General features: G+C 67.5%; 58 protein-coding genes and 1 pseudogene (1 of these 59 cut by a window edge). 30 read left to right on the top strand and 29 right to left on the bottom strand.

All coding sequences use genetic code 11. The annotated features are described in order from the left end of the window. The 3 genes from fecA to P0Y43_RS19230 form a co-directional block, all read left to right on the top strand. Positions 1 to 735 carry the final stretch of a TonB-dependent Fe(3+) dicitrate receptor FecA gene (gene fecA, locus P0Y43_RS19240; RefSeq protein WP_275638845.1) on the top strand. 1578 nt of this gene lie to the left of the window's left edge, so only the last 735 of its 2313 coding nucleotides appear in the window; its start codon lies off the left edge, out of view; the stop codon is at positions 733 to 735. A 175-nt stretch (positions 736 to 910) separates the two neighbouring features. After that, on the top strand, positions 911 to 1252 hold the full coding sequence (locus P0Y43_RS19235) for an HPF/RaiA family ribosome-associated protein (RefSeq protein WP_275638844.1): 342 nt from the start codon (positions 911 to 913) through the stop codon (positions 1250 to 1252). 183 nt (positions 1253 to 1435) lie between these two features. Then, entirely contained in the window at positions 1436 to 1732 is a 297-nt protein-coding gene (locus P0Y43_RS19230; RefSeq protein WP_275638843.1) for a DUF3509 domain-containing protein, read from the top strand. On the opposite strand, the gene P0Y43_RS19225 is transcribed toward P0Y43_RS19230, so the two are convergent. The 9 genes from P0Y43_RS19225 to P0Y43_RS19185 form a co-directional block, all read right to left on the bottom strand. Then, positions 1729 to 3177, bottom strand: a complete 1449-nt coding sequence (locus P0Y43_RS19225; protein WP_275638842.1) for an HAL/PAL/TAL family ammonia-lyase — start codon at positions 3175 to 3177, stop codon at positions 1729 to 1731. The genes P0Y43_RS19230 and P0Y43_RS19225 overlap by 4 nt on opposite strands. Continuing rightward, on the bottom strand, positions 3174 to 4178 hold the full coding sequence (locus P0Y43_RS19220) for an ornithine cyclodeaminase family protein (RefSeq protein ID WP_275638841.1): 1005 nt from the start codon (positions 4176 to 4178) through the stop codon (positions 3174 to 3176). The genes P0Y43_RS19225 and P0Y43_RS19220 overlap by 4 nt, the downstream gene beginning before the upstream one ends. A gap of 65 nt (positions 4179 to 4243) precedes the next feature. Next, positions 4244 to 5170 carry an aliphatic sulfonate ABC transporter substrate-binding protein gene (locus P0Y43_RS19215; RefSeq protein ID WP_275638840.1) on the bottom strand — a complete coding sequence of 309 codons (927 nt, stop codon included), beginning with the start codon at positions 5168 to 5170 and terminating at the stop codon, positions 4244 to 4246. After that, on the bottom strand, positions 5167 to 6183 hold the full coding sequence (locus P0Y43_RS19210; RefSeq protein ID WP_275638839.1) for an ABC transporter substrate-binding protein: 1017 nt from the start codon (positions 6181 to 6183) through the stop codon (positions 5167 to 5169). The genes P0Y43_RS19215 and P0Y43_RS19210 overlap by 4 nt, the downstream gene beginning before the upstream one ends. Before the next feature lie 10 nt (positions 6184 to 6193). Beyond that, complete coding sequence (locus P0Y43_RS19205; RefSeq protein ID WP_275638868.1) at positions 6194 to 8767, bottom strand: TonB-dependent receptor; 2574 nt, start codon at positions 8765 to 8767, stop codon at positions 6194 to 6196. 217 nt (positions 8768 to 8984) lie between these two features. Continuing rightward, positions 8985 to 9941, bottom strand: a complete 957-nt coding sequence (locus tag P0Y43_RS19200; RefSeq protein ID WP_275638837.1) for a DUF4880 domain-containing protein — start codon at positions 9939 to 9941, stop codon at positions 8985 to 8987. A 1-nt stretch (position 9942) separates the two neighbouring features. Continuing rightward, on the bottom strand, positions 9943 to 10449 hold the full coding sequence (locus tag P0Y43_RS19195) for a sigma-70 family RNA polymerase sigma factor (protein WP_275638836.1): 507 nt from the start codon (positions 10447 to 10449) through the stop codon (positions 9943 to 9945). Positions 10450 to 10563: 114 nt separating this feature from the next. Then, positions 10564 to 11355 (bottom strand): phosphate/phosphite/phosphonate ABC transporter substrate-binding protein, encoded by a 792-nt coding sequence (locus P0Y43_RS19190; RefSeq protein ID WP_275638835.1) that lies wholly within the window; start codon positions 11353 to 11355, stop codon positions 10564 to 10566. A 16-nt stretch (positions 11356 to 11371) separates the two neighbouring features. Further along, positions 11372 to 12313 (bottom strand): fatty acid desaturase, encoded by a 942-nt coding sequence (locus P0Y43_RS19185; RefSeq protein ID WP_275638834.1) that lies wholly within the window; start codon positions 12311 to 12313, stop codon positions 11372 to 11374. Positions 12314 to 12760: 447 nt separating this feature from the next. Between P0Y43_RS19185 and P0Y43_RS19180 the strand changes: the two genes are divergently transcribed. Beyond that, the gene (locus P0Y43_RS19180; protein WP_275638833.1) at positions 12761 to 13009 is read left to right on the top strand and encodes a hypothetical protein; all 249 of its coding nucleotides are present in this window, start codon (positions 12761 to 12763) and stop codon (positions 13007 to 13009) included. A 62-nt stretch (positions 13010 to 13071) separates the two neighbouring features. Beyond that, a complete protein-coding gene (locus P0Y43_RS19175; protein ID WP_275638832.1) occupies positions 13072 to 13272 on the top strand; it encodes a DUF3077 domain-containing protein in 201 nt (66 codons plus the stop codon). A gap of 51 nt (positions 13273 to 13323) precedes the next feature. On the opposite strand, the gene P0Y43_RS19170 is transcribed toward P0Y43_RS19175, so the two are convergent. Beyond that, complete coding sequence (locus tag P0Y43_RS19170; RefSeq protein WP_275638831.1) at positions 13324 to 13797, bottom strand: phosphate-starvation-inducible protein PsiE; 474 nt, start codon at positions 13795 to 13797, stop codon at positions 13324 to 13326. Positions 13798 to 14040: 243 nt separating this feature from the next. Between P0Y43_RS19170 and P0Y43_RS19165 the strand changes: the two genes are divergently transcribed. Further along, positions 14041 to 14304, top strand: a complete 264-nt coding sequence (locus tag P0Y43_RS19165; RefSeq protein ID WP_275638830.1) for a YebG family protein — start codon at positions 14041 to 14043, stop codon at positions 14302 to 14304. 96 nt (positions 14305 to 14400) lie between these two features. Here P0Y43_RS19165 and P0Y43_RS19160 read toward each other — a convergent pair whose 3' ends face one another. Continuing rightward, positions 14401 to 15420: a Leu/Phe/Val dehydrogenase gene (locus tag P0Y43_RS19160; RefSeq protein ID WP_275638829.1), complete on the bottom strand. Its 1020-nt coding sequence runs from the start codon at positions 15418 to 15420 to the stop codon at positions 14401 to 14403. A 123-nt stretch (positions 15421 to 15543) separates the two neighbouring features. On the opposite strand from P0Y43_RS19160, the gene P0Y43_RS19155 reads away from it, so the two are divergent. Continuing rightward, complete coding sequence (locus P0Y43_RS19155; protein WP_275638828.1) at positions 15544 to 16350, top strand: SirB1 family protein; 807 nt, start codon at positions 15544 to 15546, stop codon at positions 16348 to 16350. Here the strand turns inward: P0Y43_RS19155 and P0Y43_RS19150 are convergent. From P0Y43_RS19150 to hmgA, 4 genes are read right to left on the bottom strand one after another with little or no spacing between them, the layout of a single operon-like run. Next, complete coding sequence (locus P0Y43_RS19150; protein ID WP_275638827.1) at positions 16339 to 17694, bottom strand: MFS transporter; 1356 nt, start codon at positions 17692 to 17694, stop codon at positions 16339 to 16341. The genes P0Y43_RS19155 and P0Y43_RS19150 overlap by 12 nt on opposite strands. A 45-nt stretch (positions 17695 to 17739) precedes the next feature. Further along, positions 17740 to 18369, bottom strand: coding sequence for a maleylacetoacetate isomerase (gene maiA / locus P0Y43_RS19145; RefSeq protein WP_275638826.1), 630 nt, complete (start codon positions 18367 to 18369; stop codon positions 17740 to 17742). A gap of 13 nt (positions 18370 to 18382) precedes the next feature. Beyond that, positions 18383 to 19675, bottom strand: a complete 1293-nt coding sequence (gene fahA / locus P0Y43_RS19140; protein ID WP_275638825.1) for a fumarylacetoacetase — start codon at positions 19673 to 19675, stop codon at positions 18383 to 18385. A 3-nt stretch (positions 19676 to 19678) separates the two neighbouring features. Beyond that, a complete protein-coding gene (hmgA, locus tag P0Y43_RS19135) occupies positions 19679 to 20980 on the bottom strand; it encodes a homogentisate 1,2-dioxygenase (RefSeq protein ID WP_275638824.1) in 1302 nt (433 codons plus the stop codon). Between the two features lie 178 nt (positions 20981 to 21158). On the opposite strand from hmgA, the gene P0Y43_RS19130 reads away from it, so the two are divergent. Further along, positions 21159 to 21935, top strand: coding sequence for an IclR family transcriptional regulator (locus tag P0Y43_RS19130; protein ID WP_275638823.1), 777 nt, complete (start codon positions 21159 to 21161; stop codon positions 21933 to 21935). Between the two features lie 282 nt (positions 21936 to 22217). On the opposite strand, the gene P0Y43_RS19125 is transcribed toward P0Y43_RS19130, so the two are convergent. The 4 genes from P0Y43_RS19125 to P0Y43_RS19110 all read right to left on the bottom strand — a co-directional run bounded on the left by P0Y43_RS19125 (position 22218) and on the right by P0Y43_RS19110 (position 25388). After that, a complete protein-coding gene (locus P0Y43_RS19125; protein ID WP_275638822.1) occupies positions 22218 to 23132 on the bottom strand; it encodes an SDR family oxidoreductase in 915 nt (304 codons plus the stop codon). Between the two features lie 117 nt (positions 23133 to 23249). Next, entirely contained in the window at positions 23250 to 24155 is a 906-nt protein-coding gene (locus P0Y43_RS19120; RefSeq protein WP_275638821.1) for an alpha/beta fold hydrolase, read from the bottom strand. 170 nt (positions 24156 to 24325) lie between these two features. Beyond that, a complete protein-coding gene (locus P0Y43_RS19115; RefSeq protein ID WP_275638820.1) occupies positions 24326 to 25012 on the bottom strand; it encodes an LrgB family protein in 687 nt (228 codons plus the stop codon). Then, complete coding sequence (locus P0Y43_RS19110; protein WP_275638819.1) at positions 25002 to 25388, bottom strand: CidA/LrgA family protein; 387 nt, start codon at positions 25386 to 25388, stop codon at positions 25002 to 25004. The genes P0Y43_RS19115 and P0Y43_RS19110 overlap by 11 nt, the downstream gene beginning before the upstream one ends. 97 nt (positions 25389 to 25485) lie before the next feature. On the opposite strand from P0Y43_RS19110, the gene P0Y43_RS19105 reads away from it, so the two are divergent. Then, positions 25486 to 26427, top strand: a complete 942-nt coding sequence (locus P0Y43_RS19105) for a LysR family transcriptional regulator (RefSeq protein ID WP_275638818.1) — start codon at positions 25486 to 25488, stop codon at positions 26425 to 26427. 1 nt (position 26428) lies between these two features. On the opposite strand, the gene P0Y43_RS19100 is transcribed toward P0Y43_RS19105, so the two are convergent. Beyond that, complete coding sequence (locus tag P0Y43_RS19100) at positions 26429 to 26884, bottom strand: flavodoxin (protein ID WP_275638817.1); 456 nt, start codon at positions 26882 to 26884, stop codon at positions 26429 to 26431. 102 nt (positions 26885 to 26986) lie between these two features. Here P0Y43_RS19100 and P0Y43_RS19095 point away from each other — a divergent pair, with 102 nt between their 5' ends. Both P0Y43_RS19095 and P0Y43_RS19090 read left to right on the top strand, forming a co-directional pair. After that, on the top strand, positions 26987 to 27424 hold the full coding sequence (locus P0Y43_RS19095; RefSeq protein ID WP_275638816.1) for a PAS domain S-box protein: 438 nt from the start codon (positions 26987 to 26989) through the stop codon (positions 27422 to 27424). A 70-nt stretch (positions 27425 to 27494) separates the two neighbouring features. Further along, positions 27495 to 28112, top strand: coding sequence for a hypothetical protein (locus P0Y43_RS19090; RefSeq protein ID WP_275638815.1), 618 nt, complete (start codon positions 27495 to 27497; stop codon positions 28110 to 28112). Here the strand turns inward: P0Y43_RS19090 and P0Y43_RS19085 are convergent. After that, positions 28097 to 29038 carry a MerR family transcriptional regulator gene (locus tag P0Y43_RS19085; RefSeq protein WP_275638814.1) on the bottom strand — a complete coding sequence of 314 codons (942 nt, stop codon included), beginning with the start codon at positions 29036 to 29038 and terminating at the stop codon, positions 28097 to 28099. The two genes, P0Y43_RS19090 and P0Y43_RS19085, sit on opposite strands and share 16 nt — an antisense overlap. Before the next feature lie 214 nt (positions 29039 to 29252). Between P0Y43_RS19085 and P0Y43_RS19080 the strand changes: the two genes are divergently transcribed. The 4 genes from P0Y43_RS19080 to P0Y43_RS19065 all read left to right on the top strand — a co-directional run bounded on the left by P0Y43_RS19080 (position 29253) and on the right by P0Y43_RS19065 (position 31217). After that, on the top strand, positions 29253 to 29813 hold the full coding sequence (locus P0Y43_RS19080) for an antibiotic biosynthesis monooxygenase (protein ID WP_275638813.1): 561 nt from the start codon (positions 29253 to 29255) through the stop codon (positions 29811 to 29813). Between the two features lie 71 nt (positions 29814 to 29884). Further along, positions 29885 to 30577 (top strand): dihydromonapterin reductase, encoded by a 693-nt coding sequence (gene folM, locus P0Y43_RS19075; RefSeq protein ID WP_275638812.1) that lies wholly within the window; start codon positions 29885 to 29887, stop codon positions 30575 to 30577. 9 nt (positions 30578 to 30586) lie between these two features. Further along, positions 30587 to 30883, top strand: a complete 297-nt coding sequence (locus P0Y43_RS19070; RefSeq protein ID WP_275638811.1) for a DUF1244 domain-containing protein — start codon at positions 30587 to 30589, stop codon at positions 30881 to 30883. Continuing rightward, positions 30876 to 31217 carry a HopJ type III effector protein gene (locus P0Y43_RS19065; protein ID WP_275638810.1) on the top strand — a complete coding sequence of 114 codons (342 nt, stop codon included), beginning with the start codon at positions 30876 to 30878 and terminating at the stop codon, positions 31215 to 31217. Before P0Y43_RS19070 ends, P0Y43_RS19065 begins: the two co-directional genes overlap by 8 nt. Before the next feature lie 52 nt (positions 31218 to 31269). On the opposite strand, the gene P0Y43_RS19060 is transcribed toward P0Y43_RS19065, so the two are convergent. The 3 genes from P0Y43_RS19060 to fabV all read right to left on the bottom strand — a co-directional run bounded on the left by P0Y43_RS19060 (position 31270) and on the right by fabV (position 34366). Then, the gene (locus P0Y43_RS19060) at positions 31270 to 32178 is read right to left on the bottom strand and encodes an alpha/beta hydrolase family protein (RefSeq protein ID WP_275638809.1); all 909 of its coding nucleotides are present in this window, start codon (positions 32176 to 32178) and stop codon (positions 31270 to 31272) included. Positions 32179 to 32311: 133 nt separating this feature from the next. After that, a complete protein-coding gene (locus P0Y43_RS19055; protein ID WP_275638808.1) occupies positions 32312 to 32998 on the bottom strand; it encodes an N-acetyltransferase in 687 nt (228 codons plus the stop codon). Positions 32999 to 33154: 156 nt separating this feature from the next. Beyond that, complete coding sequence (gene fabV / locus P0Y43_RS19050; protein ID WP_275638807.1) at positions 33155 to 34366, bottom strand: enoyl-ACP reductase FabV; 1212 nt, start codon at positions 34364 to 34366, stop codon at positions 33155 to 33157. Between the two features lie 352 nt (positions 34367 to 34718). On the opposite strand from fabV, the gene P0Y43_RS19045 reads away from it, so the two are divergent. Beyond that, positions 34719 to 35897, top strand: coding sequence for an acetyl-CoA C-acetyltransferase (locus tag P0Y43_RS19045; RefSeq protein ID WP_275638806.1), 1179 nt, complete (start codon positions 34719 to 34721; stop codon positions 35895 to 35897). 226 nt (positions 35898 to 36123) lie between these two features. Here the strand turns inward: P0Y43_RS19045 and P0Y43_RS19040 are convergent, their stop codons facing one another. Then, complete coding sequence (locus P0Y43_RS19040; protein ID WP_275638805.1) at positions 36124 to 36843, bottom strand: SDR family NAD(P)-dependent oxidoreductase; 720 nt, start codon at positions 36841 to 36843, stop codon at positions 36124 to 36126. 237 nt (positions 36844 to 37080) lie between these two features. Here P0Y43_RS19040 and P0Y43_RS19035 point away from each other — a divergent pair, with 237 nt between their 5' ends. The 5 genes from P0Y43_RS19035 to P0Y43_RS19015 all read left to right on the top strand — a co-directional run bounded on the left by P0Y43_RS19035 (position 37081) and on the right by P0Y43_RS19015 (position 42158). Continuing rightward, a complete protein-coding gene (locus P0Y43_RS19035) occupies positions 37081 to 38580 on the top strand; it encodes a methylenetetrahydrofolate reductase C-terminal domain-containing protein (protein WP_275638804.1) in 1500 nt (499 codons plus the stop codon). Positions 38581 to 38699: 119 nt separating this feature from the next. Continuing rightward, a complete protein-coding gene (locus P0Y43_RS19030) occupies positions 38700 to 39611 on the top strand; it encodes a metal ABC transporter substrate-binding protein (RefSeq protein WP_275638803.1) in 912 nt (303 codons plus the stop codon). Further along, the gene (locus tag P0Y43_RS19025) at positions 39608 to 40480 is read left to right on the top strand and encodes a manganese/iron ABC transporter ATP-binding protein (protein WP_275638802.1); all 873 of its coding nucleotides are present in this window, start codon (positions 39608 to 39610) and stop codon (positions 40478 to 40480) included. Before P0Y43_RS19030 ends, P0Y43_RS19025 begins: the two co-directional genes overlap by 4 nt. Beyond that, complete coding sequence (locus P0Y43_RS19020) at positions 40477 to 41337, top strand: metal ABC transporter permease (protein ID WP_275638801.1); 861 nt, start codon at positions 40477 to 40479, stop codon at positions 41335 to 41337. Before P0Y43_RS19025 ends, P0Y43_RS19020 begins: the two co-directional genes overlap by 4 nt. Further along, complete coding sequence (locus P0Y43_RS19015; RefSeq protein WP_275638800.1) at positions 41334 to 42158, top strand: metal ABC transporter permease; 825 nt, start codon at positions 41334 to 41336, stop codon at positions 42156 to 42158. The genes P0Y43_RS19020 and P0Y43_RS19015 overlap by 4 nt, the downstream gene beginning before the upstream one ends. Here P0Y43_RS19015 and P0Y43_RS19010 read toward each other — a convergent pair. The 4 genes from P0Y43_RS19010 to P0Y43_RS18995 form a co-directional block, all read right to left on the bottom strand. Continuing rightward, entirely contained in the window at positions 42155 to 42439 is a 285-nt protein-coding gene (locus P0Y43_RS19010) for a hypothetical protein (protein ID WP_275638799.1), read from the bottom strand. The genes P0Y43_RS19015 and P0Y43_RS19010 overlap by 4 nt on opposite strands. Before the next feature lie 88 nt (positions 42440 to 42527). Continuing rightward, positions 42528 to 43499, bottom strand: a complete 972-nt coding sequence (locus P0Y43_RS19005) for a bifunctional helix-turn-helix transcriptional regulator/GNAT family N-acetyltransferase (RefSeq protein ID WP_275638798.1) — start codon at positions 43497 to 43499, stop codon at positions 42528 to 42530. Between the two features lie 156 nt (positions 43500 to 43655). After that, positions 43656 to 44468: an IclR family transcriptional regulator domain-containing protein gene (locus tag P0Y43_RS19000; RefSeq protein ID WP_275638797.1), complete on the bottom strand. Its 813-nt coding sequence runs from the start codon at positions 44466 to 44468 to the stop codon at positions 43656 to 43658. A gap of 172 nt (positions 44469 to 44640) precedes the next feature. Continuing rightward, complete coding sequence (locus tag P0Y43_RS18995; RefSeq protein ID WP_275638796.1) at positions 44641 to 45894, bottom strand: CaiB/BaiF CoA transferase family protein; 1254 nt, start codon at positions 45892 to 45894, stop codon at positions 44641 to 44643. 227 nt (positions 45895 to 46121) lie between these two features. Here P0Y43_RS18995 and P0Y43_RS18990 point away from each other — a divergent pair, with 227 nt between their 5' ends. The 9 genes and pseudogenes from P0Y43_RS18990 to P0Y43_RS18950 form a co-directional block, all read left to right on the top strand. Beyond that, positions 46122 to 46976, top strand: a complete 855-nt coding sequence (locus P0Y43_RS18990) for a MaoC family dehydratase (protein WP_275638795.1) — start codon at positions 46122 to 46124, stop codon at positions 46974 to 46976. A 30-nt stretch (positions 46977 to 47006) separates the two neighbouring features. Further along, entirely contained in the window at positions 47007 to 48077 is a 1071-nt protein-coding gene (locus tag P0Y43_RS18985) for an acyl-CoA dehydrogenase family protein (protein ID WP_275638794.1), read from the top strand. A gap of 50 nt (positions 48078 to 48127) precedes the next feature. Then, complete coding sequence (locus P0Y43_RS18980; protein ID WP_275638867.1) at positions 48128 to 49273, top strand: acyl-CoA dehydrogenase family protein; 1146 nt, start codon at positions 48128 to 48130, stop codon at positions 49271 to 49273. A gap of 33 nt (positions 49274 to 49306) precedes the next feature. Continuing rightward, positions 49307 to 50212, top strand: coding sequence for an SDR family NAD(P)-dependent oxidoreductase (locus P0Y43_RS18975; protein ID WP_275638793.1), 906 nt, complete (start codon positions 49307 to 49309; stop codon positions 50210 to 50212). Between the two features lie 38 nt (positions 50213 to 50250). Next, entirely contained in the window at positions 50251 to 51417 is a 1167-nt protein-coding gene (locus tag P0Y43_RS18970) for an acyl-CoA dehydrogenase family protein (protein WP_275638792.1), read from the top strand. A 10-nt stretch (positions 51418 to 51427) separates the two neighbouring features. Next, positions 51428 to 52273 carry an FAS1-like dehydratase domain-containing protein gene (locus P0Y43_RS18965; protein ID WP_275638791.1) on the top strand — a complete coding sequence of 282 codons (846 nt, stop codon included), beginning with the start codon at positions 51428 to 51430 and terminating at the stop codon, positions 52271 to 52273. After that, positions 52267 to 53097: an HpcH/HpaI aldolase/citrate lyase family protein gene (locus tag P0Y43_RS18960; protein ID WP_275638790.1), complete on the top strand. Its 831-nt coding sequence runs from the start codon at positions 52267 to 52269 to the stop codon at positions 53095 to 53097. The genes P0Y43_RS18965 and P0Y43_RS18960 overlap by 7 nt, the downstream gene beginning before the upstream one ends. After that, a complete protein-coding gene (locus P0Y43_RS18955; RefSeq protein ID WP_275638782.1) occupies positions 53094 to 53843 on the top strand; it encodes an electron transfer flavoprotein subunit beta/FixA family protein in 750 nt (249 codons plus the stop codon). The genes P0Y43_RS18960 and P0Y43_RS18955 overlap by 4 nt, the downstream gene beginning before the upstream one ends. Then, positions 53844 to 54112: pseudogene (locus tag P0Y43_RS18950) on the top strand (electron transfer flavoprotein subunit alpha/FixB family protein); the annotation flags it as partial.

Below are 54112 nucleotides of genomic sequence, written 5' to 3'. Positions count from 1 at the left end.
ATGTACCACCTGACCGACACCTGGAACCTCTACGCCAACACCGAAGGCTCGTTCGGCAGCGTGCAGTACAGCCAGATGCCCAACCGCGTCAGCAGTGGCGAGGTCAAGCCCGAGAAGGCACGCACCTGGGAGGTCGGCACCCGCTACGACAACGGCGACCTGCAGGCCGAGCTGGGCGCGTTCCTGATCAACTTCGACAACCAGTACGAAAGCAACCAGACCAACGACTCGGTGATCGCCCGCGGCGAGACCCGCCACCAAGGCCTGGAGACCCGCGTGCGCTATGCCCTCGATGGCCTGAGCCCGGCGCTGGCCGGCTTCGACGTGCATGCCAGCTATGCCTTCGTCGACGCGAGCATCCGTGAGGACGGGCCGAACAAAGGCAACCAAGTGCCGTTCTCGTCGCGGCACAAGGGTAGCCTCGGCGTCGGTTACACCGAGGGGCCGTGGGCGTTGAACCTGGACGCCAGCTTCCAGAGCAGCCAGTACGCCGACAACGCCAACACCCACGCCGAGAGCGCCGACGGCAGCACCGGACGCATTCCGGGGTACATGCTGGTGAGCAGCCGCGCGGCCTATGACTTCGGGCCGCAGTTGTCGAACCTGAAGGTCGCGGTGGGGGTGAAGAACCTGTTCAATCGCGAGTACTACACGCGCTCGTTCGATGACAACAACAAGGGCAAGTACGTGGGTGAGCCGCGCACGTTGTACGTGCAGACGTCGGTGGCGTTCTGACGGCCCCCCCCGATGGGCTGCGTAGCAGCCCCAATTGCTACAAAAAATTTATCGAGAAAGGGGGTTGAAATCGCCGCGCGGATCCCTGACCTTAGAGTCAAGAGGCGACGCTTTTCCCAGGGCCTCACTGGCCTAGGCACGCCTCTCGCGAGCAAGCTGAATAAGGATTGGAATCATGCAAATCCAGGTCAACAGCAGCAACCACATCCAAGGCAACAGCCGTCTCAACGAGTGGGTTCGCAGTACGCTGGAGAGCACACTCGAACGTTACGAAGACGACCTCACCCGCATTGAGGTCCACTTGCGCGACGAGAGCGGCGACAAGCCCGGACCGCACGACAAGCGCTGCCAGATGGAGGCTCGCCCGAAAGGCCACCAACCGATTTCCGTGACCCACACCGCCACGTCGCTGGACCAGGCCGTCGACGGCGCGGCCAGCAAGCTGAACAACGCGCTGGAGCACTTCTACGGCAAGTTGCGCAGCAAGCGCGCGGTGCCGCAGCACAGCGACGAATAACGCTGAACCCCGAACGCCCGGTGCATCGCGCCGGGCGTTTTCGTATGCGGCCTGAAAACCGCATTGTGTTCTTCGCGGGCAAACCTGCGAAGAGGCCACCACTGCCCCACCCGATCAACGGCCCTGAACCCTCCCCCACCGAGCACGGTCAACCCCTGCACACCCTTTTGCAGACCCAGCCCCATGACCAACCCCTTCGACCTCATCAGCGACGCCTTCGCCCCCCACTACCGGGTCAACCTGAGCATCGAACGGCTCGACGGCAGCATCATGCTGACCCTCTCGGACGACACCGGCGTGGTCGCCAAACGCCTGATCACCCAGGCCCAGCGCAACGACCCCGAGCGCCTGCGCCGGGTCATCGACAGCATCCGGTTCGGCCTGGCCATCGAGCAGGGCCACAGCGCCCTGGAGATCCTCGCCGCGATGACCGGCGCGCACCGCGACACGCCGTGGAACGCCCGCCACCTGGCGCATTAGCGCCAGGGCACGGACAGGTCGATCAGCCGGTCTTCGTCGACGAACGCCACGTTGCGCCGCACCTCCTCATACACCTGGCGCACCCCATCGCCCAGGCGAATGTCGCCACGCAGGTCCACTGCCTGGGCCGCGCACACCAGTTCGATGCGCGTCAGCCACTCCACGCGCAGCAACAGCGAGCGGGTCTTCTCGACCACCGCCAGCGCCTGCCCGGCGTAATCCTCCACCCGATCGGCGACGGCGATGCTGATCGCCGGGATCGGGTTGGCCAAGTGCGTGATTTCCGCCACCAGCGCCGCCGCCGTGCGATGCAGCGCCGCCAGCCCCACGCGGCCAGAGCGGGGGGCCAAGGCGCGCGGCAGGTCGCTGAAGGTCGGCGACAGCAGCTTGGCGATGCGCTCGGCACTGGCCACCGCCACGCGGCTCAAGGCCAGGCCCAGCCCCTCGAAGGCCAGGGCCAGGTGGGTGCTGTCGAAGTTGGCGGTCACCAGCACCTCGCCGGTCTCCTCGAGCAGCGCCGGGTTGTCGGCAGCGCTGGCCAACTCCAGTTCCACCAGCGCCCGCGCCTGCGCCCAGGCCTGCTGCGCCGCGCCCAGCACGACGGTGGCGCAGCGCAGGCTCAGCGGGTCTTGCAGGCGCCGGGCCTGGCGCGAGTCTTCGAGGTCGCCACCAGCCAGCAGCGCCAGCAATGCCGCCGACTGCTCGGCCTGCCCCGGCACCGGGCGCAGGCGCGCGGCCCAGGGCTGGAACGGCGCGAGGCTGGCGCGAAAGCCTTCACAAGACAACGCCAGCGCGCCCGACTGACGCGCCAGCACGCGTTGCGTGTCGGCCACCAGCAACGCGCCCAGGCCGATGCTCGCCGAATTGGCCGAGACCAGCGCCAGGCCGTCCTTGCCGGTCAGCGTGGCCACTGAAAGCCCGGCCTCGGCCAGCGCCTGGGCGGCGCCCATGGCCTGCCCGCGATACGTCACCCGCCCCTGCCCCAGCAGTGCCAGGCTCAGGTGCGCCAGCGGCGCCAGGTCGCTTTCGCCCAGCGAGCCGAGCAGCGGCACCTCGGGGTGGATGCCCTGTTCGAGCAGGGCCAGCAGGCGCTCGGCAGTCGCCAGGGAGATCCCCGAACGCCCCTGGGCCAGCCCCGAAAGGCGCGCCGCGAAGATCGCCCGCACCTCGCGGCGCTCGGCCAGGCGCCCCAGGCTCACCGCCCGGCCAGGCACGATGCGCTGCTGGAACAGCGCATCGTCCTGCGCCTGGGCCTGGTCAACCGCCGCCCCGAGGCCGGTGGTCACGCCATACACCGGCACGCCCGCCGCCACCTGCTCCAGCAACAGCGCATGCCCGGCATCGATGCCCCGACGCGCCGCCGCGGAAAAACGCAGCGCGGCGCCTTCGTCGGCCACCGCCAGCAGTTGCTCCAGGCCCAGCCCTTGCGGCCCCAGCACCGTCACGCGAAACGCAGCCGCTGGCCGATGCCCAGGCGCCGGGCCTTTTCCAGCAGCGCATGGCCCAGGGCGATATCGCTCAGGCTCAGGCCGCGGTGCCAGAACAGGATGGTCTCGCCGTCATGCTCGCGCCCCGGCTTGAGCCCGGCGACGATCTGCCCGAGCTCGGCATGCAAGCTCTGCTCGCTGAGCTTGCCGGCCTCCACATGGGCGCGCAGGGCACCGAACTGCCCCCCTTTGCACTGGCCCCAGTCGTCGACCACCAGCTTGTCCATGATGTCGGTCAACGACAGCTCCACCGCGCTCATGGTGCCGTAGGGCACGACGAACGCTCCCGGCGTGATCCACTCGGTGCGCAGCAGCGGTTCGGGTCGCTCCAGGCGCGAAGCCTCGACCACGATGTCGGCGCCGCGCACGGTGCTTTCCCAGTCCTCGGTGACGATGACCGGCTTGCCCAAGTCCTGGCGCAGGCGTTCGGCGAAGGCTTCGCGGCTTTGTGGGCGGCGCGAGTGCACGCGGATCTCGTCGAAGTCGAACAGGTGGTCGAGCAGGCGCACGTTCCAGTACGCCGTGCCGCGCGCGCCGATGTGCGCCAGCACCTTGCTGTCGGGACGGGCCAGGTGGCGAGCGCCGAGGGCCGTCAGGGCGCCGGTGCGCATGTCGGTGATCGACGAGGCGTCGAGGATCGCCCTCGGCACGCCGGTGGCCGGGTCGAGCAGGTTGAGGATGGCCAGTTCCGATGGCAGGCCGTGGCGGTAGTTGTCGACGAAGTCGCCGACCACCTTGACCCCGGCGCGGCCGACCGGGCCGCCGAGCACGCCGCGCAACACGTTGAAGTGGCCGTTGATGCCGTTGCCGGGGATCAGGTGGGTGCGCGGCTCGATGACCGCATCGCCATGGCCCTGGATGGCCAGGCTGGCTTCGATGGCGCTGAGAATCTCGTCGTTGTCCAGGGCCAGGGCTTCGATGTCCGGGCCGTTGAGGAAGTCGATGTAGATGGGGTGCATGGGTGAACCTCGTTTGTCTGTCACGACCTCATCGCGGGGCGAACCCGCGATGGGGACACCTCGGCTCAGGGCCGATAAACGATCTCGCCCACCGTCACCGCGCGCGGGATCAGGCGGTTGGCGAAGAACAGGTCGGCGATGCGTTGCTGGGTGTCGATGGCGGCGTCGTCCAGCGGGCGGATCGGTGCGTTGTAGCGGTGGGCGAAGAAGCGCTCGACCACCTCGCGCTTGAGCCCCAGCACACGGGTCATGCTGTCGATGCTCGCCTCGGGCTGCTCCACCGAAATGCGCTGCGCCTGGCGCAGGGCTTCGAGCACCGCGGCGATGGCGCTGCCGTGCTGCTCGGTGAAGGCGCGGCTGGCGATGTAGTAGGTGCCGCTGGGGTGCACATCGCGACCATCGCTGAGCAGCCGGGCGCTGCCGTCGAGCAGCGCGGCGGCGTAGTAAGGGTCCCAGATCACCCAAGCGTCGAGCTTGCCCTGCTCGAAGGCCGGGCGCGCGTCGGCCGCCGGCAGGAACACCGGCTGCACGTCGCTCAACTGCATGCCCGCCTTGATCAGGCTCTTGAGCAACAGGCTGTGGGCACTGGAGCCCTTCTGGAAGGCCACGCGCTTGCCCTTGAGGTCGCTGAGCTGGCGCACCGGGCTGTCGCGCGGCACGATGATCGCCTCGCTGCGCCCGTCGCTCGGCTCGATGCCGATGTAGCGCAGGTCGATACCGGCGGCCTGGGCGAAGATCGGCGGGATGTCGCCGATATTGCCCACGTCCAGGCTGCCGCCGTTGAGCGCCTCGATCAACTGCGGGCCGCCGGGGAACTCGATCCACTGCACCTGGGTGTTGGGCAGTGCTTTTTGCAGCAGTTGGTGCTCACGGGCCAGCACCATGTTCACCGAGCTTTTCTGGTAGCCGATGCGCAGCACCTGCGGGTCGGCCGCCTGGGCCAGGGCGCTGGCCACGCCCAGGCCCAACGCGATCAAGAAACGTCCAATCATTTCAGGCTCCCACTGACCTTGCTGGCCACTTCAGCCGGCACCCAGGCACTCCACACCTGCGGCTGTTCACGCAGGAAGGCCTGCGCCACGGCGCGGGGTTCCAGGCGCTTCTCGGCCATGTGGGCGAGGGTCTGGTTGAGCAGCTCCAGCGGCAGGTCGACCTTCTCGAAGAACGCCACCAGCTCCGGGTAGCGCGCGTGGAATGGCGCCGAAACGCCGATCGCCAGGCGCGCCGGCAGCGAGCGCGAGCCCTTGGGGTTGGGGTTGTTCGGGTCGGACAAGGTCTTCCAGGCCTCGGCGTCGAACGGCGGCTCCTCCAGACGCACGAGCTTGTAGCGGCCCAGCAGCGGGGTCGGCGACCAGTAGTAGAACAGCACTGGCTTGCCCCGACGGATCGACGCGCTGACCTCGGCATCCAGCGCCGCACCGGAACCGGTGCGGAAGTTCACGTAGCTGTCGGTCAGGCCATAGGCCTTGAGCTTCTGGCTGTTGACGATCTCCGAGGTCCAACCGGTGGGGCTGTTGAGGAAGCGCCCCTGGCCAGGGGACTCCGGGTCACGGAACACGTCCTTGTAGCGCGCCAGGTCCGCCACCGATTTCAGCTCCGGCGCCAGCGGCGCGATACCGCGCTCGGGGTCGCCCTTGATCACGTACTCCGGCACCCACCAGCCCTCGGTGGCGCCCTTGACCGTGTCGCCCAGGCCGAACACCTTGCCCTCGGCCTCGGCCTTGACCCAGAACGGGCTGCGCCCGGCCCACTCCTCGCCGATGACCTGGATGTCGTCCTTGGCCAGCGCCGCTTCCAGGCTGACCGTGCTGCCCGGCAGGGTGTCGGTGGGGTAGCCGTAGCCCTGCTCGACGATGCTGCGCAGGATCTCGGTGATCAGGCTGCCGCTTTCCCAGGTGATGTCACCGAAGTGGATCGGCGCGGCCTTGTCGGCGGCCATCGCCGGTTGGCCGAGCAGGCCGAGGGCGAGCACGGCGCCGCCCAGCAGTTTGTTGAATGCGATCATGAAGGGCCTCTTAGAAGTCGTAGCTCAGCCGGGTGTAGTAGAACGCCCCCTCCGGCGCAGCCGGCGACAGGTAGCTGTACTGCTGGCCCGGGGTCTGGCGCAGGCGGGTGTTGAAGTCATCCGGCTTGCTGTCGAACAGGTTGTTGGCGCCCACCGACACACGCAGTTGCTTGGTGAACGCGTAGTTCACGTCCAGGTCGGTGATCCACTGCGCCGAGAAGGTCTGGTCGTACTGGGCATTGGCCGCCGAGGCCGCGTACTTGCGGTACTCGCCGTAGCGGGTCTGGGTCAGGCTGACGGTCCACGGGCCGTAGGCATGGGTGGCGCCGAGGATCAGCTTGTCTTCCGGGTAGCCGTGTTCGAGAAAGCCCTGGGCCTCGCGGGTGAGCACGTCGAAGCCGTTGGGGTTGCCGTGGATCTTCTCGATGGTGGTGCGCGCCTTGGTGTAGCCGGCGGTCAGCGCCAGGTCGCCGTAGTGCCCCAGGCCCAGGTTGTACTTGCCGACGATGTCCACGCCACGGGTGCGGGTGTTGGCCGCGTTGGTCATGAACTGCGCCCAGCTGTACTGGCCGAAGCCCGCGGCGGTGAGGATGCGCTCGGCGTCGGGGCCGGAGATGCCGCCGCTGTAGAGCAGGCGGTCGCGGATGTCGATCTGGTAGGCGTCGATGGTCAGCGAGGCCTGCTCGGTCGGGCGCAGCACCAGGCCCAGGGAGTAGTTGGTGGACTTCTCGGGCTTGAGCGACTGCGCGCCCAGGGCCTGGGCCGCCGGGTGCTCGGCCGGCAGGATGCGCGTGAGCACCGGGTTGCCATTGACGTCGACGTTGGTGGTGGTGGTCCAGGAGGTGCCGATCTGGCCCAGGGTCGGCGCGCGGTAGGCGCTGTTGAGGGTGCCGCGCAGGCCGACCTGCGGAGTCAGTTCGTAGCGCGCCGAGAGCTTGCCGGTGGTGGCCGAGCCGAAGTCGGAGTAGTGCTCGCTGCGCCCGGCCACGCCCACCTGGAACTTGTCGGTGAGCTGGTTTTCCAGGCCGAAGTACACCCCGCCAACCTCGCGCTTGTAGGTGCCGGCGTCGTCCGGGGTCAGGCCCGAGGCCTGCACCCCACCGACCTGCACGCCGTCGATGCCGCCAAAGGAATACGAGTCGAAGTCGCCGGCCTGCAATTGGTACTGCTCGCGGCGGTAGGCCACGCCCGCCGACACGGTCAGCGGGTGGTTCGACCACCCCACCGGCACGTCGCGGGCATAGTCGATGGCCAGGTTGGTCTGGGTGTTGACCAGCGTGGCGATGTCGAACTTGGTCGGGCTGCGCACGCCATAGCTGGGGTTGAGGGTGTCGAAGGCCACTTCGTCGTGTTCGTCGCGCCCATAGGTGGCGCTGAAGTCCAGGCGGCCGATGCGCTCGTCCTCGAAGCGCGAGCCGACCGTCAGTGCGGCATCCTCATAGCGGTAGCGGTACTTGGGGATGGTGCCCTCGGGGTACAGCGCCAGCACGTTGTTGGGGTTGTCGCGCAGCAATGGCGGGGTGTTGTTGATCGACTTGTCCTGACCGTAGGTGGCGAAGCTGTACAGCCGCCACTGGTCGTTCAGGCCGACCTCGGCATTGGCCGCCAGGTTGAACTTGTCGCGGCTGGCACCGCCCCAGCGGTGGTCCTGCAACTGGCCGTCGGCCACGTACTTGTCGCCGATGTCGGTGGGCTTGGTGTTGACGCCGTTGAAGCTCAGGGTCAGGAAGCCATCGCCGGGCAGGCCCAGGCCGTACCAGCCGTCGGCGTTCTTGCTGAAGCCATCGCCCTGGCCGTACTTGCCCAGTTGGGTGTTGAGCTGCCCGCCGCTGTCGCGCTCCTTGAGCACGATGTTGATCACCCCGGCCACCGCGTCCGAGCCGTACTGCGCCGAGGCGCCGTCGCGCAGCACCTCGACGTGGTCGATGGCGCTGATCGGGATCATGTCCAGGTCCACCGGCTGGGCGCCAATGAATGGCACCCCGCCGGAGATGTTCACCACCGCCGAGGCATGGCGGCGCTTGCCGTTGACCAGCACCAGGGTCTGGTCCGGCGACAGGCCGCGCAAGGACGCGCCCTTGGGGTTCTGGCCGCGGGTGGCGCTCTGGTTCTGCGGGAAGTTGAACGAAGGCAGCAGTTGGAACAGCGCCTGGTTCAGGGTGGTGGCGCCGGTCTTGACCAGTTCCTGGTTGTCGATCACGTCCACCGGCGCGGCGCTGGTCAGCGCGGTGGCATCGCTGCGCCTTGTGCCCAGGGCGATCACCCGGTCGAGGGTCGGCGCGCCGGGCGCGGCGGTTTGCGTGGCATGGCTGGCGGCTGCGGCGGGCGCGGCGGTGCCTTCCTTGACGATGAAGGCACCGCCCGGGCTGACCTGCAATTGCAGGCCGGTGCCGCGCAGCGCGGCGTCGACGGCCTGCTCGGCGGTGAGCTCGCCGTCCACGGCGGAGGACGAGAAGCGCTCGACCTCGGGCGTGAAGGAAATGACCTGGCCGCTCTGGCGGCTGATGTTCAGCAGCACTTCGTCGAGCGGGCCGGCCTGGATGTGGTAGGCCTGCACCGGCTCGGCGGCCTGGGCGACGCCCATCAGCAGGCCGAGCAGCGGGCCGAAGGCCAGGGCGTTGCGGGTGTTGGTGTGTTTCTTGTCGGTACGGCGCACGATGATTCCCCCCAAGGAATCCAAGGACACTGCCCCCCTCGGCAGCGTTTACAGCAGGGGTGTGGCGTGGGCGGGGGAAATCTTGCAGATCGATTGGTTATGTCGTTAGAACCGGGGGATTTGAGGTGGATTTGGGCCGCCCCCCTCAAACCGCCGAAATACTCACCCAATACTCACTGCGCCGGCTCACCCGAATCGGCAACGTCCGCGCCAGCGCCTCCAGCACCAGGTCGCTCTGGTCCAGCCGGAACAACCCACTCACCCGCAACCCCGCTACCGCCGGCTCCAGGCGCATCACCCCGCGTCGGTAAGGCCGCAGGGCGTCGATCACCTCGGCCAACGGGCTGTCGCGCACCTCCAGCAGGCCATCGACCCAGGCCCCTTCCCCACCGCGCAATGGCTCCACCGCCGCGAAGCTCAAACGGTCGAAGCTCACGGCCTGCCCCTTGCGCAACTGCAAGCGGTCACCGCCCAGGCTGCTGACCTCCAGCACGCCGGCCAGGGCACAGACCCGGCACTGCCCGCCACGCTCGCGCAGCAGCCAGCGCGCCGACTGGGCGCTGATGCTGCCCACCTCGGTGCGCACCACGAATGGCCGGGCGTCGTCGACCACCTCCAACCGCCCTTCCCCGCCGCGCCAGCGCAGAAGTCGCTGCTGGTCGTCGAAGCGCACGTCGGCCTGGCTTTCGGCGTTGAGCAACAGTTGGCTGCCGTCCGGCAAGCGAATGCTCTGGCGCTCGCCGGTCGTGGTGCTGAGGTCGGCGCCCAGCGGCAGGTCCAGCCCCGGCGCGTGCCCCAGGCCCAACCCCACGCCCACCGCCACCCCGGCGCCGACCAAGGCCCGTTGCAGGAAGCGCCGGCGCCCGGACGGCGCCTCCAGCGCACGCTGCACCAGCTTGCCGTCAACCCCCTGGGCCAGCGGCACCTGAAACACCCCGAGGGTGATTTCCAGGCGCCGGCACAGTTGCTCGTGGCGCGGGTCTTCGCCACGCCAGGCCTGGAACGCCTGGTGGTCGTCGGCACTGGCCTGGCCCGAGCGCAGCAGCACCAGCCACGCGCTGGCCTGCTCGATCAGGCGTTGCTGTTCGTCGGCGTCGTGCATGTCAGTCCAGGGAAAGCTTGAGGCAGCGGGTGAAGGCCTTGGCCATGTAGTCGCTCACCGAGCGCTGGGAGATGCCCAGCTCCTCGGCGATCTGCGGGTAGGTCAGGCCGTTGAGCTGCGACAGCAGGAAGGTCGCCTTGACCTTGGCCGGCAGGCCATCGAGCAGCACATCGATGGCCTGCAGCGCCTCGAGCATCTGCGCCAGGGCCTCCGACGAGGGCGCCAAGCGCTCCTCTTCGTGCTGCAGGGCATCGAGGTAGCCGCGCTCCAGGTCGCGACGGCGCCACAGCTGGTACATCAGGCGTTGGGCAATGGTGGTCAGCAACGCGCGCGGCTGGCGGATCGGTTCCACGCTGGGGGTGCTGAGCAACTGCACGAAGGTGTCGGCGGCGATGTCCTCGGCCGCGCCGTCGCCCACATGTCGGCGCAGGCGCGCGCACAGCCACGGGTAATGGCTGCGGAACAGGCTGCCGACGTATTCGCCATGAGAATTTTCGAAGCCGGACATGAGCGCTCCAGAAAGCGTGGATACGAGATATGTCCGGTGGTCCGGTGAGCGCATCCTAGACGGGTCGCTTATGCATTAAAAATACTTAAAAGTGATTTTTATATTCCTTTTAAGCTATTCGAGGACCGGCAGCCCGAGGCGCGCCGCGTTGGCCTCGTAGTCCAGCAGCACTTGGTATTCGGCCTCACTGGCCGGCAGCACTTCGGCGATCGCCAACGTGGCGGCGACCTCTGGCAGGTCGGCCAGGGCCTGGTTCATCGCCAGGCGAATGCCCTCGGCCTGCGCGTCGCTCAGCCAAGGGGCACCGATGTAGGGCAGGCTCGGGCTGCTGGCGGTCTGGGCCACCACGCGCAGGCCCTGGACCTCGGTGCTGTGGTCGCGCGCCAGGTAGTCGTAGGTCACGCTGTCGATCGCCGCCAGGTCGCCACGGCCTTCGCGCAGGGCACGCAGGCTGTCACGGTGGCCCCCGGTGAAGGTCACCTCGCGGAAGAAGCGGCCCTCGCGCTGCCACGGCGCCAGCAGGTGGCGGAACAGGTTCATCCCGGAGTTGGAGTCGGGGCTGTTGACCAGGCCGTGGCTGCCAAAGAACGCCGCCAGCGACGGGCGCGGGTCGTCCACGCGCGCCAGCACCAGGCTGCAATGCTGGCCGGCCTGGGCGTGAGGGAGTTCATAGCGGGGCTTGCCGATCAGCCGCACCTGGCCACGCAGTTGGGTCATCAGCGGGTAGCCGCAGGTCTGGGTCAGCAACAAGCGCGGCGAGCGCCACAGTTGCGGCAAGTCCAAGCCAATCGCGCGCTCGCGCTGGGCCTCCAGGCGCTCGACGATGCGCGCCAGCCAGGCTTCGCTGGCCTCGCAGACCCGGGGCGGGGCGATGTACATGGACAGCTCGACGAATCCTTGGGGCATGGTGTGGGGTTCCAGGTCAGGCGAAGGGGTGACGGGGGCTGTCGATGGGCGCCAGGCTGTGGCGGCGCAGCAGCTCGCCATAGCCGCGCACCAGGAAACCACCACTGCGCGCCAGCCATTGGGCACGGTGCTGGCGGTAGATGCGCGGGATGAAATACCAGGGCAGGCCCGGGATATCGTGGTGCACCAGGTGCAGGTTGTTGTGCAGGAACAGCCACGACCAGGGGCCGCGGGCTTCGTTGATCACGGTGCGCTGCTCCGGGCGCGGGTGCGGGCGGTGTTCGTAGAACGAACGCAGCATCGCCACGCCCAGCGCCGGCACGCTGACCAGGAACAGGTAGTGGGCCACCGACAACGCGCTGAAGCGCGCCACCATGGCCAGCAGCAGCACCGCGCAGGCGCCGTGGGTCACCCACATCAGCCAGGCCTGGCGCTGGCCCTGGGCCAGCCGCGCCCGTTCCTCGCGGGCCAGTGTGAACAGCGCCAGCGGCGCGCCGATCAGCAAGCGGCCAGGCACGGTTTTGCCCAGCCATAGCAGGCCCCGCAGCAAGACACCGCTGCGTTGCCAGTGCTGGGCGCTGAGGTAGCGGCTTTCCGGGTCCAGGCCCGGCAGGGTGAGGTCGTCGTCGCGGTGGTGGCGCAGGTGGCTGTCGCGGTAGAGGGTGTAGGGGTACCAGATGGCAAAGGGGGCATAGCCCAGCAGCTTGTTCAGCCCATCGTGGCGGGTGGGGTGGCCGTGCAGCAGTTCGTGCTGCAACGACAGCCACAGCACCAGCAGCGGGATCAGCAGCGCGGTGGTGGGCCAGGGGCCCAGCAGGTGGCTCAGGGGCAGCAGGGCGAACCAGGCGCTGTAGACCAGGGCCAACAGCAGCCAGGTCGGCCATTCGCTGCGCCCGGTGAAGGTGCGCTGCAGGCGCAGCACGTCTTCGCGCTGGGCGTCGTCGAGGTAATGGGGCATTGCGGGGGCCTGCGAGGTTTTCCAGTCTCTAGGCCTGTGTGGCGCGAGGAGCGGAAATCTTGCAGAACGATTGGTTATTAGCGGCTGCCATTTGATTTCAAATGGAAATCGCCATGGCGGGACAAGCCCAGAAAATTCCGAATCTGCAACCAACCCCTTTAGCTTAAACAACGCAGCGAACTATCCTACGCAACTTGCGGAAGCGTCTTAATTGTCGGGGAAATACCTCACCGCTAAGGTCACTGAGTCGTCGAGTTGGCGACCGGGCGTGAGAAACCCGACAGCATAAGTAGCGGCCTTCCTGTCATGGCAGCCGTGTTCGGGCAGGCTCCGGCCTGGCCGAGTTTCTTGTGCCTCGGATTTCTCACCCCGTGCACGGCTGCCACCCTGATCTCGTGAGAAAAGATTCTCGTGGCAGCGTTTGTTCACTGCACAAGAGATCTGATCATGAAAAAGCTCGTCCCCGACCCTCCCCGCCTCAAGCTCATCACCAACCCCTACTTCTCCATCCATTCCGACCTGACCCCACCCGACGCCCTGGCCCATGCCAGCGAACTGATGAGGGGCGTCGCCGAAACCCTAGATGAACACTGCCGCGCCTATGCCGGCGTCCCCGGCCTGCACATGCTCGCCAACGCAGCGCATGCCGCCGAGACCGCGCAGGCGCTGGTCGAGCATGCGTTGCAGCGGCTGTGAACCCAATACCGTCAAGGAGTGATGAAACCAAGGCCTGCGCGACAGCGGGCGTGACCACCTGCATGGAGCTGTTTCGGGTCCAGCCGGGGGTTCCCTTCGAGCGGGCGTTCGAGGAAGTGTCCGTGTTGCTGGGCTGCATACGCCACCTGAGCGAAGGCCTGGAGGAAGCGCCTGACCCGAAGGTGAGCGGCGCGGTGCACTACCTCAGCGCGCTGGCCAAGGCATTGATGAATGATCTGGAGATTGCCCGAAATCGTGGGTAGTCAGTGACGGCCATCGCGGGGCGATCCGACTTGCCCCGCGATGGCGATAGGTCAGACCTTGCCGTCATCCAGCTCCTTGCCACTGGCATCGATCACCCGCGTCGACGGGTAACGGTACGAGGCATAGCGCACCACCAGGATCGAGAACGCCAACAGCAGGATGCCGCCGCACAGGTACAACAGCCCCGCGTCCGGCGCCTTGTGGTGCGACACATCGCCTATCAGCAGGCGCGTCAACGCAGTGATCGCCACGTAGAGCAGGAAGCGGATGGGCATGTGGTTGGTCTTGAAGTAGATCCCCACCATCGCCCCCAATTCCAGGTAGATGAACAGCAACAGGATGTCATCGACGCTCACCCCGCCCTTGCCCAGCATGTCCAGGAAAGTCATCACCGCCGCGTAGGCCGTGATGCCACCGATGCCGAACAACGCCAGGTAGTGGAACGACTCCACGCACAGGTTACCCAGCGAGTCGGCCGAGCCATGCAGGCCCTTGCGCAGTTTTTCAGCCCATTTGATGTTCACGATCTTGCATTCCCCGATACGACATGAAGGATGGTGCGCCACCTCTGTGACGCTTGTGCCATGCAGTTAAAGGGCCAGGCCCTGGTCTTGGAAGGCGACCGATTGCCGCAAGGCACCTGTGGGCTACGCTTTGCCGGATGTAAAAAAGCCCTCCGCGGAGGTTGCGCGGTGGTGCCATCTGCCATTACTGTATAAAAATACAGTTATCCAACCCAACCCAGCAAAAAGGCACAGAGGTGATGAATGGCCGTCGAAGTGGTGTACCGCAGCAGCCGCGACCCGGAGCGCTTGTTCATGGATAAGGCCGAAGCAGATCGTCACGACAAGATGCTCGAACTGGCCGAACGCCTGGCCGAGGTGCTGCACAAGGCGGTGCCGTCGCTGACCGAGCAGCAGGTGGAGGAAGCGGGTATCTACATGGCCAAGAACCGCGACGTGTTCGCCCGGGCGTTCAAGAGCCAACCGGATGCGTTGGCGGAGTTGCTCGAAGGCGGCGGGGAAGCCTAAGCGCCCGTCCTTGTGAGCAGGCTTGCCCCGCGATAGGGCCAAGCCTGCCACGCGTCACAGTGGCTACCGACGCAATCGCGGGCGGTGAACCTGCCTTCAACCATACAGCAACCGCTCCGCCAGCATCTGCGCCACCCGCGCCGGCGAGCGCTTCTCGGCCTGGGCGTGGGCGAACACTTCGGTCAGCCGCGAGGGAATCCGCGCCAAATGCGCGGTGATGGTGCCGACATCGGCTCCCCGGTGGGTCAGCGCCACGTAGATCAACCCACCGGCATTGATCACGTAGTCGGGGGCGTAGAGGATGCCGCGGGTCTCCAACTGGTCGGCCACCTGCAAGGTGGTCAGCTGGTTGTTGGCCGAGCCCGCCACCGCCGCGCAGCGTAGCTGCATCACGCTCTGGCCATTGAGCACTGGCCCCACCCCGCACGGGGCGAAGATGTCGCACGGCGTGCTGAGCAACGCATCGTTGGTCACCGGGTGCGCATTGAACTGCTCCACTGCCAGGCGCACCCGCCCAGGGTCGAGGTCGCTGACCAACAACTCCGCGCCCGCCGCATGCAGTTGCTCGGCCAGCGCATAGCCCACATTGCCCAAGCCCTGCACCGCCACCCGCAACCCTTCCAGGTTATCGCTGCCCAGCCGCGCCATCGACGTGGCGCGGATGCCGGCGAACACGCCCATGGCCGCATGCGGCGAAGGGTCGCCCGAGGCGGTGGTGCTGGTGACATGCGGGGTGCTCTGGGCGATGCAGTCCATGTCCAGGGTCGAGGTGCCGCTGTCCACGGCGGTGATGAAGCGCCCTTGCAGGGAGTCGACGAAACGCCCGAACGCTTCGAACAGCGCCGCGCGGTTCTCCACATGGGGGTTGCGCACGATCACCGCCTTGCCGCCACCGAACGTCAGGCCGGCCAGGGCCGCCTTGTAGCTCATGCCTTGGGCCAGGCGGATGGCATCGGTCATGGCGCTTTCGTCATCGGCATACGGCAGGTAGCGACAGCCACCCATGGCCGGCCCCAACTGCTCGCTGTGAATCGCCACCACGGCCTTGAGCCCGGTGGGCGGGTCGATGAACAGGTGCAGGGACTGGGTGCGTGTACTTTGCATGAGCGCGAACATCGACGGGCTCCCCGACAGGTGCTTCTACCAGTATAAGCAGGCGGCCACGGGTCAGGCGGCGGGCAGACCACTGGACGAATGCCGGCGCCAGGGCTAAAAGTTAAACGTGTGTGGAGAAGTACGATGAACCCACGTCAAGCCTGCCTCGCCTGCCTCGACCGCGACCCGGTCGCCCTGCTGGAAGCCACTCTGTGGATCGCCGCCGAGCATGATCGCGGGGTAGACCCGGCTGCCTGCCTGCTGCAACTCAACGACCTGCAACGCGAGGTCAACGCCAACCTGCCGATGCTGCCGCTGAACGAACTGGCGCAACCGCTGCTGCGCCAGCTCAACGCCTTGGGTTACCAGCAGGACGAATACCACCCGCTGCGCCCGCAGGCGGCCTTGATGGACAAAGTGCTGCAACGCCGGCGCGGCCAGCCGCTGCTGCTGGCGATTTTGGCCCTGGAGCTGGCCCGGCGCTTGTCGATCCCGCTGGAAGGCGTCAACTTCCCCGGCCACTTCCTGCTCCGGGTGCCCGGCGCCGATCACCTGCTCGACCCCTGCGGCGGGCGCCGCCTGTACCCCGCCGACTGCCGCGAACTGCTGGCCCGCCAGTTCGGCCCGAACCTGCCGCTGAGCGCCGAGCACCTGCGCAGCGCCAGCCCCCTGCAGATGCTCCAGCGCCTGTCGCGCAACCTGCGCCAGTTGCACAGCAGCAACGACAACACCCTGGCCGCGCTGGTCGACGCCGAGCGGGTGATGCAACTGGGCCCGGTGCAGGTCGCCGACTACCTGGCCCGCGCCACCCTCTACCAACAACTCGACTGCCCCCAGGCCGAGCGCTTCGACCTGGAGCACGCCCTGTTGCTCACCGACGACCCGGTGCAACGCCTGAAACTCAGCGAACGCCTCGGGCAGCTACCGCACGCCAGCCGCTCAATCCACTAACGCCTGCACCTTGCCTGGCGCCGCCTCGTTCGCCGGGCGCGGCGCGCGCACCTGGCTGATCAACAGCGCAGCGATCAACGCTGGCACGGCGCAGAAGAAGAAGATCGTCTGCACCGGCATGTGCATCGCCAGCAGCAGGCTGCCGAACAGTGGCCCGAGGATCGAGCCGAAGCGCCCGACGCCCAGCGCCCAACCCGTGCCGGTGGCGCGCACCTGGGCGGGGTAGAAATTGCTGACGAAGGCGTTCAGGGTCAGTTGCCCGCCGATGATGCAGAACCCGGCGGCGAACACGCTGGGCACCAGCCAGCGTGGGTCGTCGTGGTTCAGCCCCACCAGCACGCTGAACACGGCCGCGCCCAGCAGCACCCCGGCCAGCAGGTAGGTCTTGTTGGCCAGGCGATCGGCGCACCAGGCCAGGCAGACGGCACCGAACGTACCGGCGAACAGGAACAGCGACGTGACCAGGTTGGCCTGGTTCAGCGCCAGGCCGCTCTCCTGCAACAACGAGGGCAGCCAACTGATCATGAAGTACAGCAGGATCAGGCTGACGAAGAAGGTGCCCCAGAGCAGCAAGGTCGCCCGGGCGAAGCCGTCGCGGAACAGGCCCGTCACGGTCAGCTTGCCGGCCTGCGGCTCATCCGCCGCGACTTGGGCCGCAGGCACCTGCCAGCCTGGCAGCACGCGCCCGGCCAAGCGTTGCAGGCGGGCGTAAGGCGGGGCGTCGCGCAACAGGCGCGGCAGCGATTCAGGCAGGAACAACAGCAGGAACGGGAACAGCAGCAAGGGCGCCACGCCCCCTGCGAGAAACACCGCCTCCCAACCGAAGCGGTCGATGAAGCCGGCGGCGACGAAGCCACCGGCCGCACCGCCAAGTGAGAAACCGCAGGCGGCCAGGGTCACCATCAAGGTGCGCAGGCGCGGCGGCGCATAGTCGGCCATCAGCGCCATGGCGCTGGGCATCGCCCCACCCATGCCGATGCCGCAGAGAAAGCGCGCCAGCATCAGGCTGTGCAGCGACGTGGCGAACACCATCAGCAGCGTCAGGCTGGCGTACAGCAACACACAGCACAACAGCACCCGGCGCACGCCGAAACGGTCGGCCAGCGGGGTGATGGCCAGCGAGCCGACGGTCAGGCCCAGCAGGTTGGCGCTGAACACCGGGCCGAAGGCGGCTTTCTCCAGGCCCCAGTCCTGCGCCAGGGCGGGAATCACGTAGCCCAGCACCTGGGCATCGTAACCGTCGGTGACCAACAACAGGATCAGCAGCACCAGCAGGCGCCACTGATAGGAAGACACCGGGCGCGCGTCGAGGGCAGCGCGGAAGCTGGCTATCTGGTTATGCATCGCAAGGTACCGGGTGGTTTTTGTTATGGGGTGTCGTCGCCGGCCCTATCGCGGGGTATCGGGCTGCCGCGCCGGGTGCGCCGCGGCGAATGCCGGATGCCGCTCGGCCAGCGCCGCCACCCGGCGAATGCGCGGGTAACCACTCAGGTCGACATTGAAGCGCTCGGCCGCATACAGCTGCGGCACCAGGTACACATCCGCCAACCCTGGCACCTCGCCGAAACAGAAGCCTTCGTCGCCGATCAAGCGCTCCACCGCCGCCAGCCCCTGGCTGATCCAATGGGCGATCCACTGGCTGACCTGCGCCTCGTCCTGCCCCAGCTGGCGCAACTGGTTGAGCACGCTGACGTTGTGCAGCGGGTGGATGTCGCAACCGATGATCGCCGCCACCCCACGCACCTTGGCGCGGGCTTGCGCCTCGACCGGCAGCAGCGCAGGCGCGGGGAAGGCGTCCTCGAGGTACTCGATGATCGCGGGCGACTGCACCAGCAACTCGCCGGTGTCGGTGCGCAGGGCCGGCACCCGGCCCTGGGGGTTGAGCGCCAGGTAGTCGGCGCCGCGCTGCTCGCCCTCGAGCAGGTTGACCGGCACGGCCTGGTAGCCCAGGCCCTTGAGCGCCAGGGCGATGCGCACCCGGTACGAGGAGGTGGAACGGTAGTAGGTGAACAGCTCCATCGCCCTGCCCTCTTCAGTTCGCCGCGATGACTTTGCCGCGGCACTCGCCGAAGCCGATGCTGGCCACGCCTTCGCGCGCGCAACGGGCGCGCAGGATGATCTCGTCGCCGTCTTCGAGGAACTTGCGCACCTCGCCGCTGGCCAGTTGCACCGGCAGCTTGCCGCCCTCGGTGATCTCCAGCAGGCTGCCGAACGCGCCCGGCTCGGCGCCGGACAAGGTGCCCGAACCGAACAGGTCGCCCGGTTGCAGTTGGCAGCCGTTGACGCTGTGGTGGGCGACCATCTGCGCCACGGTCCAGTACATGCTGCGGGTGTTGCTCAGGGTCAGGCGGTGGGCCGGCAGGCCCTCTTCGCGCATGCGCTCGGTGAGCAGCAGCACCTCCAGTTCGATGTCCAGGGCGCCACCGGCCTGGTCGCGCTTGTCGAGCAGGTACGACAGCGGCTGCGGGTCACCGTCCGGGCGCGCCGGCTGGGCGCAGCGGAACGGCTCCAGGGCCTCGGCGGTGACCACCCAGGGCGATACGCTGGTGATGAAGCTCTTGGACAGGAACGGGCCGAGCGGTTGGTATTCCCAGGCCTGGATATCGCGCGCCGACCAGTCGTTGAGCAGGCAGAAGCCGGCCACGTGCTCGGCGGCGTCGCCCACCGGGATGGCCTGGCCCAGGTCATTGCCCGGGCCGATCCAGATGCCCAGTTCCAGCTCGTAGTCCAGCCGCGCGCAGGGGCCGAAGCTCGGCTCGGTCTGCCCGGCGGGCAGGGTCTGGCCCTTGGGTCGACGCACAGCGGTGCCGGATGGGCGCAGGGTCGAGGCGCGGCCGTGGTAGCCGATCGGCACATGCTTGTAGTTGGGCAGCAGCGGGTTGTCGGGGCGGAACAGCTTGCCGACGTTCTTGGCGTGCTCGATGCCGACGTAGAAGTCGGTGTAGTCGCCGACCTTGGCCGGCAGGTGCAATTGGCAGTCGGCGGCCGGGCACAGCGCCGCCTGGAGCTCGCCCTGGTGTTCGCTGTGTTCGCCGAGCAGCGCCAGCAGGCGCTCGCGCAGGGCCACGCGCGCCGGACGGCCGAGGGCGAAGAAGGCGTTCAACGCCCCGCCGCGGGTGGCTTCGACAGCGGCCTTGGCCTCGCCCTCGAACAACCCGGCGGCCAGCACCGCCTCCAGGTCGAGAATCGCTTCGCCGATGGCCACGCCGCAGCGCGGCGCCTGGCCGGGGCGGCTGAAGATGCCCAGCGGCAGGTTCTGCAGCGGGAAGTCGCGGTGCCCGTTGGCGTGTTCAACCCAGCTACGGGCAGAGGCGGTGTGATTCATCGGTTATCTCCGGTTCGGGTTGAAGGTGCTCGGCAGGGTCGCCCAGCAGCTGTCGTAGTCGGCCTGCAATTGCGGGCAGTCGAGGGCCTGGCGGCTCGGGCGCAGCACCTGGCTGGTCTCGAACATGAAGGCCATGGTGGCGTCGATCTTGTGCGGGGCCAGGTCGGCGGCGATGGCCTTGGCGCAGGTGTCGGCGTCCGGGCCGTGGGCGCTCATCACCCCATGCAGCGAGGCGCCACCGGGCAGGAAGCCTTCGGCCTTGGCGTCGTAGGCCCCATGGATCAGGCCCATGAACTCGTTCATCAGGTTGCGGTGGAACCACGGCGGGCGGAAGGTCTTCTCGGCCACCATCCAGCGCGGCGGGAAGATCACGAAATCCATGTTGGCCAGGCCGTGCACGCTGGTCGGCGAGGTCAGCACGGTGAAGATGGACGGGTCCGGGTGGTCGAAGCTCACCGTGCCGATCGTGTTGAAGCGGCGCAAGTCGTACTTGTAGGGCACGTTGCTGCCGTGCCAGGCGACCACGTCCAGTGGCGAGTGGCCCAGCTCGCAGGCCCAGTGTTCACCGAGAAACTTCTGCACCAACTGCACGGGGCCGGTGCTTTCTTCGTAATGGGCAACCGGGGTGAGGAAGTCGCGCGGGTTGGCCAGGCCATTGCTGCCGATGGGGCCGAGGTCCGGCAGGCGCAGCGGTGCGCCGTGGTTCTCGGCGATGTAGCCGCGCGCCTGGCCGTCGAGCAGCTCGACGCGAAACTTCATGCCGCGCGGGATCACCGCGATCTCCAACGGCTCGACCTCCAGCACGCCCAGCTCGGTGGCGATGCGCAGGCGGCCCTGTTCAGGCACCAGCAGCAACTCACCGTCGGCGTTGAAGAACACCCGCTCCATGGAGCGGTTGGCGCGGTAGATGTAGATGCTCACGCCGGCCGGTTTCTCGGCCGGGGCATTGGCCACCATCGGCAGCCAGCCTTCGATGAAATCGGTGGGCTCGGTTGGAATCGGCTGCGGGCTCCAACGCATGCGGTTGGGGTTGGCCGCGCCCAGCGGGCCGGCCAGGGGCTGGCGCGCCAGGCGCTCGAAACGCGGGTGCAGGGCCGAGGGGCGGATGCGGTACAGCCAGGTGCGGCGCAGTTCGCTACGCGCCATGGTGAACGCGGTGCCCGACAGCAGTTCGGCGTACAGCCCGTAGGGCGCCTGCTGCGGCGAGTTCTGCCCGACCGGCAGCGCACCGGGCAGGGCTTCGCTGGCGAATTCGTTGCCGAAGCCGCTCAGGTACTGGCGTTCAGGGGACGTGTCGCGGGTCATCGATGCCTCCGGGCTCGCGCGGAGCCGTTGCGGGCAGTGGGCTGCGCGAGGGGTCGGACGACCGGTGGCAGCGCGTCTGCATTGTTTTTATCGTAATCAGATTACGAATAACGTAATTTGCCGAGGGCAAGGCGTCAAGCTATAAAGGCGCCACCTGTCACGATGGATTCGCGTTCCCATGGCCAAAGCCACCTCCCCCAGCGACAACGGCAAGCAGAAGGTCCGCTCGGCGGAAGTCGGCACCGACATCCTCAAGGCCCTCGCCGAGCTGTCCCCCTCCACCTCGCTGTCGCGCCTGGCCGAGCATGTGCAGATGCCCGCGAGCAAGGTGCACCGCTACCTGCAGGCGCTGATCGCCAGCGGCTTCGCCGAACAGGACCCGGCCACCAACCACTATGGCCTGGGGCGCGAGGCCTTGCGCGTGGGCATGGCGGCGCTGGGCAGCATCGATGTGCTGAAGGTCGCGGCCTTGCCGCTGTCGCAGTTGCGCGACGACTTGAACGAAAGCTGCTTCATCGCCGTGTGGGGCAACCAGGGCGCGACGGTGGTGAGCATCGAACCTGCGGTGCGCGCGGTGACGGTGGTGACGCAGATCGGCTCGGTGCTGCCGCTGCTCAGTTCGTCCACTGGGCTGGTGTTCGCCGCCTACCTGCCCGAGCGCGAGACCGTGGAGCTGCGCGACCGCGAGCTGGCGGCGCTGGGCCAGGCGCCGGCGGACTACGACGCGCTGTTGGGGCAGATCCGCGCACAGGGCCTGCACCATGTGCATGGGCTGCTGATGCCGGGGGTCGATGCGTTGTCGGCGCCGGTGTTCAATGCCATGGGGCAGATCGTGGCGGTGATGACGGTGGTGGGGCCGACGTCGATCTTCCATGCCGACGAGCATGGGCCGGCGGCGCGGCAACTGCTGGCGGCGGCACGGGCAACCAGTTGGCGGATGGGCTTCGAAGGCTGAGGCACTCTTACCCGAAACGTAAAAGTGAATGTCCCCTTGAGCTATTTTTCGGGTGGGATCAAAGGCTTATGCTTTTCTCACTGGCTGGCGCGAAGGGCTCTACCCCGACGTTTTTCGAGCCGCCTGTTCCCCGACGTTGATTTTGAAGCTCCTTGATCTGACGTCTTGATTGGCCGCTGCGGTTGCAGCGGCCTTTTTTATGCCCTCAAGAATAGATCGCCTGGGCCGACGCCATCGCGGGGCAAGCCGCTCCCACAGGTACGCCGCGGTACTCACGATCACTCACCCCAGCGGGTACTTCTGCAGGTTCGCCATCATCTGCTGCAACGCCTGCAACGTGTCCTGCGGGTGCACCGCGCCCTCGAAATCGCCAATGCGCGCCCAGTTCTCCGCCACCTGCTCGGGCGTGAACCCCTCACGCGGGTCGAACCCCACCCCCAGGCTGCGCTCCCAGCGCACCTTGCCCACCCAGCCGCCGCCGACCTCGAACAGCTCGCCGCTGTCCTGGCACTGCTCGCTGCCCAGGTACACCACCAGCGGGCTGATCAGCTCGGGCTTGAGGCGCTCGAACACCTGCGGCGGGATCAAGCCCTCGGTCATGCGCGTACCGCCCGTGGGGGCGATGGCGTTGACCAGGATGCCGTGCTTGCGGCCCTCGATGGCCAGGGTGCGGGTCAGGCCGTAGAGGCCGAGCTTGGCCATGCCGTAGTTGGCTTGGCCGAAATTGCCGTAGATGCCCGAGGTCGAGGCGGTGAAGATCACCCGCCCCCAGTTGCCCTCGCGCAGGTGCGGCCAGGCGGCGTGGGTGACCTTGTAGGCGCCTTCGACGTGAACGCGATAGACCTGGTCCCAGTCGGCTTCGTCCATCTTGTGGAAGGTCTTGTCGCGCAGGATGCCGGCGTTGTTCACCAGCACATCGACGCGACCGAAGCTGTCCAGCGCCTGCTCGACGATGCGCGCACCGTCGCCCACCGAATCATGGTTGGCCACCGCCGTGCCGCCAGCGGCGCGAATCTCCTCCACCACCCGGTCGGCCGCCGAGGCGCTGGCGCCCTCGCCGTGGGTCGACCCACCGAGGTCGTTGACCACCACCTTGGCGCCACGCGCGGCGAACAGCAGCGCGTGGGCGCGCCCCAGGCCGCCGCCGGCCCCCGTGACGATCACCACTCGATCTTGCAGACGTACCGGCTCGCTCATGCTCAAGGCTCCAGGCAGGGGTTGGGGTGCAAGGAGTGTCCGCCAGCCATCGGTGACGGACAATCAAGCGCACTGGCGCTGAATGGCAGGCGATAAGACAGGACGATGATCGCCCGCTCAGGACCAGGCGACCTTCTGCGGGATGTAGCTCATCGGCTGCTCGCGAAACGCCAGGTAATGCCGCAGCACCTGCACCGGCGCCTCGGTGTGCGGGTAATGACCGATGCCCTGCAGCACCACGGTGTCGGGGTCCGGCACCAGCTGCCGGTAGCGTTCGACCATGTGCGCGCCCGACAGCGGGTCGACCGCGCCGTTGATGAAGCGCAGCGGCACGCCGTCGCGCTGCAACGCCGTCACCCAACGCTCGCGCAGCGAGCGGCGCTCCGGCACGAAGGCCATCAGCTTGTGCAGGATGCGCGTGCCGCGGTTGGAGATCATCAGGCTCCAGCAGTCGTCCAGCGCGCTTTCGCTGGGGTGGGTGCACGGCCCGTAGATCTGGCTGACGTTGCGCACCAGGTCGTCACGGCCGAACGAGCGCCCCACCAGCCAGCCCAGCGGGCTGAGCAGCAGCTTCTGCACCAGCAGCAGCGGGCAGCTCTCGGGAAACAGCGCGCTGTTGAGGAACACGCAGCTGGCGATGTCGGTGCGGCCTTCGTGGTGCCGCGCCAGCAGCTCCTGGGCCACGCTGCCGCCGTAGTCGTGGGCCAGCAGGTGCACCGGTTGCTCGATGCGCAGGTGGTCGAGCAGCGCCTGCTGCAGGTCCGCCTGTTCCACCAGGCTGTAGTCGTGGTCGGCCGGCTTGGCCGAGTCGCCGAAGCCGAGCATGTCGCAGGCCACCACGCGAAAACGCTGGGCCAGGGGTGCCCACAGGTAGTGCCAGTCCCAGCTGGCGGTGGGGAAACCATGGAGCAGTAGCAGTGGCTCTCCTTGCCCTGCTGTCCAGTAGCGGATGCTCTGGCCCCGGAAGGAAAAACTCTGTCCCCGGGTACGCCAGACGCACAATGGGATTTCGGCCAAAGGCATCGTTTCGTTCTCGGGGTTCAGGTGTTGACGGAATAGGCTGCGTTCATTGCATGTCACCTCGGCACTTGCATGTGCTCTCTATGTCGAGGCTCAGTCTAGTCAGCGCGCCGAAGGGCGGAACTTGCCTTGGCAGCCAGCTTGATGACCGTGCGGGTCAGCGGCACGAACGGTCACAGCAGCACCGCCAGCAACGGCGCGGCGAACAGGTTGAGCAAGCCGGTCAGCACCATGACCAACCCGGCCACCGAGCCTTCCACGCCCCCCACTTCCCGCGCCCGGCTGACCCCGGCGCCATGCGCGCCGACCCCGAACAACGCCCCCCGCGCCAGCGGCGTGCGCAGCGGCAGGTAGCGCAGCAGCACGCCGCCGAACAGCGCGCCGAGCACACCCGTGAACATCACGAACACCGCGGTCAGCTCCGGCACGCCGCCCAGGTCGTGGGCCAGTGGCATGGCGAACGGCGTGGTGATCGAGCGCGGCACCAGCGACAGGCTCACCGCCTCGTCCAGCGCCAGCAGGTGCGCCAGGCCCCAGGAACTGCCGATCGACGCGGCGCTGCCGGCGAGCATGCCCAGCAGCAACGCCGGCCAGTGCCGCGCCAGCATCGCCCGCTGCTGCCAGATCGGCACGGCGAAGGCCACGGTCACCGGGCCCAGCACGCCGATCAGCCAATGGGTATTGCGCGCGTATTCGGCGTAGGCGGTGTGCAGCGGCACGGCCACCGCCAGCAGCAGCGCCGGCACCAGCACCAGCGGCGACAGCAGGTAGCGCCCGCTGCGCTGGTACAGCCAGCGGCTGCCCAGGTAGGCCGACAAGGTCAGGGCGAGCCAGAACAGCGGCATCGGTTCAAGCGTCATGGCGCAGGCTCCAGCGGCAAACCAACTCGACGGTGACGGCGGTGACCACCATCACCACGACGGTGCTCACGGCGATCACCAGCAGGATGCGCCAGCCTTCGCTGCGCACCAGGCCGCCGTAGTCGAGCAGGCTCATCAGCGCAGGGATGAAGAACAACAGCATCTCCGCCATCAACCAGCCGGCGCCCAGTTGCAGCATGTTCGGCTTGAGCACGCCACAGGCGAACAGTGCCAGCAGCAGGGCCAGGCCCATGACGCCGGCGGGGATCGGCCAGCCGAGCCAGGCGACCAGTTGACCGCCGAGCAGGAACAGGCCAACCAGCACCGCCAGTTCGGCCAGCAGGCGCGGGAGCGTTTTCAGGATCAGGGATTTCATCGGCAGGCTTCCTCGGATGAGGCCATTCTAGAATCCACCTGCCTAGGCCAGAAGCGAATTGTTAGACTGGCATCAATTCCAAACTGGAATCACGATCATGGAATTCAAACACCTGCGCAGCTTCGTCGAAGTGGTGCACCGCGGCGGCTTCACCCAGGCGGCCTTGACGTTGCACATCAGCCAGTCGGCGGTCAGCAAGCAGGTCGCCCAGTTGGAGCAAGACATCGGCCAACCGCTGCTGGAACGCCAGGGCTCGCAGCTGCTGCTGACCGCTGCTGGGCGCATCGTGCTGGAGCGTGGCGAAGCGCTGCTGCGCCAGCGCCACGAACTGCTCGCCGAGCTCGACGACCTCAACCACCTGGTGCATGGCGAATTGCGCCTGGGCCTGCCGCAGTTGGGCGGCGAGGCGTTGTTCGCCGAGCTGTTCGCCGAGTATCGGCGGCGTCATCCGAACATCTCGATCCAGTTGCTCGAAGGCGGCAGCCGCATGGTCGAGCAGGCGATCAGGAGTGGTGAGCTGGAGCTGGGTGGCTGCATCACCCCGAGCGACCCGGCGTTCGACTACCAGCCGTTCTGCAACGAGCCGCTGGACGTGCTGCTGCCAGCCGGGCATGCGCTGGCCGCGCAGCAGGGGGTGGCGTTGCAGCAATTGGCCGATACGCCGTTCCTGCTGTACCACCGCAGTTTCATGCTCAATGACCGGCTGCTCAGCGCCTGCCAGCAGGAAGGATTCACGCCCAGGGAGGGCGGGCGCAGCGGCCAGGCGGACTTCCTCGCCGCGCTGGTGGCGGCCGAGCAGGGCGTGGTGTTGTTGCCGAGCGTGGTGGCGCGGGGGCTGGAGCGCGAAGGGGTGGTGCGCGTGCCGTTGCAGGCACCCGGCTTCCTGCGCTGGGACATTGCCTTTATCTGGCGGCGGGGGGCGTACCTGTCGAAGGCGGCGCAGGCATGGTTGACGTTGTTGCGGGAACGCGCGGGGGTTCAGGAAGGTGTTGTTGCGGCCGACGCCATCGCGGGGCAAGCCCGCGATGGGCTGGGGTAGATCAGCCCCGCAGCGCGCCCACCCACTCGGCCAGCCACGGCTCGGCGTCGGTCTCCGGGGTCACCGTCTCGCTGGCATCCAGGCGCAGCATCGGCTGCACTTCCCGCACACCCAGCTCGGCGAACAGCTCGCGCATCTGCTCGCCACCGCCGCAATAGGTGTCCCCGTAACTGGAGTCGCCCAGCGCAATCACCGCCCCCGGCAACCCGCGCCACTCACCCGGCAGCGTGTCACGTATGCTGCTGAACAGCGGCACCAGGCTGTCCGGCAACTCGCCCATGCCGGTGGTCGAGGTCACCGCCAGCAGCGCTTCGGGGGCAAAGCCGCGCAGGTCTTCCAGGGTGGCGCGGGCAGCGTGCCAGGCTTCGAAACCGGCAGCCTTGAGCAGGGATTCGACGTGACGGGCGACTTCTTCGGCGGTGCCATACACCGAACCGGAAATAATGGCGACTTTCATCGGGAACAGGATTCCGAAACTGAGTGAAAACGTAGGATACTAGCATCCATCAGTGGCAAAAGGCCGCCTCCGCTCAACGCTTTCCACCCCATGGCCTGGAACATGATCAACGCACAACTGCTGCAATCGATGGTCGACGCCTCGAACGACGGCATCGTGGTCGCCGAGCAGGAAGGTGACGACACCATCCTGCTGTACGTCAACGCGGCCTTCGAACGCCTCACCGGCTACACCCGCGACGAGATCCTCTACCAGGACTGCCGCTTCCTCCAGGGCGACGACCGCGACCAACTGAGCCGTGCGCGCATCCGCAAGGCCCTGGCCGACGGCCGCCCGTGCCGCGAAGTGCTGCGCAACTACCGCAAGGATGGCAGCGCGTTCTGGAACGAGCTGTCGATCACCCCGGTGTACAACGACGCCGACCAACGCCGCTATTTCATCGGCATTCAGAAAGACGTCAGCCGCCAGGTCGAACTGGAACGGGAACTGGCCCAGCTCAAGGCGCGCGCGGATGAACGGCAACCCGACGAACGCACCTGAACCAAGCGCCGATGGCGCGGTCAATCGCCGTGAAGAACCCCTCAGCCGCCTGCCAACCCCGAGTCCGATCATGCAAGCAGATGCCCTCCTGACCCAGGATGAGCTGGATTTCATTCAGGACATGCAGCACGCCCCCCAGCTGAACCTGGCCGACTCCATGTCGACCCTGCTGGTCAATGGCGACCGCCGCTTGCAGCAGTTGCTCACCCGCCTGGTGGCCAACGACCAGGTCACCTTGCAGGCCCAGTTCAACAACCAGCAGATCACCTTCCCCCTGCAACTGGTCGAGGACGAGTTCCACGCCCTGCACCTGCAGTTGGGCTCGCCGGAAATCTACGAGGACGGGCCCATGCTGCGGCCCTGGCGGCTGTCGATGGACCAACCGAGCGCGCTGGTCAATGCCCAGGGCGAGGCCACGCGCCTGTGGGTGCGCGACATCTCGTTCAAGGGGGTGCTGCTGCAGGTGACCGACGGCGCCCTGGTGCCGAACCACTTCGACCTGCAGTTCGCCCCGGGCGGCATTGCGCCCATCGCGCTGCAAGGCGTGCTGCGCCGGCGCATCGGCCCGGACCTTGCCGCCTACGACCTGGCCCGCACCTCGCCCGACGAGGTCGAGCGCCTGCGCGAATACATCCTCCAGGCCCACCGCAGGGCGCACCCCGAACTGCACACTCAGGTATCGAGCTGACCCGCCAGGTACTGGCGCAAACGCCGCCGCATCATCCCCGCCTCTGCCCCCAGGCAGGCCACCGGCCCGCCGTCGAGGGCGTCCTGGGCCATTTCCGCCGCCTCGCCCGCCACCAGCACCGGGCATTTCACACCCAGGGTCAGGCGTGCCAGGCGCTTGGCCAGGTCCGCCGCTGGGCGATGGTTGGCGAACAGCACCAGGGCATCGGGTAGCTGGCGTTCGCAGACCAGCGCCAGTTCATCCAGCGGCTGGGTCGGCGCGAGCACGGTGACGGCCAGGTCGTCACCGCCCAGCAGCAAGCCGGCCACCAGCAATTCCAACTCAGCCCCCTCGGCCGCCAACGGCGCCACGAGCACGCGCCACGACTTCGGCTCGCGTATCCGCTGCAACCGCAGCAGCGCCTGGCCACGCAGGAACTGGTCGAGGAACAGCCACTCGCTGCGCTGGCCGAAGCCCGCCTGGTCAGTGCCCAGTGCCTGCCACACCGGCAGGAACACCTCGTCGAACACCTGCTCCAGGGCGTGGCTGGCCAGCACTTGCTCGAACAGGCGCTCCAGCTCCGCGCGGTCGAAACCGTGCACGGCCTCGCGCACCTGCGCCTGCCAGCGCGCCGGGTCGTCCACGCCGCCCGCAGCCCCGCTGCCCTGCTCCAGCGCCTGGCTACGGGCCAGGATGCTGCCGACCTTGCTCACCGCCACGCCGCGCCGCAGCCAGCCGAGGATGCTGCCGATGGCGTCGATGTCGGCCTGGGAATACAAGCGGTGCCCGCTGGGCGTGCGGGTGGGCAGGATCAGCCCGTAGCGACGCTCCCAAGCGCGCAGGGTCACCGGGTTCACGCCGGTCAGGCGGGCGACCTCGCGGATCGGGAACAGCTCCGTGTGGGCCAGGGCAGCGTCGATCGCGTGGGCCGGAAGCGGCTCTTTCATGAGAGTGAAAACTCTGTCTTGTAGGATTGTGCCGGCCATTCTACGCCGGGACGCGCCAGCGGTCAGCGCACCCCGCCGCGCCCGGTACTGACCCGCCAGAAAAAATCCGCGATAATCGCGCCCGATTCTTGCTTATACACCTGCGTCGCCCACCACCCCGGGCACAGGTCAAAGGGGCCGGCTACCCGCCAGCCCCGTCGTCAGGAGATACACGATGTCTACCCCACCCGTCACCTTGATGGTGTCGCGCCGCGCCGCCCATGGCCGCTACCAGGACCTGCTGGCCTGGCTGCACGAAGGCGAGCAGCTGGCCACAGACTTTCCCGGCTACCTAGGCTCGGGCATCCTCGCGCCACCGAGCGATGGCGACGAATTCCAGATCATCTTCCGCTTTGGCGACGAGCCCACCCTGCACGCCTGGGAGCATTCCGCCTCGCGCCGGGCCTGGCTGCAGCGCGGCGACGGGCTGTTCGAGCGCCCCAAAGAGCGGCGCGTGACCGGCATCGACGACTGGTTCGGCACCGAAACGGTGCAAAAGCCGCCACGCTGGAAACAGGCCACGGCCATCTGGCTGGCGTTCTTCCCGGTATCGCTGCTGTTCAACCTGCTGTTCGGCCACTGGCTGGCAGCGTTGGACCTGCTGCCGCGCGTGCTGATCAGCACCCTGGCGCTGACGCCGCTGATGGTCTACCTGTTCATCCCGCTGTCGACCCGCCTGCTGGCGCCCTGGCTGACGCCCGCCGACAACACGCCACGAGGCCTGCGCAGCCGCTGAGGGGGCACGCCAGAGGGAAACAGTTCGGGTATGCTGGGCCTCACCGCACGAACAAGTTGACCGCCCCGAACATGAACAGCCCTATCCTCATCACCGGAGCCAGCCAGCGTGTCGGGCTGGCCCTCGCCCAGGCGCTGGCCCAGGCCGGCCACACGGTCGTCAGCGTCAGCCGCAGCATCCGCCCCGAGGCGGCGCACCCGAACATCGTCCAGTTCCAGGCCGACCTGTGCCTGGAGCACGACCGGCTGGCGCTGGTCGCCCACCTCGAGCAGCACTACGACGGCCTGCGCGCGATCATCCACAATGCCTCGCTGTGGCTCGACGACGACCTGTGCAACCTCGACACCATGTTCCGCCTGCACGTCGAGGCGCCCTACCACCTCAACCTGGCCCTGGGCGAGCAGTTGGCCAAGCTCGACAAGGCCGACATCATCCACATCTGCGACGAAACCTCCTCGCGCGGCAGCAAGAGCCACATCGGCTACGCGGCGACCAAGGCCGCGCTGCAGAACATGGTGCTGTCGTTCGCCGAAAAATACGCGCCGAAGGTGCGCGTCAACGGTATCCTGCCGGGCTTGCTGATCCTCAAGGAGGGCGGCGACGAGGCCTACCGCCAGCAGACCCTGAAAAAGGCCCTGCTGGAGTTCGAGCCCGGCGCCCAGCCGCTGATCGAGGCGGTGCTGTTCCTGCTCGAGAGCCAGTACAGCACTGGCAGCAACGTGGTCATCAACGGTGGCCGCCACCTGAAGAACCGCATGACCTGAGAGACGCCCATGACCCCGCAACAACAGCTCGAACTCGAAGCCGCCGCGTTCCGGCGCCTGGTCGAACACCTGCAAAAGCGCACCGACGTGCAGAACATCGACCTGATGAACCTCTCCGGCTTCTGCCGCAACTGCCTGTCCAAGTGGTACAAGGCCGCCGCCGACGAGCGCCAGCTCGACGTGAGCCTGGACGACGCCCGCGAGGCGGTGTACGGCATGCCCTACGCCGAGTGGAAAGCCCAATACCAGAAAGAAGCCAGCGCCGAGCAACAGGCGGCGTTCGAACAAGGAAAACCCCGTGACTGACCTGAACACCCTGCGCCAGAGCCTGGCCAGCGGCGAACACGTGTTCGCCGACACCCTGGCGTTCGTCGCCGCTCATTACGATTACCAGCCCCAGGCCTTCAACAACGGTGGCGTGGAAAACGCCGCCGGGCAGAACGAAGGTTCGTGCAAGACCCTGGGCCTGGCGTTGCTGGAAGGCTTGAGCGACCAGGAGGCCCTGCTGGCCTTCGGCGAGCACTACCGCAGCGTGCTGGCCACGCCCGAGGGCAGCGACCATGGCAATATCCGCGCGTTGATCCGCCATGGCCTGGCCGGCGTGACCTTCGCCGCGCAGCCGCTGACCCGGAACGCCTGACACCGGCGCGCCCCCTGTAGAGCGGCAAGCCCGCTCTACAGGGGATGTGAGGTCAGCCCAGCCGTGTGCCAGGCACCCGCGCCGACAACTCCCCGCACTGCAACCATTCCAGCGCGATCGGCCACAACCGCTCGCGGAAGCGGTCATGGAAAAACGCGAAATGCCCCACCGCCTGCTCCCCGATATCCACCGGCGCCAGCCGCTGGTGCCGGCGTTCGGCATGCGCCAGGTAGCTCAATAACCGGTCAGTGGCGGCCACCGTGCCGAACGGGTCGTCGGTCAGGGTGATGGCCAGGGTCGGCGCCCGCACCTGGGCGAACGGCCGGGCCTGGAGCAGGCGTGCGCTGGGGCGCTGCTCGTAGCGTGCCGTCGGCGTGCTCCAATCGCGCACCACCCCGGCCGGGGTGTCTTCCAGCCAGCCCAGGCGCTTGCCCGGGAAATAACCGAACAACCGCGTCAACAGCGGCATCAGCACATGCCACTTGCCCACCAGCCGCCAGCGCTGGTCCGCCGCGTAGTCGCGCCAGTAGGCGAACTGCGCGCCGACCATCACCACCCGCCGCACCACCCCGGCCGAGGGCGCCAGGCCCACCGCCCAGCCGCCGAAGCTGTGGCCGACCACGTCCACCGGCTGGCCAGGGAACTCGGCCTCGGCGCGCTGCAGCATGGCCTCGAAGTCCAGCCTGCCCCAGTCGCTCCACGAGGCTTGCAGGCCGCGCAGCGAGGCCGGGCGCGATTCGCCGATGCCGCGGTAGTCGTAGGTCAGCACGTCGCAGCCCTGGGCGAACAGGTAGTCGGCGAAGCGGCTGTAGTAACGGCAGCGCACGGAGGTGGCGGCGTTGATGATCACCAGCGGGCGCAACGGCTCGGGCTCGGCGTGACGCCATTGGAAACCACCGAGGCTGTAGCCATCGGCGGTGGTGTGGCGAAAAGCGGTGGCGGGCTGGGTCAGGCTGCTCATGGAGGGCTCCCTGCGACGTCGCGCCGGGAGGCGGACGGATTTTTTTGGAATCCGTCCACGCTAGCAAAAATTGCGGGGGCTGTACCGGCCCTATCGCGGGCCAAGCCCGCGCCTGCTGGGACGCGTTGATACTTCAGGTGGTGGGCAGGGCCCGCGCCACCCCGGGCTTGCGCAGCACCGCCAGGCGCGAACCGTCGTAGCGGGCTTCGCGGAACAGCTTCCAGCGCCCGAACAGGCCGTACACGTGCATCACCCGCCCCTGCTCGTGGTAGCCCATGCGCAGGTGCAGCTTCATCGCCGGCACGTTATGCGTCTCGACCACGTCCACCACCTTGTTGCAGCCCTTGGCGTACATGGCGTTCCACAGCTCGACCTGGGCGGTGACGGACAACTCGGTGCCGAAGAAGCGGCGGGTCATCTCGCCACCGAACTCGAAGAATTCCCCCGGTTTCACCGGGAAGGTGCAGCCGTAGTAGTGCTTGTCGTGGTAATCCACCACGCTGGCCCAGATGAACGCCACGGCATCGCCATGCTCATCCAGGTACATGTGCCCGGTGTGGCCAGCGGCGGCCAGTTCGCGCATGGTCTCGACGCGGTCGCCGAAATAGCGCGCGAAGGCATCGGCGTTGGCCGTGGTGATGTCCACCAGGGTCACCGGCGGGTGTTCCTTGAGGTTATAGGGGGGCACGGGGCTGACCAGGTCGCGCTCCATCCACAGCAACTCCCAGTGGAAGAACACGTAGCGTTCGAACAAGGTCTTGAAGGTGCGCTTGAGACCTTTCTGGCGGATCCGTTCTTGTAGTTTTTGCAATACGCGCATGCTGCCTCCCCGGCCGAGGCGAGATTACCTGGCCAATAGCTGCGGTATAGAACGGCCTCATAGCAGAGGGCCAGCAGGGGATTTGTTGCAGAATGTTAACAAGCCTTGGCGGGAACCCCGCGCCCGTCGGAAACGGGCACGGGGTCAAGGACTTGCTTACAGCTCGACGCAGTCGAACCGTACGTCGGTTGCCACGTCTTGGTCGTAGTCGACGTCAGCGCGCTCGAAGCCGAACAGGTTGAGGAACTGCTTCTTGTAACCGGCGTAGTCGGTCAGCTCGAACAGGTTCTCGGTGGTCACTTGCGGCCACAGGGCCTTGCAGGCGTCCTGCACGTCGTCGCGCAGTTCCCAGTCGTCCAGCCGCAGGCGGGCTTTCTCGTCCACCTCGGCCGGGGCGCCGTCGGCGCGGAACATGCGCTCGCGGAACATGCGGTCGAGCTGGTCCTGGGTGCCTTCGTGGACGCCCTTTTCCTGCATGATCTTGAACACCATCGACAGGTACAGCGGCATCACCGGAATGGCCGAGCTGGCCTGGGTGACCACCGACTTGAGCACCGCCACGTTGGCGCCGCCCTTGACCTTGCCGGCCAGCTGCTGGTCCAGGCGCAGGGCGGTTTCGTCCAGGTCCTGCTTGGCCTGGCCCAGGGCGCCGTGCCAGTAGATCGGCCAGGTGATCTCGGTGCCGATGTAGCTGAAGGCCACGGTGCGCGCGCCTTCGGCCAGCACGTCGGCGCCGGCCAGGGCGTCGATCCACAGCTGCCAGTCCTGGCCGCCCATGACGGTGACGGTGTCAGCGATTTCCTGCTCGCTGGCCGGCTCGATGCTGGCCTCGATGATGGTGTCCTTGTTGGTGTCGATGGCGGTCGACTTGTACGGCTGGCCGATCGGCTTGAGCGCCGAGCGCACCAGTTCGCCGGTCTGCGGCAGCTTGCGCACGGGCGAGGCCAGGGAGTAGATGACCAGGTCGACCTTGCCGCCCATGTCCTGCTTGATCAGCTCGATGACCTTGGCGCGGGCTTCGTCGGAGAAGGCGTCACCGTTGATCGACTTGCTGTACAGGCCGTCGGCCTTGGCGAACTTGTCGAAGGCGGCGGCGTTGTACCAGCCGGCGGTGCCGGCCTTGGTTTCGGTGCCCGGCTTTTCGAAGAACACGCCCAGGGTGTCGGCCTTGAAGCCGAACGCCGCGGTGATGCGCGCTGCCAGGCCGTAGCCGCTGGAGGCGCCGATCACCAGGACCTTCTTCGGACCATCCTCGCGCACGCCCAGCTTGCGGGTGGCTTCGATCTGGTCACGGACGTTGAGCTCGCAGCCCTTGGGGTGAGTCGTGGTGCAGATGAAACCGCGTACCTTGGGATGAATGATGGCCAATGTCTGTACCTCGTCAGGTTTATGCTGGGGAAGCGCCCGGGGGCGATTCCGTTTGATCAGAGGGTGAGACTACCCCCGCAAGTTATCCGACACATATTACGGGCTGGGCCGGGTGATTCAAATGCCCAGAGCGGTGACGGCCTCATCGCCGGGCAAGCCCGCTGCCACAGGCTCACCACGGCTTCTGGGAGCGGCGCCGTACCTGTGGGCGCGGGCTTGCCCGCGATTAAGGGCGGCACAGACACCCCAATTCATTTGCAAACCCGATCAATCGCAAAGAAAAACAAACTTCTCAAATGAGCGCAGGCCATGGAATGCTGTCCCGATCACGCTTGCCTCTCGGAGAACAACAATGAACGAAGTCGCCATCGTCGCCGCCACCCGCACCGCCATCGGCACTTTCCAGGGTGGCTTGGCCAACGTCTCGGCCGTCGACCTGGGCGCCGCGGTGATCAAGCGCCTGCTGGAGCAGACCGGCCTGGACCCGGCGCAGGTCGACGAGGTGATCCTCGGCCAGGTGCTCACCGCCGGCGCCGGCCAGAACCCCGCGCGCCAGGCCGCCGTCAAGGCCGGCCTGCCCCACGCCGTGCCGGCCCTGACCCTGAACAAGGTCTGCGGCTCAGGCCTCAAGGCCCTGCACCTGGCGGCCCAGGCCATCCGCTGCGGCGATGCCGAAGTGGTGATCGCCGGCGGCCAGGAGAACATGAGCCTGGCCCCCTACGTGCTGCCATCGGCACGCACCGGCCAGCGCATGGGCCACGGCCAGTTGGTCGACAGCATGATCACCGACGGCCTGTGGGACGCCTTCAACGACTACCACATGGGCATCACCGCCGAGAACCTGGTCGACAAATACGGCATCAGCCGCGAGCAGCAGGACGCCTTCGCCGCCGAGTCGCAACGCAAGGCCGTGGCCGCCATCGAGGCGGGCCGCTTCAAGGATGAGATCACCCCCATCCACATCCCGCAGAAGAAAGGCGAGCCGCTGGTGTTCGACACCGACGAGCAACCGCGCCCCGGCACCACCGCCGAGTCCCTGGGCAAGCTGCGCCCGGCCTTCAAGAAGGACGGCAGCGTCACCGCCGGCAACGCCTCCAGCCTCAACGACGGCGCCGCCGCGGTGCTGCTGATGAGCGTCGCCAAGGCCAAGGCCCTGGGCCTGCCAGTGCTGGCCAAGGTGGCCGGCTACGCCAGCGCGGGCGTTGACCCGGCGATCATGGGCATCGGCCCGGTGTCGGCAACCCAGCGCTGTCTGAGCAAGGCCGGTTGGCAGTTCGCCGACCTGGACCTGGTCGAGGCCAACGAGGCCTTCGCCGCCCAGGCCTTGGCCGTGGGCAAGGAACTGGAGTGGGATGCCGCGCGGGTGAACGTCAATGGCGGGGCGATCGCCCTCGGCCACCCGATCGGCGCCTCGGGCTGCCGGGTGCTGGTGACCTTGCTGCACGAAATGATCAAGCGCGATGCGAAGAAAGGCCTGGCGACCCTGTGCATCGGCGGTGGCCAGGGCGTGGCGCTGGCGATCGAGCGTTGATCCTGAGTTGAGCGTACCGGCCCTATCGCGGGGCAAGCCCGTTCCTACAGCGGTGTTCTGACGGACAGCTGTACCTTGTAGGAGCGGGCTTGCCCCGCGATAGGGCCACCCCATTGCCCCGGCACCACCGCCCCCACTGTCGGTGCTGTATCCGGCCCGGCCTCATCGCGCGCCTACCGGCTCACCATCGGCCCCGCGATCACGGGCGCAGCCCGTGCCACCCGCCTCAGAACCGCTCGTCGAGCATCGCCGGCATCGTCAACTCGCGCACATAGCTGGCCGGCGACAGCGCCAACAGCGTGCGCACCACCTGCACCACATCGTGCAGCGGCACCAACGCCCCCTCCCCCCGCGCCGCCGCCTCGCCCAGCGGCACGTCCAGCCCGTCCTCGGTATTCAGGTACCCCAGGTTCAGGCAGGTCACCCCCAAACCTTGCGCCCGATACCCCTCGCGCAACGCATCGGCGAGCCCCTGCAAGGCGAACTTGCTGGCCCCGAAGGTCACCTCGGGCCGCCCGCTGCGTGGCAGGCCCGAGGTCGAGCCGGTCAGCAGCAGGCGTGGCCGCTCACTGCGCAGCAACAGCGGCAGCAGGCGCTTGATCAGCAGGATGGTCGCGGTGACGTTGCAATCGACCATCGCCACCAGTTGCGCGTCGCGGTCTTCGAGAAAATCGTAGGCGGGGTCGAAGGCCTGATCTTCCCAGAGGCCGAGGTTGTAGATCAGCGTGTCGAGGGGCTGGCCACGCAGGGCCTGTTCGATATGGGCCACAGCGGGCAGCGGTTGGCTGAGGTCGGCTTCGATCCAGCTCACCTGCACGCCTTCGCGGGGGCTGAGCCAGGCGGGAGTCGTGCGGGAAACGCCGGTGAGCAGGTCGCCGGGGTCGCCCAGGCCTTCGATGAGCGCCTTGCCCAGGCCTTTGCTGGCGCCGATTACCAGAACGTTCATTGCCTGACACTCCTTGTCGTCATGGTTGGGAGCGGGCATGCAAGCAAATGCTGAAATAGCTGGCAAAGATTGGATTGTTTCCAGATGTGCCCCGCACAGCTTGAGGGGCACCCGCGACAGGGCCCGCATGAACACCGCAAAATGTCTCATCCAAATCAATTCCCTACGCTTTTGGACAAGCCCACCCCAACCCTATCCCCCACAATGGCCTCCTGCCCCAACCCGGTACCGCCGCCCATGACCCCGCTGAAACGCGCACTGCACGACCGCACCTTCGTCTGCGTCATGGAGTTCGTGCCCAAACCCAACAGCCAACGCTTCGCCGCCCTCGAAGCGATCATGGCCCGCACCCACCTGTGCGGCTGGCCGCTGGCGGTGTCCATCGGCGACCGCGTCGCCAGCCCCCTGGACCTCTCGCCCCTGGACGCCTGCGCCAGCTTCACCACCCCGGTGCCCACCCTGCTGCATTTCTCCGGCAAGGACCGCGAACGCCAGGACCTGCTCGCCCAGCTCCCACGCATGGACGCCGCCGGCCTCGACCAGTTGCTGCTGCTCACCGGCGACCGCCTGCCCGGCCACACCCCCGGCCAGCGCCCGGTGCGCTACCTCGAATCGGTCGGCGCACTGCACATCGTGCGGCAAGCGCGCCCCGACTGGCTGCTGGGCGCCGCGCTCAACCCGTTCAAGTACCGCGAGGAAGAAGGCGGCGCGCAGTACTTCAAGGCCGAGAAAAAGCTCAGCGCCGGCGCTGACTTCCTGATCCTGCAACTGGGCTTCGACGTCCAGAAGTACCGCGAGGCCATGGCCTGGATGCAGCGCCAGCCCAGCCCCAAGCCCATGCTCGCCTGCATCATGGCCCTGACCGAGGGCCGCGCGAAGATGCTCGACCACGTCGCCGGGGTGACCGTCAGCCCCGGCATGCGCGCATTGCTGGCCGCCGAGGCCGGCGTGTCCAAGGCCTTCGCCCAGGACCGCGCCACCCAGCGCCTGGCCCTGCAGGTGATCGGCCTGCGCCTGCTCGGCTATGCCGGCATCAACCTCTCCGGCATCCACGAACTGGAACCATTCCTCGCCCTGGAGCAGGCCCTGGAGCACTGGCTGCCGCGCCTCGAAACCCTGGAGCAATGGGGCCACGCCTGGGACGCCGCCTGGCGGATACCCGGCGTGCCCGACGTGACCTTCCACCCGCCCGCGCACGCCTGGCAACAGGGCCAGCGCGAGGTGCGCGCCAGCGCCAAGGAAAAGGCCCGTTACCACCTGCTGGCGGCCCTGCACCACCAGCTGTTCAGCCGCCAGACCCTGCTCAGCAAGGCCTTCGGCTGGGCCGTGCGCCGCCCAGTGTGGTCCGCCGCAGGCCCGGCGAAGCTGCTGCACCGGGTGGAACGCAGCCTCAAGCGACCGCTGGTGGGTTGCGACACCTGCGGCCAATGCCGCCTCGAAGACACCCTCTACATCTGCCCGGAAACCTGCCCCAAGGGCCTGGCCAACGGCCCCTGCGGCGGCACCCAACTGAACCGCTGCGAGTTCGGCGACCGCGAGTGCATCCACAGCCGCAAGTACCGCACGGCCGTGTCGGTGGGCCAGGCGGCGGTCTTGAGCGAACGGCTGATCCCTTGCGTCGAGGTCGGCGGCCGTCACCAGAGCTCATGGCCGCGCTGGTTCGCGCCCCATCCGCCCATCGAAGCGCACACCGCGACGCCGGGCCGGGATTGTGCGCAGGAGACGTATTTGTCATAGTGCCGACGCTGCGCCTACATCAAGCCGACCACCCTCCTACACCAAGAGTCGGCAAACCTTCCGTGAACATAGCCAGATCCAATTGATCGCAAGCCATTGCATGAATCTGGAAGGGCCCCATGTTCAACCTCCCCGCCCCGCGCACGCTGCTCGCCGCCCTGGCCTGCACGCTACTGTTCGCCTTGCCCGCCGTCGCCCAGGAAAAACTCAAGGCCGTCACCACCTTCACGGTCATCGCCGACATGGCCCGCAACGTCGCCGGTGACGCCGCCACCGTCGAGTCGATCACCAAGCCCGGCGCCGAGATCCACAACTACGCCCCCACCCCCGGCGACCTGCGCCGCGCCCAAGGCGCGCAGCTGATCCTGTGGAACGGCCTGAACCTGGAGCTGTGGTTCGAGAAGTTCTTCCACCGCCTGGACGGCGTGCCCGGCGTGGTGGTGTCCGAGGGCATCGAGCCGATGAGCATCAGCGAAGGCCCCTACACCGGCAAGCCCAACCCCCACGCCTGGATGTCGCCGCGCAACGCGCTGCGCTATGTGGATAACATCCGCGACGCCCTGGTGCGGCACGACCCCGCCAACGCCGCCACCTACACTCGCAACGCCGAAGCCTACAAGGCGCGCATCGAAGCGGTGATCGCGCCGATCCGCGCGCAGTTGGCAAGCATCCCCGCCGAGCGGCGCTGGCTGGTCAGCAGCGAAGGGGCGTTTTCCTACCTGGCGCGGGATTTCGGCCTGAAGGAGCTGTACCTGTGGCCGATCAACGCCGACCAGCAAGGCACCCCGCAACAGGTGCGCAAGGTCATCGACACGGTCAAGGCCAACGGCATTCCCGCAGTGTTCAGCGAAAGCACCATCTCCGACAAACCGGCGCGCCAGGTGGCCGCCGAAACCCAGGCGCACTACGGCGGCGTGCTCTACGTCGACTCGCTCAGCGGCGCCGACGGCCCCGTGCCCACCTACCTCGACCTGCTGCGGGTGACCTGCGAAACCCTCGCCAAAGGCCTGGCCGAGGGCGCCACGCCATGATGCCGGCACAGCTCCCCGGCATCGTCGTCACAGGCGCCAGCGTCACCTACCGCAACGGCCACACGGCCTTGCACGACGCCAGCTTCCAGATTCCCACCGGCACCATCACCGCACTGGTGGGCGTCAACGGCTCGGGCAAGTCGACCCTGTTCAAGGCCATCATGGGCCTGGTCAAGCTCGCCCAGGGCGACATCCAGGTGCTCGGCATGCCCGCCAAGCAAGCCCTGAAACGCCACTGCACCGCCTACGTGCCGCAGACCGAGGAAGTGGACTGGAACTTCCCCGTGCTGGTCGAGGACGTGGTGATGATGGGCCGCTACGGCCACATGGGCCCACTGCGCATCCCGCGCCAGGCCGACCACGAGGCCGTGGCGCAGGCGCTGGCGCGGGTCGACCTGAGCGCGCTGCGCAAACGGCAGATCGGCGAGCTCTCCGGCGGGCAGAAGAAGCGCGTGTTCCTCGCCCGCTCGCTGGCGCAGAACAGCCAGGTGATCCTGCTCGACGAGCCGTTCACCGGCGTCGACGTGAAGACCGAAGACCAGATCATCCACCTGCTGCGCGAACTGCGCGCCGAAGGCCGGATCATCCTCGTCTCCACCCACAACCTCGGCTCGGTGCCCGAGTTCTGCGACCGCGTGGTGCTGATCAAGCGCACCGTGCTGGCCCACGGCCCCACCGACGAAGTGTTCACCCAGGCCAACCTGGAGCGCGCCTTCGGCGGTGTGCTGCGCCACTTCGCCCTGCTGCAACCGAGCGAGACCACCCGCGACCCGGTGGGCGTGTTCAGCGACGACGAACGCCCGTTGATCCTGCGCAACGGCATCCCCGCCCGCCGCGACGGCGAGACCGACAGCGAGGCCGCGCCATGATCGAACTGCTGCTCGAACCCTTCGCCTACGGCTACATGCGCAATGCCCTGTGGGTGTCGTCGCTGATCGGTGGCGTGTGCGCCTTCCTGTCGTGCTACCTGATGCTCAAGGGCTGGTCGCTGATCGGCGATGCGCTGTCGCACTCGATCGTGCCGGGCGTGGCCGGCGCCTACATGATCGGCCTGCCGTTCTCGGTCGGCGCGTTCTTCGCCGGCGGCCTGGCCTCGGCGGCGATGCTGTTCCTCAACCAGCGCAGCAAGCTCAAGGAGGACGTGATCATCGGGCTGATCTTCACCTCGTTCTTCGGCCTGGGGCTGTTCATGGTCTCGCTGTCGCCGACCTCGGTGAACATCCAGACCATCGTGCTCGGCAACATCCTCGCCATCACCCCCGGCGACACCCTGCAACTGGCGCTGATCGGCGTGGTCTCACTGACGGTGCTGCTGCTCAAGTGGCGCGACCTGATGGTGACCTTCTTCGACGAAGACCACGCCCGCTTCACCGGCCTGAACCCCACCCTGCTCAAGCTCACCTTCTTCACCCTGCTCTCGGCCTGCACCGTGGCCGCGTTGCAGACGGTGGGCGCGTTCCTGGTGATCTGCATGGTCATCACCCCCGGGGCCACCGCCTACCTGCTCAGCGACCGTTTCCCACGCCTGCTGCTGATCGCCGTGACCATCGGCACCCTCAGTTGCTTCGTCGGCACCTACCTCAGCTACTACCTCGACGGCGCCACCGGCGGGGTCATCGTGGTGCTGCAGACGGCGCTGTTCCTGCTGGCGTTCGTCTGGGCGCCGAAACACGGCCTGCTCGCCGCCCGCCGCCGCGCGCGCCTGGCCCTGGGGGTGACGCCATGACCACGCTGCAACTGCTGCTGGAGCCGTTTCGCTTCGACTTCATGGTCAACGCCCTGGTGATCGCCATGGTCATCGCCGTGCCCATGGCCTTGCTGTCGTGCTACCTGGTGCTCAAGGGCTGGGCGCTGCTGGGCGACGCCATTTCCCACGCGGTGTTTCCCGGCGTGGTGATCGCCTACATCCTCAACATCCCCTTCGCCATCGGCGCCTTCGTCGCCGGCATGTTCTGCGCCGTCAGCACCGGCTATTTGAAGAACAACAGCCGCATCAAGCAGGACACGGTGATGGGCGTGGTGTATTCGGGCATGTTCGGCCTGGGGCTGGTGCTGTACGTGAAGATCCAGTCCGACGTGCACCTGGACCACATCCTGTTCGGCGACATCCTCGGCGCCTCCGTCGAAGACATCCTCGGCTCCGCCGCCATCGCCGCCTTGATCGCCGGAGTGATCGGCGCCAAGTGGAAGGACTTCATGCTGCACACCTTCGACCCCGTGCAGGCCGCCGCCATCGGCCTGCCCGTGGGCCTGCTGCACTACGGGTTGCTGTGTCTGATTTCCCTGGCCGTGGTCGGCGCGCTGAAGGCTGCCGGGATCATCCTGGCGATCGCCCTGCTGATTTCCCCCGGCGCCATCGCCGCCCTGCTCACGCGGCGCTTCGGCGCCATGCTCTGGGTGGCCACGGGCGTTTCGCTGGTGTCGGCCTTCGCGGGCGTGTACCTGTCGTTCTACCTCGACAGCGCGCCCGCGCCGACCATCGTGCTGGTGCTGGCGGTGCAGTTCATCGCGGTGATGGCCCTCACCACCCGCAGCCGCCGCGGCTAGACGAACGGCTGGTCGCCGAAGCCCCGCGGCAGGCGCTGGCGGCCGGCCATTTCGCTGAGCCGCGCGATCCAGCCATTGCGCCAGTCCAGCGCCGCATGGCCGGCCTTGGCCTTGCGCGACGCCCGCCGCGCCGCGTTGCGCTTGCTGCGGCGCGCCTCCTTGAAGGCCTCGGTGTTGCGGCAGCTGCGGCACTTCACCCGCGCCAGTTCGGCGGTGGAAACCAGGCTGTCGCCTTGACGGCCACAGGCCAGGTGCCCGGCGGTTCTGTAGTGAGTCACCATCTGTGCATCTCCTTCGCGGCTAGCGAATGGGGGCGTGGCGCCGTGGCAGATGGGGCGTGAAAGGTCACAGCGCCAGTCTCTGATTCGACTACCCCTCGCCCGCAGGGTTCGACTGCGTCGCCTGACGGGTGAACTGCTGCTCGACCACCTCCCGCCCCCATTGGCTGCCCGGCGCCTCGCTGACCAGCACGAAGCCATGGGCTTCGTACAACCGCCGCGCCGCGTCCAGCCCCTTGAACGTCCACAGCCGCACCGCCTCGAACCGCTGCGCGTCGCAGAACGCCAACGCCTGCGCCAGCAAGCGCCGCCCCACCCCGCTGCCGCGGCAACCGTCGTCGAGGATGAACCAGCGCAGGTGGGCGTGGTTGCCGGGGTGCTGGCCGTCGATGGCCACCGAGCCGACGATGCGGCCGTTCAACGTGGCCACCCAGACCTGGTTGCCGGGGTGCTCGAGGCGCCCGACGAATTCCGCCAGGCCGCTGGCGACCTGGCTTTCGAAGAACGCGCCGAAGCCCCAGTGGCGGGCGTAGAACTGCCCGTGCATCTCGCTGATGCGGCCGATCAGCCCAGGTTGGTAGCCTGCGCTGATCTCAACGGTGTCGGCTGGCGCATCGGCAGGCCCCTGCCGGCACACGCTCAAAGCACGCGCATAGGCACCCAGGCCTTGGGCGACCGCCTGTCGCTCGCTGGGGTTGAGGTGCTCCAGCGCCGCGCCGACCTGGGCCCGGCCGAAACGGTGGATATGCGCGACGGTCTGCCGGCCCTGGGGCGTCAACAGCAGGTGCTTGACCCGCGCATCGCCCTCCCCGGCCGCCTCCTGCAACTCGCCGGCGGCAATCAGCTTGCCGAGCATGCGGCTGACGCTGGATTTGTCCAGGCCCAGGGTGTGGACCAACTGCGCAGCGCTGCTGGCGTGGCCGGCGTCGATTTCCAGCAGGGCGTGCACGGCGGAGGCGGAGTAAGGGGTGTCGGCGAGGGTGGCGCGCATGAAGCCCAGTTCACGGACCAGGGTGCGGGAGGCGCAGCGGATGGCTTCGACCAAAGGGGCGTGGAGCGTCATGGGTGGAGGCCTCGTCGAATGGTTGCCTCATACAACCACTTTGCCGATAACCTGTCCAGCAAGCCCTTGTTACCCGTGCTCCGCTGGCTTCATCGAGCGCTTCAGCGGCTGCGCCAGCACCAGGAGCAGCCCGTCGTTCGCGTGACGCGGCGCGCCCTATCGGGCGCAGGCCGTTTGCGAACTGGCCAGATTACCGGCGATCTCAGCCGCGGTTTCGAGCAGCATGGGCAGCAGGTTCTGGCGCGCTTCATCGAGGCTCACGGCACTCTTGAGCAGCATGATGTTCATCGTCGCAAACAGCTTTTCACCCTGGATCACCGGCACACCGATGGCCCAGACGTTGCCGGAGAATACCTTCTCGGAATAGTCCGCTCCCATCACCGCATAACCTTGCTCGCGCACCTCGTCGAGTATCGTGGCCAGGCGTTGCGGTTGGCGGGCCAGGTCATTCCACTCTTCAGGGCTGTCGGCCAGTCGTTCGATGATGCGCTCGCGCTCGTTGCGGTCGCAGAACGCCAGGTAGGTCAGGCCGATCGAGGTCACCAGCATCGGCGAGCGGAAGCCTGGCTGACGGTTGAACGACAGCGGGCCAGAGCCGCGCGAGGTCTGCACCACGACCATGGCGTCGCGGTCGAACAGGGCGATGTCCGAAGGCCAGCCGATGGCATTGCGAAAACGCGAAAGCGTCGACTCGGCGACGCTGGCGATCCAACGCGAGGACTCGAAGCCCTGGCTCAGCAGCAGGGTCCTGGCGGTGGGGTAGTACACCGCCCGCTCAGGGTCTCGCGCCACGTAGCCCTCGTGCCCCAGGGTCTCCAGCATGCGCACGATGGTCGCTTTGTCCAGCCCGGTTTGACGGTGGATGGAGGCGACCGTGGACTGTCTCTCCTCGTTGACCACGCGCAGCACGTTGAGCGCGCGACTGACGGCCTCTACCGGTTTGAAGGATCTGACTGGGGTGTCTGCCACGTATTGCCCTTATGTGCCATGTGCCCAAGCCTCGGCGGCCTCATGGGGCGCCGAGGAATGACGGGATCGATGATCGGGCGAGATTAGCACTTTCCCGCTCGGCTCCTCCAGCGATACGCCGCTGCGCAGGCACGTGGCTTGCGCAAGGGCGTACGCCCAGCCGCAACGGGCTTCAGGAACCCGTGCGGTCGGCGATGACCTGGCTCTGGGCCAGTTGCTCGAGGTCGGCGGGGGTCAGTTGCAACCAGTCGCGCAGCACCTCGTGGGTATGTTCGCCCAGGCGCGGCGGTGGCAGCCGGTACTGGGGCGGGGTGACCGACAGCTTGCCGGGGAACGCCAGGGTGGGCACCGAGACGCCGTCTTCGCGGGTGAAGCGATGCACGACCCGACGGGCCTCGGCGAAGGGGTCCTGGAACACCTGGTCGATGCTGTTCACCGGGCCGGCCGGCACCTTGGCCTCGACCAGCAGTTCGATCAACGCGCTGCGTTGCCATTGGCCGAATTCCGCTTGCAAGGCCTGCTCGAGGGTGTCGCGGTGGCTCACCCGGTCGGCATTGCGCATATAGCGCGGGTCGCTGCCCAGGTCCGGGCGTTGCAGGGCGTGGCACAGGGCGCGGAACTGACTGTCGTTGCCGACCGCCACCACCAGCGAACCGTCCAGCGCCTCGAAGGTGCGGTAAGGCACCACCGTCGGGTGCGCATTGCCCAGGCGCCCCGGCACGACGCCGCCGACCAGCCAGCTCATGGCCTGGTTGGCGAGCATGCTCATCTGGGTATCGAGCAGCGAGCAGTCGATGTGCTGGCCGACACCCGTGGCCTCTGCGTGACGCAGGGCGAGCAGCACCGAGAGGGTGGCGTAGATGCCGGTCGAAAGGTCGGTGATGGCCACGCCCACCTTGGTGGGGTCGCCGTGCTTGTCGCCGGTGATGCTCATCAGCCCGCCCATCGCCTGGGCCACGAAGTCATAGCCGCCGCGTTCGGCATAGGGGCCGTCCTGGCCAAACCCTGTGATCGAGCAATAGACCAGGCGGGGGTTCAGCTCGCGCAGGCTGGCGTAGTCCAGGCCGAACTTTTTCAAGCCGCCGACGCGGAAGTTCTCGACCAATACGTCGGCCTGCGCCGCCATCCGCCGAATCAGCGCCGCGCCTTCGGCGGTCGCCATGTCCACCGCCACCGAACGCTTGCTGCGGTTGCACCCCAGGTAATAAGCGCTTTCTCCGGGGCCGCTGGCGGCTTCGTCCTCCGCCGGCAGGAAGGGTGGCCCCCAGGCGCGCGTGTCATCACCGATGCCACGCAGCTCGATCTTGGCCACGTCGGCACCGAAGTCCCCGAGGATCTGGGTGCACCACGGCCCGGCCAATACCCGGGAAAGGTCGAGCACGCGTACGCCGTCGAGTGGGAGGTGGCTTTTCTTGTCCGTTGTCATCGCTCTTGCCTCTGCGCGGTTTTCAGTGTTTGCGCCACACCCACCACAAGTGTGCGCATCGGCGGTTGCAGGCCTCGATGCATGGCTTGTCGGGGTAACCCTTGGTCGGCGCGCCGGAAAAAAATCGACGGTGACAGTATTCACCTGTTGAAATGATATTTCAATTGGTGAAATATAGGCATCAGCAAGCCCATGCACTGGACCCATAACGACAAGAGAGCCAGGCCATGCCGATCGATGTTGAGAAACTGCTCAGCTACCCCATTCCGGTGACCCGCCAGACGCTCACCCGCCAGCAGACCGCCTTCTATGCGCTGTCGGTCGGCGTGGGCAGCGACCCGCTGGACGAACGCCAGCTGCGCTACGTGGACTACCGCCGCGACCTCCAAGCGCTGCCGTCGATGGCGCTGGTGCTGGGGCACCCGGGGTTCTGGCTGGGTGACGAGCGCTCGGGCGTGGACCCCAAGAGCGTGGTGCACGGCGAGCAGGCGCTGGAGTTGCACGGCGTGTTGCCGGTCGAAGGCGAGGTGGTGGGTGAAACCCGTATCGTCGGCCTGGTCGACAAGGGCCCGGGCAACGGCGCCCTGCTCTATACCCGCAAGGAGCTCCGCAGCGTGGGCGACGACCGCTTGCTGGCGACCACGCTGAACACCACGTTCCTGCGCGGCGGCGGCGGTTTCGGCGGCGACAGCGGCGCAGCGCGCCCCAGCCCGCGCGTACCCGAAGGCGAGCCGGACTTTCGCATCGATATTTCGACCCGCCCGGAGCAAGCGCTCTACTACCGCCTCAATGGCGACGACAACCCCCTGCACGCCGACCCTTCGGTGGCCATGGCGGCAGGTTTCCCACGGCCGATCCTGCACGGCCTGTGCACCTTCGGCATCGTCTGCCAGGCCCTGCTCGGCACCCTGGCCGAACACGACGCCGCGCGCCTGCGCAGCATGTCCCTGCGCTTCTCCTCCCCGGTGCTGCCGGGAGAAACCGTTCGTAGCGAAATCTGGCGCGACGGCTCGTTCCGCGCGCGCGTGCTGGAGCGTGACGCTCTGGTGGTGACCCACGGGCTGGCAAGCATCGCCGCGTAGTTGCAGGCGCCAGCCAATCAGGAGATCGAGATGTATTCAGCAGAAGAGCGTTTGGAAAACATCCGCATGATTCGCGACAGTGCCGCCGCGTTCGCCTCGGCGGGCGACCTGCTGCGCGTGCGCGGCTTGCGCTACCAGGCCATTGGCTTCGACCGAGAGCTGTGGCGCGAGATGGCCGAGAACGGTTGGCTCGGGCTGTCGCTGCCGGCGGCACGCGGCGGTGCGGGCCTGGGCATGGCCGAGTATTGCGCGTTGCTTGAAGAGCTGGGGGCGGGGCTGTTGCCCGAACCGTTCGTGCCAGGCGTACTGGCGGCCCGCTTGCTCGACGATGAACACCTGGCGCCGCAACTGGCCGGTGAGCGCCTGTGGTTGCCGGCGCTGCAGGAAAACAACGCCAGCCTCGACGCCGTGGCCGGAGGGACGCGGTTCAGCGCCGGCACGGTCAGCGGGCGCAAGGTCAACGTGCCGATGGGCGCCGGGGCCGACGGTTTTCTGGTCAGTACGCCCGAGGGCGTGGCGCTGGTCGAGGCCGATGCCCCCGGCTTGCATATCGAGCACGCGCAGACCCAGGACGGTGGCCATTTCGCCACCCTGACCCTGGAGCGCGTCGCCGCGCGGTTGCTGCCATTGGACCGGCAGACCCTGGCCGACGCCCTGGACGAGGCCGCGCTGGGGACGGCGGCCTACCTGCTCGGCGTCGCCGAACGGGCTTTCGCCCTGACCCTCGATTACCTGTGCACACGCAAGCAGTTCGGCCAGGCCATCGGCGCGTTCCAGGCCCTGCAACACCGCGCCGTGGACCTGAAACTGCAACTGGCCCTGTGGCGCGCCAGCCTGGACGCCGCGGCCAGCGCCTGCGACAGCGGCGCACCGGTGGCGCAGCGCCGCGCCGCGGTGTCGCGGGCCAAGGCCCGGGCAGCCGATGCCGCGTTGCTGGTCACGCGCCAGGCGGTGCAGATGCACGGCGCCATTGGCTACACCGACGAGTGCGATATCGGCCTGTTCCTGCGCAAGGCCATGACCTTGGCCAACCTCTACGGCTCCTCCGCCTCGCACCGGCTGCGCTATGACACGTGCATGCCCAGCCTGGTCGACGCCTGACGCCGCGGCCCACCCCCAGAGGATTTCTGACAATGACCGAGCACCCGCAATTGCCTGATTTCAATGCGCTGAGCGACGAGGCCTTCCGCCAGCGCGTGCGCGAGTTCCTGCACGCGCACTTCCCCAGCGAGCTGCGTGACCTGCCCAAGCGCCTGCATTGGCAGGAGGTCAAAGGCTGGTACATGACGCTCTCGGCGCATGGCTGGCTGGCCCCCGGCTGGCCGCGCGAGTTCGGCGGCATGGGCCTGTCGGCGGCCAAGCAACTGATCTACACCGAAGAGTTCGAGAACCACGGCGTGGCGCGCACCCCCGACCACGGCATCATGCTGCTCGGGCCGCTGCTGATCCGCTACGGTTCGGCCGAGCAGCAGCAGTATTTCCTGCCGCGCATCCTGCGCGGCGAGGACATCTGGTGCCAGGGCTACAGTGAGCCGAACGCCGGCTCCGACCTGGCCAGCCTGCGCACCGAGGCCGTGCTCGACGGCGACGAGTGGGTGATCAATGGCCAGAAGATCTGGACCACCCTGGCCACCGACGCCGACTGGATCTTCGTGCTGGTGCGCACCGACAAGACCGTGAAGAAACAGCAAGGCATCAGCTTCCTGCTGGTGCCGATGAACAGCCCCGGCGTGACGGTGCGGCCGATCCTCAACCTCGACTTGCACGACGAGCTCTGCGAAGTGTTCTTCGACGATGTGCGCGTGCCCCGCGCCAACCTGGTCGGCGAGATGAACGCCGGTTGGACCATGGCCAAGGCGCTGCTGGGCTTCGAGCGCATCTTCCTCGGCTCGCCCAAGCAGTCGGCCAACGCCCTGACACGCCTGGCGGTGCTGGGCGAGCACCTGGGCCTGGCCGAAGACCCGGCGTTTCGTGACCAACTCACCCGTTTGCGCCTGGACCTGGACGACCACAAGTTGCTGTTCGAGACCTTCGCCGAGCGCCTGCGCCGGGGCGAAAGCCTGGGCGCCGACGTGTCCTTGCTCAAGGTGCACCAGACCGAGCTGTTCCAGCGCATCACCGACTACATGCTGGAAATCTCAGGCGAATACAGCGCCTTGCTCGAGCCTGTCGAGGGCAACGGCAACCTCAACCCCACCGGGCTGTTCCTGCAGGCCCGCCCCGCGACCATCTACGGCGGCAGCTCGGAGATCCAGCGCAACATCCTGGCCAAGATGCTGCTCGGCCTGCCGGGTTGAGTGCTGGGCACCCAGAATAAAAAGGACAACGACATGCTCGACAACAAAGTAGTGGTAGTCACCGGCGCAGGCGGCGGTATCGGCCGCGCCATCGCCCTGGAAATGGCCCGTTGCGGCGCCGCCGTGGTGATCAACGACGTGGGGGTCTCGCTGGGTGGCGAGGGTGGCTCGGCCACCCCCGCCGAAGAAACCCGACAACTGATCGAGGCCGCTGGCGGCCGCGCGGCGATCAACACCGACAGCGTCGCCGACTGGAAAGGCGCCCAGCGCATCATCGACTGCGCCCTGGACCACTTTGGCCGGGTCGACGGCGTGGTCAACAACGCCGGCATCATCCGCGACGTGATCTTCCACAAGATGAGCCCGGAAGACTGGCTGTCGGTGATCCAGGTGCACCTGAACGGCAGCTTCTTCGTCAGCCGCGCCGCCGCCGAACACTTTCGCCAGCAGCAGAGCGGTGCGTTCGTGCACATGGTCAGCACCTCGGCGCTGATCGGCAACGTCGGCCAGGCCAACTATTCGGCGGCCAAGCTGGGCATCGTCGCGCTGTCCAAATCCATCGCCCTGGACATGCAGCGCTACAACGTGCGCTCGAACTGCATCGCGCCGTTCGCCTGGAGCCGCATGACCAACGCCATCCCCGATACCACCCCGCAAGAGCACGCGCGTGTCGAGCGCCTCAAGCGCATGACCCCCGAGAAGAACGCGCCGCTGGCGGCGTACCTGCTGTCCGAGCAGGCCAGCGCGGTCAGTGGCCAGGTGTTCACGGTGCGCCGCAACGAGCTGTTCCTGATGAGCCAGAACCGCCCGCAGCGCTCGGTGCAGCAGAGCGATGGCTGGACCGCGCAGAGCATCGCCGAGCACGGCATGCCGGCGTTGTCCGGGTCGTTCACGCCACTGCAGGTCAGTGCCGACGTGTTCTGCTGGGATCCGGTCTGACGACGTTGCCCGCCGCCACTTTTAACGAGGTCGAGTCCATGAGTTTCAACAACATCCAAGAAAGCTACCCCGAAATCCGTGAGGAAGTGCGTAAGCTCTGTTCGCGCTTCCCGGGCGAGTACTGGCGCAAGCTCGACGAAGTCCGGGGTTACCCGACGGCGTTCGTCAACGCGCTGACCGAGTCCGGTTTCCTCTCGGTGCTGGTGCCTGAGCAGTACGGCGGCTCGGGGCTGGGCCTGTCGGCCGCCGCGGCGATCCTCGAAACCATCCAGGAGGCCGGCTGCAACGGCGCCGCCTGCCACGCACAGCTGTACACCATGGGCACCGTCCTGCGTCACGGCTCCGAGGCGCAAAAGGCCCAGTACCTGCCGGGCGTGGCCAGCGGCGAACTGCGCCTGCAAGCCTTTGGCGTCACCGAACCGAGCAGCGGCACCGACACCACCTCGCTGCGCACCTTCGCCCGCCGCGAGGGCGAGCGCTACATCGTCAATGGCCAGAAGGTCTGGACCAGCCGCGCCGAGCATTCGGACCTGATGCTGCTGCTGGCGCGCACCACCCCGCGCGACCAGGTGGTGAAGAAGACCGAGGGGCTTTCGACCTTCATCGTCGACATGCGCCAAGCCGTGGGCAACGGCCTGAGCATCCAGCCGATCCGCACGATGATGAACCACAACAGTTGCGAGGTGTTCTTCGACAACATGGAGGTGCCGGCGGCCAACCTGGTCGGCGAGGAAGGCAAGGGCTTTCGCTACATCCTCTCCGGGATGAACGCCGAGCGCATGCTGATCGCCGCCGAGTGCATCGGCGATGCCAAGTGGTTCATCCGCAAAGCGGTGGACTACGCCAACGACCGCAAGGTGTTCGGCCGCCCCATCGGCCAGAACCAGGGCATCCAGTTCCCCATCGCCAAGGCCTATGCGCAGATGCGCGCGGCGCAACTGATGGTGCGCGAGGGCCTGGCCAAGTACGAGGCCGGCGAAGACTGCGGCGCCGAGGCCAACATGGCCAAGATGCTGGCGGCCGATGCCTCGTGGGAAGCCGCCAACGCCTGCCTGCAGACCCACGGCGGTTTCGGCTTCGCCGAGGAATACGACGTCGAGCGCAAGTTCCGCGAGACGCGCCTGTACCAGGTCGCGCCGATCTCGACCAACCTCATCCTCAGCTACGTCGCCGAGCACGTGCTGGGCATGCCGCGCTCCTACTGAGGTGCTCGCGATGACCGAATCCGAACTGCCAGCGCTGCTGGCCTGGCGGGGGCGCAGCGAACGCTGCGAGGCGCTGATCACCCCGCAGATGCTGCAGGGTTACCACGCCACCCTGGGGCCGCACCTGTATGACGCCGGTGACCAGGTGCCGCCGGGGCTGCATTGGTGCCTGGCGCCGACCACCGCGCAGGCGGGCATGGCAGCGCTCGATGTCGATGGCCACCCCCAGCGCGGCGGTTTCCTGCCGCCGGTGCCATTGCCCCGGCGCATGTGGGCCGGCGGCCAGGTCCAGAGCCTGGCCCCGCTGCGGGTCGGCGAGCCCATCGAGCGGGTCTCCACGGTCAGCGACATCCGTTTCAAGGAGGGCCGCAGCGGCAACCTGTGCTTCGTCACCGTCGAGCATGTGCTGTCGTGCGCCGGCCAGGAGTGCATCCGGGAGCGTCAGGACATCGTCTACCGCGGCGCCGCCAGCGCCAGCCCCGTGATCGCCAGCGGCGAACCCCGCGCCGGTGAGTTGGAGTGCCAGCTCGACACGCCGCCGACCTTGCTGCTGCGCTATTCGGCCCTGACGTTCAACGCGCACCGCATCCATTACGACCTGCCCTACGCCACCGGCGAAGAAGGCTATGCGGGGTTGGTGGTGCACGGCCCGCTGCAGGCCAGCGTGCTGTTCAACCTGGCGGCGCGCCTGGCCGGGCGCGTGCCACGGCACTTCGCCTATCGCGGCCTGAGCCCCTTGATCGCCGGGCCGGCGTTCCGCGCCGCCGCCTCATGGAACACCCCTGGCGAAAGCCTTTCGGCCTGGACCCAGGACGCCCACGGGGCGATCAACATGCAAGCGGAGGCCACATGCTGAAGCCCGCCTACCCCGCGCCCGTGGCGCCGCTGTTCGTACCGGGCGACCGCCCCGAGCGTTTCGCCAAGGCTGCCGCCAGCGGCGCCGATGCGGTGATCCTCGACCTCGAGGATGCCGTGGCGCCCGAGGCCCGTGACGCGGCGCGCGAGGCGTTACGCAACCACGGCATCGACGCGGTGCCGGTCATGGTGCGCATCAACGCCGCGAGCAGCGAGGCATTCCAGGCCGACCTGGCCGCACTGCGCCATGTGCGCTTCGATGCGCTGATGCTGGCCAAGGCCGAAACGGCCGCAGACGTGCGCCAGGTGCATGCGCTGCTGGGGCGCCAGGTGCCGGTGGTCGCCTTGGTGGAGACCGCGCGCGCCTTCAACGGCCTGGGCGAGCTGCTGCAAGCCCCCGGCGTGGTGCAAGCCGCCTTCGGTTCGCTGGACCTGGCCCTGGACTTGAACTGCCAGCCGACCTGGGAGGCACTGGCCTACTGCCGGGGCGCGCTGGTGTTGCAGTCGCGCCTGGCCGGGCTGGCGCCGCCGCTCGACGGCGTGACCACGCATTTCGACAACCCCGAGCTGGTGGTGCGCGACGCCCTGCGCGCCTGCGACCTGGGCATGGGCGGCAAGCTGGCGATTCACCCACGCCAGGTGGCGGCGATTCACGCGGCGTTCGTGCCCGACGCCAAGACCGTGGCCTGGGCCCACACCGTGCTGGCGGCCGCCCAGGGCGGTGGGGCCACCCAGGTCGACGGCGCCATGGTCGACCGCCCCTTGATCGAGCGCGCCCGGCGCATCCTTTCCCGTATCCGTAACGCTGGAGAATGCAACGCATGAAAGTTCTGGTCGCTGTGAAGCGAGTGGTCGACTACAACGTCAAGGTTCGCGTCAAGGCGGACAACTCCGGCGTCGACCTTGCAAACGTCAAGATGTCCATGAACCCCTTCTGCGAAATCGCCGTGGAAGAGGCCGTGCGCCTGAAAGAGAAAGGCCTGGCCACCGAGATCGTCGCTGTCGCCGTCGGCCCGACCGCCGCCCAGGAGCAACTGCGCACCGCGCTGGCGCTGGGTGCCGACCGCGCCATCCTGGTCGAGACCAGCGATGAGCTGAATTCCCTGGCCGTGGCCAAGGCCCTGAAGGCCCTCGTCGACAAGGAGCAGCCGCAGCTGGTGATCCTTGGCAAGCAGGCCATCGACAGTGACAACAACCAGACCGGCCAGATGCTGGCTGCGCTGACCGGCTACGCCCAGGGCACCTTCGCCTCCAAGGTGGAAGTGGCTGGCGACAAGCTCAACGTCACCCGCGAGATCGATGGCGGCCTGCAGACCGTCGCGCTGAACCTGCCGGCGATCGTCACCACCGACCTGCGCCTGAACGAGCCACGCTACGCGTCGCTGCCGAACATCATGAAGGCCAAGAAGAAGCCGCTGGAGACCGTGACGCCAGACGCGCTGGGCGTTTCCACCGCCTCCACCACCAAGACCCTGAACGTCGAAGCGCCGGCTGCCCGCAGCGCGGGTATCAAGGTCAAGTCGGTGGCCGAACTGGTCGAGAAGCTGAAGAACGAAGCGAAGGTAATCTAAATGACTATCCTGGTTGTCGCTGAACACGAGAACGGTGCCGTTGCCCCGGCCACCCTGAACACTGTCGCCGCTGCCGCCAAGATCGGTGGTGATGTGCACGTCCTGGTCGCAGGCCAGAACGTCGGTGGCGTCGCTGAGTCCGCCGCCAAGATCGCCGGCGTTGCCAAGGTGCTGGTCGCGGACAACGCCGCCTACGCCCACGCCCTGCCGGAAAACGTCGCGCCGCTGATCGTCGAGCTGGCGAGCGGCTACAGCCACGTGCTGGCCCC

It is taken from the genome of Pseudomonas entomophila (assembly GCF_029193575.1).
Classification (GTDB): domain Bacteria; phylum Pseudomonadota; class Gammaproteobacteria; order Pseudomonadales; family Pseudomonadaceae; genus Aquipseudomonas; species Aquipseudomonas entomophila_G.
This window is presented reverse-complemented; position numbering and strand designations above follow the sequence as displayed.

Coding starts and splice junctions, on each gene's coding strand:
- P0Y43_RS19235 (WP_275638844.1), top strand. CDS start 911: ATGCAAATCCAGGTCAACAGCAGCAACCACATCCAAGGCAACAGCCGT.
- P0Y43_RS19230 (WP_275638843.1), top strand. CDS start 1,436: ATGACCAACCCCTTCGACCTCATCAGCGACGCCTTCGCCCCCCACTAC.
- P0Y43_RS19220 (WP_275638841.1), bottom strand. CDS start 4,178: ATGCACCCCATCTACATCGACTTCCTCAACGGCCCGGACATCGAAGCC.
- P0Y43_RS19215 (WP_275638840.1), bottom strand. CDS start 5,170: ATGATTGGACGTTTCTTGATCGCGTTGGGCCTGGGCGTGGCCAGCGCC.
- P0Y43_RS19210 (WP_275638839.1), bottom strand. CDS start 6,183: ATGATCGCATTCAACAAACTGCTGGGCGGCGCCGTGCTCGCCCTCGGC.
- P0Y43_RS19205 (WP_275638868.1), bottom strand. CDS start 8,767: ATGGGCGTCGCCCAGGCCGCCGAGCCGGTGCAGGCCTACCACATCCAG.
- P0Y43_RS19200 (WP_275638837.1), bottom strand. CDS start 9,941: ATGCACGACGCCGACGAACAGCAACGCCTGATCGAGCAGGCCAGCGCG.
- P0Y43_RS19195 (WP_275638836.1), bottom strand. CDS start 10,449: ATGTCCGGCTTCGAAAATTCTCATGGCGAATACGTCGGCAGCCTGTTC.
- P0Y43_RS19190 (WP_275638835.1), bottom strand. CDS start 11,355: ATGCCCCAAGGATTCGTCGAGCTGTCCATGTACATCGCCCCGCCCCGG.
- P0Y43_RS19185 (WP_275638834.1), bottom strand. CDS start 12,313: ATGCCCCATTACCTCGACGACGCCCAGCGCGAAGACGTGCTGCGCCTG.
- P0Y43_RS19180 (WP_275638833.1), top strand. CDS start 12,761: ATGAAAAAGCTCGTCCCCGACCCTCCCCGCCTCAAGCTCATCACCAAC.
- P0Y43_RS19175 (WP_275638832.1), top strand. CDS start 13,072: ATGGAGCTGTTTCGGGTCCAGCCGGGGGTTCCCTTCGAGCGGGCGTTC.
- P0Y43_RS19165 (WP_275638830.1), top strand. CDS start 14,041: ATGGCCGTCGAAGTGGTGTACCGCAGCAGCCGCGACCCGGAGCGCTTG.
- P0Y43_RS19160 (WP_275638829.1), bottom strand. CDS start 15,420: ATGTTCGCGCTCATGCAAAGTACACGCACCCAGTCCCTGCACCTGTTC.
- P0Y43_RS19155 (WP_275638828.1), top strand. CDS start 15,544: ATGAACCCACGTCAAGCCTGCCTCGCCTGCCTCGACCGCGACCCGGTC.
- P0Y43_RS19150 (WP_275638827.1), bottom strand. CDS start 17,694: ATGCATAACCAGATAGCCAGCTTCCGCGCTGCCCTCGACGCGCGCCCG.
- maiA (WP_275638826.1), bottom strand. CDS start 18,369: ATGGAGCTGTTCACCTACTACCGTTCCACCTCCTCGTACCGGGTGCGC.
- fahA (WP_275638825.1), bottom strand. CDS start 19,675: ATGAATCACACCGCCTCTGCCCGTAGCTGGGTTGAACACGCCAACGGG.
- hmgA (WP_275638824.1), bottom strand. CDS start 20,980: ATGACCCGCGACACGTCCCCTGAACGCCAGTACCTGAGCGGCTTCGGC.
- P0Y43_RS19130 (WP_275638823.1), top strand. CDS start 21,159: ATGGCCAAAGCCACCTCCCCCAGCGACAACGGCAAGCAGAAGGTCCGC.
- P0Y43_RS19125 (WP_275638822.1), bottom strand. CDS start 23,132: ATGAGCGAGCCGGTACGTCTGCAAGATCGAGTGGTGATCGTCACGGGG.
- P0Y43_RS19120 (WP_275638821.1), bottom strand. CDS start 24,155: ATGCCTTTGGCCGAAATCCCATTGTGCGTCTGGCGTACCCGGGGACAG.
- P0Y43_RS19115 (WP_275638820.1), bottom strand. CDS start 25,012: ATGACGCTTGAACCGATGCCGCTGTTCTGGCTCGCCCTGACCTTGTCG.
- P0Y43_RS19110 (WP_275638819.1), bottom strand. CDS start 25,388: ATGAAATCCCTGATCCTGAAAACGCTCCCGCGCCTGCTGGCCGAACTG.
- P0Y43_RS19105 (WP_275638818.1), top strand. CDS start 25,486: ATGGAATTCAAACACCTGCGCAGCTTCGTCGAAGTGGTGCACCGCGGC.
- P0Y43_RS19100 (WP_275638817.1), bottom strand. CDS start 26,884: ATGAAAGTCGCCATTATTTCCGGTTCGGTGTATGGCACCGCCGAAGAA.
- P0Y43_RS19095 (WP_275638816.1), top strand. CDS start 26,987: ATGATCAACGCACAACTGCTGCAATCGATGGTCGACGCCTCGAACGAC.
- P0Y43_RS19090 (WP_275638815.1), top strand. CDS start 27,495: ATGCAAGCAGATGCCCTCCTGACCCAGGATGAGCTGGATTTCATTCAG.
- P0Y43_RS19085 (WP_275638814.1), bottom strand. CDS start 29,038: ATGAAAGAGCCGCTTCCGGCCCACGCGATCGACGCTGCCCTGGCCCAC.
- P0Y43_RS19080 (WP_275638813.1), top strand. CDS start 29,253: ATGTCTACCCCACCCGTCACCTTGATGGTGTCGCGCCGCGCCGCCCAT.
- folM (WP_275638812.1), top strand. CDS start 29,885: ATGAACAGCCCTATCCTCATCACCGGAGCCAGCCAGCGTGTCGGGCTG.
- P0Y43_RS19070 (WP_275638811.1), top strand. CDS start 30,587: ATGACCCCGCAACAACAGCTCGAACTCGAAGCCGCCGCGTTCCGGCGC.
- P0Y43_RS19060 (WP_275638809.1), bottom strand. CDS start 32,178: ATGAGCAGCCTGACCCAGCCCGCCACCGCTTTTCGCCACACCACCGCC.
- P0Y43_RS19055 (WP_275638808.1), bottom strand. CDS start 32,998: ATGCGCGTATTGCAAAAACTACAAGAACGGATCCGCCAGAAAGGTCTC.
- P0Y43_RS19045 (WP_275638806.1), top strand. CDS start 34,719: ATGAACGAAGTCGCCATCGTCGCCGCCACCCGCACCGCCATCGGCACT.
- P0Y43_RS19040 (WP_275638805.1), bottom strand. CDS start 36,843: ATGAACGTTCTGGTAATCGGCGCCAGCAAAGGCCTGGGCAAGGCGCTC.
- P0Y43_RS19035 (WP_275638804.1), top strand. CDS start 37,081: ATGACCCCGCTGAAACGCGCACTGCACGACCGCACCTTCGTCTGCGTC.
- P0Y43_RS19030 (WP_275638803.1), top strand. CDS start 38,700: ATGTTCAACCTCCCCGCCCCGCGCACGCTGCTCGCCGCCCTGGCCTGC.
- P0Y43_RS19025 (WP_275638802.1), top strand. CDS start 39,608: ATGATGCCGGCACAGCTCCCCGGCATCGTCGTCACAGGCGCCAGCGTC.
- P0Y43_RS19020 (WP_275638801.1), top strand. CDS start 40,477: ATGATCGAACTGCTGCTCGAACCCTTCGCCTACGGCTACATGCGCAAT.
- P0Y43_RS19015 (WP_275638800.1), top strand. CDS start 41,334: ATGACCACGCTGCAACTGCTGCTGGAGCCGTTTCGCTTCGACTTCATG.
- P0Y43_RS19010 (WP_275638799.1), bottom strand. CDS start 42,439: ATGGTGACTCACTACAGAACCGCCGGGCACCTGGCCTGTGGCCGTCAA.
- P0Y43_RS19005 (WP_275638798.1), bottom strand. CDS start 43,499: ATGACGCTCCACGCCCCTTTGGTCGAAGCCATCCGCTGCGCCTCCCGC.
- P0Y43_RS18995 (WP_275638796.1), bottom strand. CDS start 45,894: ATGACAACGGACAAGAAAAGCCACCTCCCACTCGACGGCGTACGCGTG.
- P0Y43_RS18990 (WP_275638795.1), top strand. CDS start 46,122: ATGCCGATCGATGTTGAGAAACTGCTCAGCTACCCCATTCCGGTGACC.
- P0Y43_RS18985 (WP_275638794.1), top strand. CDS start 47,007: ATGTATTCAGCAGAAGAGCGTTTGGAAAACATCCGCATGATTCGCGAC.
- P0Y43_RS18975 (WP_275638793.1), top strand. CDS start 49,307: ATGCTCGACAACAAAGTAGTGGTAGTCACCGGCGCAGGCGGCGGTATC.
- P0Y43_RS18970 (WP_275638792.1), top strand. CDS start 50,251: ATGAGTTTCAACAACATCCAAGAAAGCTACCCCGAAATCCGTGAGGAA.
- P0Y43_RS18965 (WP_275638791.1), top strand. CDS start 51,428: ATGACCGAATCCGAACTGCCAGCGCTGCTGGCCTGGCGGGGGCGCAGC.
- P0Y43_RS18960 (WP_275638790.1), top strand. CDS start 52,267: ATGCTGAAGCCCGCCTACCCCGCGCCCGTGGCGCCGCTGTTCGTACCG.
- P0Y43_RS18955 (WP_275638782.1), top strand. CDS start 53,094: ATGAAAGTTCTGGTCGCTGTGAAGCGAGTGGTCGACTACAACGTCAAG.